The following is a 57671-nucleotide window of genomic DNA, read 5'->3' on the forward strand; positions in this document are numbered from 1 at the left end:
GGTAAACGTCACTTCTCCATACCCGGGCCCAGGGTAATCCTCCACCGCCGCATTCGCCTGACTTTGACTATCGCGAATGTCATGCAATTTGGAAACCGCGAGGTAACCGCCGCCTACGATCACCGCGATAGTCACAATCACTGCGATAATAACGCCGAAGCGCTTCTGCTTGCGCTGTTTACGGCGTTTACGCATCTCGCGGCGAGATTTCGGAGGCTTCGGAGGGGTTCCTCCGCCTTCCAATGATCCGGTTCCTTGTTCGACCCAGTGCGTGTTCTCATCGAAGAAATCATGAATGTTATCTGACATGAACCCGTACCTCATTGTTTCCCGGCACGGTCGAGTGCCGTCTGCAAAATCACCACTGCCGACTGCTGATCGACCAAGGGCCTATGCTTGTTCGAGGATTTGTTGGCCTCGAACAGCTGCCGATGCGCACTGACTGTGGTCAATCGCTCATCTATCAATGATACCTGAGGAATCTTATCGTTCCCTAATGTTTGCTCCGCTTCAGCTTGCAGTCGCTTCTCCAGATTCGCGGCCCAACGTCGTGCCTTTTTCGCACTTTTGCCTTCGGTTCCATCCATTTGCAACGGAAGGCCAACAACCACATGAGTTACATGCTCGTCTTCAATGACGTCGAGCACATCGTCGATGGCAAAGAAATAATCACCGGCAACATAGATATCGCCTGCCGGGTGGGCGAAGGTAAGCTCGGGATCGGACAATGCGAGTCCGACCCGAGCATTACCTAAATCAACGCCTAACCACACCACAGGCGTCAGGCTTTCTGCGCCTCGTGCTTCAAAGCCTCGAGCGCTTCATCGATCTTGGATGCATCAGCGCCACCGCCCTGGGCGAAGTCCGGCTTGCCGCCGCCGCCACCACCGAGGATCTTGGATGCGCCACGAACCAAATCGCCGGCCTTGATGCCGGCCTTGCGGGCGGCCTCATTGGTGGCCACGGCCACCATCGGCTTGTCATCCTCGTTCACGCCGGCGAGGGCCACGATGGCCGGAGCGTCCTCACCAAGCTGGCCGCGGATATCGAGCACGGTCTTGCGCAGGGCGTCGAAGGTGCCGAAGTGACCGACGTTCTTGACCGCTGCCTTGACAGGGGCATCGGAAGCCTTGGCGTCAGCGACCAAAGCCGGCGCTGCCGCAGCCAGCTGGCCTTCGTACATGGCGGCCAGACGGCGATCGGATTCCTTGAGCTTGGCGAGCAGCGTGTTAATGCGCTCTGCGAGCTCGTCCGGACGGGCATTGAGCTTGTCGGAGAGCTGGGAGACCAGTGCGTGTTCACGGGCGTTGAAATCGTAGGCACCCTGGCCGACCACGGCATCCACGCGGCGCACGCCCTGGCCGATGGAAGCCTCGGAAAGGATGTTCACCATACCGATCTTGCCGACGTGGTCGACGTGGGTGCCGCCGCAGAGCTCACGGCTCCAGCCGTCCTCGCCAATGGAGACCACACGCACGATGTCGCCATACTTCTCGCCAAACAAGTGCATGGCACCGAGGGCGATGGCATCATCGAACTTCATTTCCTTGGTGGTCACAGCGAGGTTGTCGCGCAGCTTGTCATTCACGCGCTCCTCAACTGCGGAGATCACGGACTTTGCCGGTGCCTTGGACCACTGGAAGTCAAAGCGCAGACGGTTCGGGGCATCCTCGGAACCACGCTGCGTGGCCTGCGGGCCAAGCTCCTCGCGCAATGCCTTGTGCACCATGTGGGTGGCGGTGTGGGAACGGGCGATGGCACCACGACGGTTCAGGTCGATGTTGGCGTTCACCTCGGCGCCGACCACCAACGTGCCTTCGGTCAGACGGCACTGGTGAACGATGAGATCCTTGATCGGCTTCTGCACATCGTCGACTTCGAGCACAGCACCATCATCGGAGAGAATCTCGCCCTGATCGGCGAGCTGTCCACCGGCCTCCGCGTAGAACGGGGTGCGGTCGAGGATGACCTCGATGTTGGCCGGACCGGTGACGGCAGGCACGGAACCCTTGCCCTCCTGCATAATGCCGATAACCTTGGCGCGGGCGGACATGTCGGTGTAGCCGAGGAAGTCAATCGGTTTGGCGAGGGTCTTCTTGAAATCGTCGTAGACGGACAGATCCACGTTGTGGCGCTTCTTCAGGGCGTCGGCACGTGCACGGGACTTCTGCTCGGCCATCAGCTCGCGGAACTTGGCCTCATCTACCTTCACGCCCTGTTCGGCCGCCATCTCAAGCGTCAGCTCAATCGGGAAGCCATAGGTATCGTGCAGCTTGAAGGCGTCTTCACCGGTCACAATCGGCTCGGAGGAGTCGTGCTTGGCCTTGTTGACGGCCACATCAAGAATGGTGGTACCGGTTTCCAGCGTGCGACGGAAGGCGTCTTCCTCGCCGTATGCGGATTCGGACACCTCATGGAAGGTGTCATTGAGTTCTGGGTAGCTGGCCTCCATAGCATTCTTGGAAGTCGGGAACAGGGTGGGCAGCACCGGATCGGTGACACCGAGCATGCGCATGGAACGCACGGTGCGGCGCAGCAGACGACGCAGCACATAGCCACGGCCCACGTTGGAGGGACGCACGCCGTCGGACATAATCATCAGCGCGGAACGCACATGATCGGCCACCACACGGAAGCGCACATCGGCTTCCTCGTTCTCGCCATACTTCAGGCCGGAAAGCTGTTCGGCGGCTGCGATGACAGGGAAGACCTCATCGGTTTCGTAGATGTTGTTCTTGCCCTGCATCAGATAGGCAAGACGTTCCAGACCGGCACCGGTATCGATGTTCTTATTCTCAAGCTCGCCGACAATGTGCAGATCGGTCTTGGACTTGACGTTATCGACCTCGTAGTTCTCGAACACGAGGTCCCAGATTTCGATGTAACGGTTCTCGTCAGCGATCGGGCCGCCTTCCTTACCGAATTCCGGACCGCGATCGACGTAGATCTCAGAGCAGGGGCCACCAGGGCCAGGGCCACCGGTGGTCCAGAAGTTGTCTTCCATGCCCATCTTCTGGATGTGCTCAGGGTCGACGCCCTCGTTAATCCACAGGGAACGGGCTTCGTCATCATCGGTGAAGGTGGTCATCCACAGCTTTTCAGGATCAAAACCATAGCCGCCCTGATCCTGAGGGGTGGTAAGCAGCTCCCATGCGTAATGGATGGCCTCTTCCTTGAAGTAATCACCGAAGGAGAAGTTGCCAAGCATCTGGAAGAAGGTGCCATGACGAGTGGTCTTGCCGACCTCGTCGATATCCAGCGTACGGACGCACTTCTGGTTGGAGGCCATACGATGCTTCGGCGGAGTCTGTTCGCCCATCAGGTACGGGATAAACGGCACCATGCCAGCAATGGTGAACAGGGTGGTGGGATTTGGGGAGATTAGCGACGCTGAGGGCACGACGAGATGGTCATGCTTGGCGAAGTAATCGAGGTATCGCTTTGCGATTTCCGCAGTGCGCATGGCGGGATATACTCCTTGTTTGTTTTTAGGCGCGGTTGCACCTTGCATTAACTATGAAAGTCTTGATTGTGTAGCGATTATGTCAAAAGGACTGAACGAGATGATCAATGGGCATGCGTCAGTCAGCATGCACGTTGTACTTGTTGTTAAGTTCAGCCTCACGGGCTCGACGGGTTGCGTTGAACTCATTGACTAAGCCCTCAAGTGTTTTCATCGGCACATTGCTCTGATCCGGGCCGAGTAGGAACTGACGGGCCGCATCCGGCGTATTTGCCTTGACATATGCCTGTGCCTTGGCAACAGCCACGATACCGATGGCCACGCCAACACCGACCCAGAAGATGCGTTTGAACATCACTCCCCCTTCTGAGGATTCTCACCAGCATTCTTGGCGATGAAGGACTGGGCGGTGGACTTCAGCGCATAGGCAGCAGATGCGATCTTGATGATTGGCTTGCCAAGGAAGGAACCATATAGATCGGTGAGCGCTCCGACATTGTTGGCCGTGGTGGAAGCTGCGGCAGAAATCCTGTTGACATCCTCCAACGACTTGTTGACCTGCTTGACCGTGGTCACACCCTCATCCAATGCAGGAATAGCGTGCTCTCCGGACTCCTTGACGGTTTGTGCGATCTGATCAAACATCTTGCCGAGCCTGATCAGCGGATAGATCATGAAACCGGCCAATACAGCGAACGCGATGGCCGCGATCAGGCCAGCGATCTCTCCGACTCCCATTGTTTCCTCCTTGAGGTCACATATACTCGCACAAGAGTAGCACTTGCGCTCTATTTACCCCACCAACTCCGTATTGACTGTAGGATTTTGAACACTGACTGTAGGTTTTCCAACGGATTTCGTTCAAAAACCTACAGTCAGTGTGTTAAATCCGACAGTCAGCGTTCAAAAACCTACAGTGGGTATTCAAAATACCCTACAGGCAACATGGACCGTGTGGGTGTGGACGCTGAATGTGATGGCTATTTGCCGTATGACACTATGGTCACGGCATCGGCAAATGGTTTTTCAGTGTCGAAATCGATCACGGTCACCGAGCCATTAGCCGGACGTTCGCTCAGGTCAAGATCAGGACCGCCGAAACGGTGTGCCAAACTTAGCAGCGTGTTGCCGTGGGAGATCTGCAACACATCGTCGCCGTCATGAAGGGCTGGATTGCCCGCGATGAGCTCGAAGGCCCCTTCAACGCGGGTCCAGTATTCCTTATCGGATTCCGCATCATGGAACGGGTCAGCTTCCTTCAGGAAATCTCGGGATGCCGCGAGTCCGAAACGTTCCACGATTTCGTTGTAGGTCTTCACATCATGAGGAGCACCAGCCGCATACCAGGCCATGGCCATGTCAAGGCCTTCGTAATATCCATAGAACTGCTCGCGGAAATGCATGTCCGAAATCAGAGCCGGTCGTGGATTACCGGCTGATTCATTGATGTTCAGAATCGTTTCGGCGGTCTGCTGCGCTCTTGTGGTATCGGAGCAATAGGCTGCCGCGAACTTGAGGTCTTTGAGCTTCTCCCCCGCTTTGGCAGCGTCAGCGATGCCGGATTCGGTCAGCGGGGAGTTGGACCAACCTTGCAGGCGGTTGTATCGGTTGAAATAGGTTTGTCCATGACGAACCAGATGCAGATGAAGAATCATACTGACCATGCTACGCCAATTTGGCTTCAGAACGCAGGAACCCCGCGCTTTGGGCGCGGGGTTCGAGCGGTATGTCCTGGATTGTTTTGACCAGATGGGCCCGGATCAGCGGGCGTAGAATTCGACCACGTACTGGATGTTGACCTGCACCGGGATCTCTTCGACCTCAGGCTTGCGGGTCAGGGTGGCCTTCAGGGAGGCAAGGGTCACGTCGAGGTAGCCAGGAACCGCCGGCAGCACATCGCGGTGCACGCCTTCAGCGGCAATCTGGAACGGAACCATGGTCTGGCTCTTGGCCTTGACCTGAATGGTCTGGCCAGGCTTGACGCGGTAAGACGGTCGATCGACCACGTTGCCGTCAACGAGAATGTGACGGTGGACCACGAACTGACGAGCCTGAGCGGTGGTGCGGGCGAAGCCGGCACGCAGCACCAGGTTGTCGAGGCGGGTCTCGAGATCGGTCAGCATGGCGTTACCGGTCTGGCCGGCGGTACGGGTGGCCTTCTCGTAAGCGGCACGAAGCTGCTTCTCGGAGACGCCGTACTGAGCGCGCAGACGCTGCTTTTCGCGCATACGCACCGCGTAATCGGATTCGGTGCGGCGACGGTCACGGCCGTGCTCGCCAGGAGCGTACGGACGCTTTTCGAAGATGCGCTGAGCCTTAGGGGTCAGTGCGATGCCGAGGGCGCGGGAAAGACGCACCTGACGGCGAGAACGCTGAACGTTCGTCATTTGGATTATTCCTTCTGTCGTTATTTGAACGGAACGTTTGACTTCTCTTCGATGCCAAACGCTGAGTCGGGCCTCTCCAACGCTTCGTCGTGATTGCTCACGAATGACCGTATTCCTGATGAATACCGCCACCGACCCGTTGATGGGCTATGACTCCAGACGGCACCTGCCTTGCAGCAGACACCAGCAGGCAATGATACACCTATACCTTGGACAGCACTCCGGCATCCATGCGATATACCGTGTCCGCCCATGCGAGAGCATCAGGATCATGAGTGACCATAAGAATCGCCATGCCATTGTCGGCTTGAGCTCTGAGCAGACGCATCACAATATCCGTACTCTCTTGGTCAAGATCGCCGGTCGGCTCATCAGCAATCAGCAATTTCGGCTGATTCATCAACGCACGAGCGATGGATACGCGCCGCATCTCTCCCCCGGACAGCTCGCGCGGGTAACTGTCCGCCAGATCAGCGATGCCAAGCTGGTTCAGCAGGTCTTGTGCACGAGAAATCAACGCACGCCTCTGACCGGCCTGAATATTCTGCGCATCCGCTGACTTGGCGCCGGAATCATAGGCAAAGGGGACAATGGTGTCCGGCAGGCTGGAATCAGCCGCCGACACCTCATCATCGGATAATGACTGACCTTCTTCGGAAACCTCGCCCTCATCATCGCAGGCAAACGGCAAAGAATCAGGGAACATTGTGGCCGGCAATATCACATTGTCCAGCACCGTCAGGTTACCCAACAGAGTATGACCTTGGGTCACGAAACCGAGAGTGCGGTTCCTGAGCCTGGAAAGCTCATTGTCCGAGAGAGCGGCCACATTGCAATCATCGACGGTCACTGATCCTGAGGTCGGGCGAATCAGTCCAGTGACCATATTAATCAATGTGCTTTTACCGTTGCCGGATCGGCCAACGACCGCAATAAATTCGCCTTCATCAACGATAAGATTCGCATGATCTACGGCGTTGAACGGCTTGCCACGGCGAATGAACTGACGGGTCACATCGCAAAGCACAAGCAAATGGGAAGTACTTGCCATGTCAGTCCCCTTCCCGCAAGGTGAGATATGCTTCCGGCTTGCTTAACCGCCACATAGTCAGCATCGAGCCGGCAATGCCGATGGCAGTGGAGCAAACAAGAGTCACCACCGCACACCCAATAATCGCGATGGGTCCAGCTTGAAGATACGGCAGTTGCAGTTGCGTACCGATGAGCGAGCTGAATGGGAAAATCATCAAGCTGGCCAACCCGACTCCGACAACGCCACCGGATGCCCCAATCATTATCGATTCCTTCACGATGATCGCATTCAACATGCCGCGAGTGGCACCCATGATGCGCAACGATGCGAATTCACGTTTGCGTTCGTTCACCGACGAGGCGAAAACCGCAAGCAGCACAATCACACCCATCGCCCAGATAACAGACACAAACACTGCAAGATAGGAAATCAATGCGTTCAACGAGTTCTTCGTAGTGGCAGTGATACCGCCTGGATATACATAGCCCAAATCGGGAAAACGGGAATCGAGATGTTTGATGTTGTCAGCCACCGTCTGTGCGTCATATCCTTGCTTCACTTTAATGAGCACGGTCGAAACAGCTTTATCGGCATTCTTGGCGAACGCACTGTTTTTGGTCATCTTCGATGAAACAGCCACCATCTGAGGCACAGTGGCTGTATTGATGAACACTGAATTGTCGAGACTGGTACCCGTGTTGGCAAGCTGAGCCACGACCGGCCAATCACGCCCATACAGTTCAATAGTGCCGTCAACAGACACATCCACGTTGGCTCCGGCAATCATCTGTCCGTCTTGAAGTGTGCCATCAAATTGGGAAGCAATCCAAGGCTCAATAACAAAGTCGGAAGCGGGATCGAATCCGATAATCTGCAGTTTTTCATCGCAACAAGCAGCAGCCAGTGATGATATGTAGGTCTGTTCGCTGGCTTGTTCGATGCCATCGGCGCTCTTGATTGTGTCTGCAATATCGGTAGTGAAATAAAACGTGCTTGGGCTGCCGTTGGTTAGTAAAGCTTCCGCTTGCTGCGCGGTGTTCTGCGGCACGACCATAAGATCGGCACCAAGGCGCTGTTCCGTGCTGGTCATGCCTGTATTGAGGTTCATCGTCAGCATGGTTCCGCCAAAGAACGTCAGCGACAGGATAGTGACAATGGTGAGCAATGCTGCCGTGCGCAATGGCTTACGCTTGAGATTCTCATATGGCAGTCCACGTAATGTGATTGCGGAATGCATGGTTGGCTCTTTCAGCCGCGCGCAGTGGAGCGAGAATCAAGCCAGATAGCGATGCCCGCGAACACCATCGTAAGCACGCCGAGCACAATAAGCGTAGGCAGCATAACCATGCGGCAGTGCATCATAGCACCTTTGCATACACCGATAAGGAAGGTCGGCACTGCGAGCAACAGCAACGCGTTCGCAATAGCCGCAATATTCAAACCGATGCGAATCTGATGATTGACAAACAGAGCGACGACACCAAGCGCGAGAATAACCACGCCGATACCAGTGGCGGCCTGCTGCGAGTAGTGGCATGCGCCCGGCATATCATGGCCGATGCAGGCGTGGGCGAAAGTCTGCGGGGCGACGGCAATCAGCAGGCCGAGCAGAATATTGGGAACGGATGCAAACAGCTTGTTCTTCATTTCTCTTACTTTCTCTCCCCTGAGGCGGGGTTCGCGAGCACAACCTTCGCATTATGCCCATGCCGTAAGCAGAAAAACAAGTCTTGTTTTTTGTTCCCTTTTCTGCTACCACCCGTGACGGACTGAGTCATGAAGCGAACACAGTCCAACGGACTGTCCGTAGCTGAGGGGAGCGGCCTTGCCGCGACGGGCTCCTATTGAGAACTCATCACAACTTCTCAATAGGAGCCACGCGCAACATCAGACGTTTGACACCGGCGGAGCCGAAGTCCACGGTAATCACCGACTTGATGCCCTTATCCTGAATATCCAGGACCGTGCCGAGACCGAACTTATCGTGTACGACCTTGTCTCCGATGGCGAAATCTGCGGCGTTCAAACCGTTGTCTTTCTTGACTGCGGCAGCAGAGGTTTTCGGCGTGGTGTGGCGGGTCGTCACCTTGCCGCCTCGCGTATGCCCATAGGAGTCAGAAGAACCGGAACGGGAACCGTACGAGGAGCCCGAGCCGCGCGAACCATACGAACCAGAGCCATACGACGAACGTGAACCATAGGACCTAGAACCATAGGATGATGAATCGGAACCGTACGAGGACCCATATGACGAACCATAACGGGGTCGAGAGCCGTATGAGGAGCTGGAGCAGCGACCACCGAAAGTGGACGAACCGCCGAATGTGGTACCCCCGAAATCGTCGTCATCCCAGCCTCCGAAATCATCGGAGAATCCATCGCCATCGGATTGCCAGCTCGAACGCATGCGTTCCACGCCGGCCTCCTTGCGCTTCCAGTCGATGAGTTCCGCGGGAATCTCGTCGAGGAACTGGCTTGGCATCATATCCGCAGCCTGACCCCACTGGGAGCGCACCGCCGCACGAGTCACATACAGGCGTCGCTTGGCTCGGGTGATGCCCACGTAGGCCAATCGACGCTCCTCCTGCAGCTCGGTGGTGTCTTCCATCGAACGCGAATGCGGGAAGGTTCCCTGCTCCATACCGGTCAGGAATACCACCGGATATTCCAGACCCTTTGCGGTGTGCAAGGTCATCAATGTCACCTTGCCGGAGTCCTCGGCTTCGCTGGGCAGCTGATCGGAATCGGCCACCAAAGCCGTGGTCTCCAGGAAAGCGGACAATGTGGCATCCGGCGTGTTCTGTTCGAATTCGGCCGCGGTGGACTGCAGCTGTGAGAGGTTCTCTAAGCGGGAAGCGTCCTGCGGGTCGACGGATTTTTCCAATTCCGCCCTCAAGCCTGATTTCTCCAATACTTCGGCCACGACTTCGCTTGGTTTGCTGTCATGCGCACGAGTGAACTGTGAAAGCGATCCCATGAGTTCGCGGAACGCTTTGAGTTGGTTGGCCGTACGGGTCGGAATGTTCTGGATTTCACCCAGATGCATCAATGCATAGAAGAAGCTGGTGCCATGTTCACGTGCATAGGCGAGCAGAATCCCTTCGGCGCGATCGCCGAGACCGCGCTTCGGCACATTGAGGATTCGGCGCAGGTTCACGTCGTCATCCGGATTCACCAGTGCCTGCAAGTAGGCCAGGGCATCCTTGATTTCGCGGCGCTCATAGAATTTGGTGCCGCCGACCAACTGGTATGGCAGTCCCCCATTGATGAGCGCCTCTTCGAGCGAGCGGGATTGTGCGTTGGCGCGGTACATGATGGCCATATCCGAGTAGGCGATGGATTCCTCGGCATGCAGTCGTGCAATCTCACCGGCCACCCATTGTGCCTCCTGCTGGGCGTTATCCGCAGCGTAGCCAACAATCGGCTCGCCCTTACCAAGCGCGGTCCACAACTTCTTGGGCTTGCGGCCTTCGTTATTGCTGATCACCGCGTTGGCGGCGTCCAGAATGGTTTGCGTGGAACGGTAGTTCTGCTCCAGCATGATGGTCTTGGCATTCGGGAAGTCCTGTTCGAAATCCTGGATATTGCGGATATCCGCGCCACGGAATGCGTAAATGGACTGATCGGAATCGCCCACAACGGTGATCCAGGCCGGACCGGTTTTTCCGGCATTGGGAGCTCCCGGTACGCTGTGTTCGCCGGTATCGACGCCGGCTAGTTCGCGAACCAGTACATACTGGGCGTGATTGGTGTCCTGATACTCGTCGACCAGAATATAGCGGAATCGGTGATGGTAATACTCGGCTACCTGCGGGTCGGAGCGAAGCAGTTCCACAGTCCTGCCGATCAGGTCATCGAAGTCCACGGCGTTGGCGAGTGCCAGACGGTGTTCATATTCGGCGTAAATTACCGCGTAGATGGCTTCGAGATCATCCACCGTACCGAATTGGTAGCCACGTTGGCCGGGAGTGAAGTCCGGGGCATGCAGGGCCAGGTATTCCTTCCAACCGGTGAGGTTGTTTTTGAGGTCGGAGATATGGCCGAGAATCGAACGCGGCGTATAACGTTTGATATCCAAGTTGAATTCGGTGGCGATGATTTTGACGAGTCGTTCGGAGTCGGCGGAATCATAGATGGAGAAACCGGATTTCAGCCCGATGGATTTGCCATCACGCCTCAGAATGCGCACACAGGCGGAATGGAAGGTGGAGACCCACATGCGCTGCGCCACCGGCCCTATGAGAGAGCCCAAACGTTCACGCATTTCAGCGGCAGCCTTGTTGGTGAAGGTGATAGCGAGCACCTGGCTGGGCCACGCGCCGAACTGGCTAAGAATCCATGCGATGCGACGAGTCAGCACTCGGGTTTTGCCCGAGCCTGCACCTGCGCCGATCAGCAGTGCCTGCCCGCGATACTGCACGGCCTCGGACTGTTGAGGATTCAGGTCACCTACCAGCTCCTGGGCGCTGCGTGCAATGACTTCCGGCTCATCGAACATGATGCTCTCCCCTTGACAACCTACCGTGACATACGCGCGCGGATGACCGCATCCCCAAATCGCGCGACATTCATATCTACCATATGCGCCGGTCAGCGTAAGCTGGTTTGCCATATCCCATAGCTGTTATCGTCAGCTATGCCAATTTGATGTCAAGGAGGTATCCAGTGCAGGAACTTGAGGAACGAATCCAAGCCGAAGGCACCGTCAAGGCCGGCGATGTACTGAAGGTGGACGCATTCCTGAATCACCAATGCGATGTGCGTCTGTTCGACCATATGGGCGAGGCTTGGGCAAAGCACTTCGCAGGTAAGACCATCACCAAGATCCTGACCATCGAGGCCTCCGGCATCGGCATCGCCTGCTGTGCGGCCCGTCATTTCAACGATGCACCAGTGGTGTTCGCCAAGAAGGCACAGTCCATTAATTTGGACGGCGACCAGTACACCACTACCGTCTACTCCTTCACCAAACAGAAGGAGTTCCCGGTCATCGTGTCCAAGAAGTATTTGAACCCGGGCGACCATGTGCTGCTCATCGACGACTTCCTGGCCAACGGCAAGGCACTGCGTGGCCTGATCGAGCTGTGCGAAGAAGCTGGCGCCACGGTTGAGGGCATTGGCATTGCCGTGGAGAAAGGCTTCCAAGGTGGCGGCGACCGTCTTCGCGAAGAGGGCTACGATGTGGATTCCCTGGCCATCGTGGAGTCGATGGATCCGGAAACCGGCAAGATCGAGTTCCGCCACTGAAAGTTCGGAGCAAGAGGGAAGAGAAGAAAAGAGAACATGAGAGACGAGAAGAATACCTCCAAATCATCCAACGTCTCATTTGAGGCATTGAGCTCGTTGGATGCACCTGTTTCCTTCTGGAAGGGCATTCCCTTTGGCCTGCAGCATGTGATGGCTATGTTCGTGGCGAATCTGGCTCCGATTTTCATTGTGGCTTCCGCCGCGAAGATGACGCCGGCACAGTCCGCTGCGGTGATTCAGGCCGGTCTGCTGGTGGCTGGTCTTGGCACTTGCCTGCAGCTGTATGGCGCTTGGCGCATCGGTTCTCGCCTGCCGATGGTCACGGGTATTTCCTTCACTTATGTGGCCGCGGCCGTGGCGATTTGTGCGGACAAGGGCTATGGTGCGGTTGTCGGCGCCGTGTTGGTTGGCGGTCTGCTGGAGCTGGTGCTTGGTCTTACCGCCAAGTATTGGCGCCGATTCGTTCCGCCGATCGTCTCGGCCATCGTGGTCACTTCCATCGGTTTCTCACTGTTGAATGTCGGCGCGACTTCGTTTGGCGGCGGTTCGGGAGCCAAGGACTTCGGTTCCTGGCAGAATCTGACACTCGGCCTAATCTCCCTGGTGGCCTGCCTTGCTTTCCAGCTGTTGATGAAAGGCACCGCCAAGCAACTGTCCGTACTGTTCGGTCTGGTTGTGGGCTATGTGGTGGCCATCTGCATGGGTAAGGTTGATTTCTCTGGATTCCAGGATCTCGCTATCGTCTCCGTGCCGCAATTGATGCCGTTCAAGCCTGAGTTCGACTGGGGCGCCATCATCTCCATTGGATTGCTCTATGTGGTCTCTTCGGTTGAGGTGCTGGGCGATACCGCCGCTCTGACCAAGGTGGGTCTGAACCGTACTCCGACCGAACGCGAAACCGCCGGCGCCATCGCCGGCGATGGTCTGATCTCCTCGGTTTCCGGCCTGTTCGGCTGCCTGCCGCTGACCTCCTTCGCTCAGAACATCGGTCTGGTGGCCATGACCAAAGTGGTTAACCGCAAGGTGATTCTCTCCGGCGGTCTGATCCTGATTCTGGCGAGCTTCGTGCCGGCCATCGCCGAAGTGTTCAATTCGCTGCCTCAGGCGGTGCTTGGCGGCTGCACAATCATGATGTTCGGCAACATCATCCTCTCTGGCTTCCAGATGATCGCCGAGGCCGGTTTCTCGCAGCGCAACATTACCATTGCCGCGCTTTCGCTGACCATCGGCATCGGTTTCACGCAGGTGAGCGATATCTTCGTGAACTTCCCATCCCTGTTCCAGCAGATCTTCGCTTCCAACTGCATCGCCGTGGCATTCGTGGTGGCCGTGATCCTCAACGCCGTACTGCCCAGTGAGGAGCATTTCCTGAGCGCGCCAGCAGCGAAGGAAGAGTAGGCACAGTCTGAGCGCGCCAGCAGCGAAGGAAGCATAAGCACAGCCTGAACTCTCGAAATCCTCTTAGCCTCATCAGCTAAGAGGATTTTTCATATCGCTTTCCAGCTTGGACATATCGAATATCGATATACAATGATTGTGGGCGCAACACAGGAAAGGCGCATACATGAAGAAGTACATGAATCAATGGGTATTGTACGGACTGAAGACGATAGTCGTGCTTATTTGGCTGGGATGCCTATGGGGACAGTTCATTGTTGTGCCAGTGTTCAGCGAGACGCTCGCCGGCATCTATTCCAGTCAAGCTCCACTTCATTGGCTCTACCTCATACTGGGCGAACTGTTCCTCGCTTGCGTTGAAATCGCGTTCATCGGCGTTTGGCGCCTGTTCTCACTTTCCGGTTCAGGCACCATGTTCACCGCCAAGGCGTTTCCTCACGTAGATCTGATTATCGGCTGCGCTTCAGCAGGCACTGCGTTGACTGCTATCATCCTGGTCACGTTTGCAGTCAGCGCTTGGAATGATGCGACCATGCAGGGCATGGATTGCTTCAGCATCGCGGCAATACTCGGTGCGACTCTTGTGGCTGAAATCGGATTCATCCTGCTGATGATTGTGATGAAGGGGCTCCTTCGTGCTGCCACTGACCAGTCCGATGAACTGGAGCAGGTGATCTGACATGACTATTCGCATCAACTTGGATGTGATGATGGCCAAACGCAAAATCGGCGTGGGTGAATTGGCCGAACGAATCGGCATCACACCGGCCAACGTATCGATTCTGAAGAACGGGCGCGCCAAGGCGGTACGTTTCACCACCCTCGATGCTATCTGTCAAGCCCTTGACTGCCAGCCTGGCGATATCCTCGAATACACCCCGGATGAGTGACCGTCACATCATGACCGTACGCAAAATCATACTTCAGTCGTATTGTCCTCACATGCTCAGGCATGGAGTATAGAAAAGGCGGCACAACGAACGGAGGGGCTATGGGACGACGGCACAACCGATATGGTACACATCGTCCCGTCACACTCACGGCGTGGATCATAATACCGATAGCCGTGTTTGCTGTCATCGTTCTAGTGGGCGTTATGCTACTCCCGCGACTGTTCGCGCCAAAGCAATATGTGCGTTCGGCCGACGACGCCTACTGCGCCGCCATATCCTCCGCTGGCACACAACACACACTCAGTCCCGAACAGGCCGGCAACGCCGCATTGATTGCAAACATCGCCGTCAATCGCGGGTTACCGGACCATGCGGCCACAGTGGCTATCGCCACGGCTATGCAAGAGTCGCGGCTCACGAACCTCGACCACGGTGATCTGGATTCGCTGGGACTATTCCAGCAACGCCCCAGTCAAGGATGGGGCACGGCTGAACAGGTGTCTGATCCGGCATACGCAACGAATATCTTCTACGACCATCTGATGCAGGTGCCGGACTGGCAGACGATTCCGGTAGAGGACGCGGCACAGGAAGTGCAACGTTCGGGATACCCGGATCTGTATGCCAATTGGGATTCGATGGCGCACGCTTGGGCGTCGGCCTTGACCGGTGAGGTGAACGCGGGTATCACATGTGCACTTGAGCCTACGAACGGCTCCGATGCAAACGGACTCATTGCTGCGGCCACGGCGGCGCTGCCCAATGTCAGCATCACCAAAGACACCATAAATGAGGATAAGCACACGAGTACGACGGCCAGTACCGAGCTAGCTGTCGCGCTGCCGAACGGACTATCCGGCACCGGCCAACAGCGCGTATGCTGGCAGACGACTAGCTGGCTTGTTGCCCACGCCCGAGAATACGGCATCGATTCCGTAACAGCCAATGGCATGAGCTGGAACCGCACGGATGGCACCTGGACCGGCGAAGAGACCATGCAGAGCACCATCATCGTGACGCTGGGTTGAAAGCCTTACACTCCTCGAAAACGCTAGTCGCCCACGAATTGTAAGAACCGTCAGCTCAATAGAGCATTATTACGCTGAGATTTATGCAGCACTAGCGCAGACGCGTCTCTTTCAGCGCGGATTTGACGGCCGCCTTGGTGAGCGCGAACTGAGTATAATACGTCACAGCAGTAAGTGCGACCATAGCCACCAAGGTGACGGCACCAGCGACCACGTCTTTCTGAGAAAGATTCTTGACCGGACACTTACCGTTCTTGCCGCACATGCCCGGATGATGCTTGAGCGGGCAATGCGCGGACTTGGGACAGGCTTCGGCCGGATCCTCGGTCTCGGCAGCCGGGGCTGCGAAATCGGACTCATCCAGCGGTACACCGGAATCCTTGATTTCGTTGATTTCAGTCATGATATTCCTCTTACCGGTCTGGCGGAAATGCTTTCCGTACGCGAGGCGGCTTCGATGCCGTCACATTCACTATTGTACTGTTTCGGCACTGGAATGATCGGCATATTCGGCATCGTGAATTCTCGATGAATTGCATGCATGATGCGCAGTATACGGTTCACCGAGATGCGTCGAATACGGCACAATGGTGTCAAGGAGGCGCTCCCATGGTTGACGACTACACCGCAAAGATGACCGAGCTTATCGAGCTTATGCGCATGATCGGCAACGATACGCAGCAATGCGAAGTCAAGGAATGCAAACGCCGCATCTCCTCTACGATCACTGATACGCTCTCCGCGTTCTCCAACGGTTCGGGCGGTTGGATCATTCTCGGACTTTCCGAAAAGAACGGTTTCACACCGGTTGAGGACTTCAACGCCCGCGCCATGCAGGAGGCGCTGAGCCAAGCCTGCGAGAAAATGACTCCCGTAGTCCGCCCGGTCATCGTGACGTGCCCATTCGAGGGAGCAAATCTGGTATTCGCACGCGTCGATGAAATGCTCCCGCGCGACAAACCCTGCTTCACTACTGCGCTCGGCCCGTATGGCGGCTCATTCATTCGCACCGGCGATGGCGACCGCCGCATGACCTCCTATGAGGTGGATCGGCTCATTGAGGAGCATCTGCAGCCCACCTATGATTTGGATATCGTTCCACACGCCACTACCGATGATCTTGATCCGACGTTGGTTGCGGGGTTATTGGCTCGCGCCCGCGAGCAACACCCGCACGTGTTCGCTGGACGAGAGGCCACGCATACGTTACTTGACCTGCAAGTGCTGCGTCATGATGATTCCGACGATAGCGAAGTGGGCGGAGTCTTGAGACCTACGCTTGCTGGATTGTTAGCGTTGGGCCGGTATCCGCAGAAGTATTATCCGCGACTGTCCATTGCCATCGCGGTGTTCCCCGGCACAGACCGGGATGAAGTATTCCGGGGCGACGAACGTCTGGTGGCCACGAAAACCATTGTGGGCCCGATTCCGGTGATGATCAATGATGCCGTGGAATCATTAATGCAATGGGTAGGCGCGAAAAAGCTTGACTATCCGCCTGTGGTGCTTCGTGAGGCCATTGCGAACGCGCTTACCCACCGTGACTACTCCCCCGACGCACGAGGTACTCAGGTTCGTATCAGCGTGTTTACGAATCGTATTGAAATCACCAATCCCGGAGGCCTGTATGGCACGGTGACCCATGATGTGCTGGCGAATCCCAATCCGGTGACCGGAGCGCCGTTCGTCTCCACCCGCAATCAGTTTCTGTTTACGTTGTTGGAGTCCACGCCATATCCGGATGGCGGGTTTGTCAACCCGGAAGGGGGCGACGGCCTGCAACGCATAGCTGCCGCACTGCGGGAAGCCGGCATCGAGCCGGCGACCACGCAGAACGACATCAATACGTTCACCATGACCATTACCAAGCAGCGCGCAGCGAAGAACAGCACGCCAAGCGAAATCTCCAAAGCGATTCTGACCGTGTTGGAACGGCATTCAGCCATGAGCATCAAGGAAATCATCCGCGAACTACAGCTGACGCCTTTGGCTGCCACTTCCGGTATGCGCGAGCTCATACGCGAAGGCCGGGTCGCCAAGGTGAAATTCCAAGACGATCCGACCCAGCGGTATCGGTTGAAGGGGCTGTAAAGACCGCGACTCCTACACTTCGGCGAGCTGCGTGACGGTCGACGCGACCGCATTCGGCCGTGAGTGACGGAATCTTCCGGCGGCGAGGCCCACGCAAACGAGCGCGATGGCAAACAGGGTCACGATGCTTGTGGCCACAGCCCAACTTCCCACGTCCGTGCCGGATGTGGCAGACCCGAATCCGAGCGCGTTGTCGATTGCCGTGCAGTACCACCAGCCGGGCGTGAGCTTGGCGATGGTGACCATTGCATCTGGCATCATGCTCATCGGGAATGCGATGCCTGATGCGAATAGGATGAGCAGGCCAAACACGTTGGCAAAACCGTTGGCCACTGTATCTGAAGCGCCGAATTCGCCAAGCATAAATCCACAGGCTGTACACATGAGGGCGAACATGCAGATCGAGATGAAGGTCATCATCACGCCGTCTATTGGTATCGAAGCGATGTTCGCACCTGCAGCGGCCGTCAGCCCTAGTGCGATGAACAGATAGCCCACACAAATCAGCAAAGCGAAACCGCAGAGCACACCCATGCGCTTCAGTCCGATTGAGGCCGTGGACGGGGATGCCATAAGCCTGCGACGCAGCTCGCCCGCACCGAACACGCGCGCCACCAGGCTCACGCATACGCTTAGCGTCAGGAATAGCGGGTAGATAGCCGTCTTCATCGTGTCACCGAATCCGGAGGCAGCAGAGTTCGCCGTGCTCGCTTCCTGATCGTCCTGCGTTGTGATGTTCTCTACGACGACTGGACGATTGACCTTCGCGTCATGCGCCGTGCGTGCGGCTCGCTTGGCAGCGGACTGCACGTCGGCCGTCGTCAGATTGGATAGCGTTCCCTCGGGCAGTTCGTTGAGGTCGAATGTGGATGAGCCGTCCATGACCTGCGACCAGTCGCCATTCTGTCCGGTAACAGCGGAGCTTTTTGCATACTGTGCATACCATGCGGCGAGCTCACTGTCATCAATTTGCACGTTCCTACCGATCAATGCGATACGAGTCAGGGAGAGGAATCCGTTCACATTCATACCGCCGATGGTGCCGGCTCCGGACGTGTAGCTGGTAACCGTTTCAACCTTCGGCATGTCACCACCGGATTGCGCAGCCTTGAGGAAGTCGGCGGCGTAACCGCGCGGGATGATGACGATAAGATCGGTCCAGTTCGAGGCGACGGCATGTTGCAATGATTCAGAATCGTCATCCAATTCGACCAGCGTGGCGGAATCAGACAGGTAGTCGCACAGTCCCTCAGCGATGCCGCCTCGGTTCGAATCCCGGTCGATGACGGCGATGTTGACCTTCTCCGGCTCGTAGGTGTCGGCCACAGTACGGGTGGCTGCGGTGATCTGCGACCAGCTGAGCGTGAACATCATGATACCCATGAGCACCAGGTAGATGATGATGTACGTGCGGTGCGCGAGCAGCACGCGCACGGTGGCTTTACAGGTGTTCATAGCGTTGCCTCCTGAGCATGATCACGCCCGCCGCAAGAAACACCGCGCTCATCGTGAGCAGGATGGCGCAGGTGCGGACGAACGGCTGGTAGCTGTCGTAGTACATGAGTGAGTAGAACAGGTTGGTTACCTGTTGGGCGGGGTTGATGGCAGCGAGTAGTGGCGCCTTGCGTGAAATCAGGTCGCTCAGTTCCATGGCGAATCCGCCGTACAGGCCGCTGAACAGGGACAGCGAGCAGGCGATCGCAGTGGACATGCCTTGCTTGACGCCGGTCGTGAGCTTGGGAATTGCGCCGATCATCGTGCCGAACGCGCAGGTCATGAACGAGGCGACGATCACGGCGAGCACGGCCGCCGGTTCGCGTCCGCCTACTTCGATGCCGCAGACGTAGCGGATGTAGGCGAGCGCGACGAGCAGGCAGGCACAGGAGCACAGCCATCCGGCAAGGAATCCGGCCACAAGCTGCTTGGCGCGCCCGAGCGGCGCGACGGTGCGACGGATGCCGAGCGCGGAGAGGTTCGCCTGTGCAGTGGTGACCGTATGAATCATGTACGACATGGCGACCAAGCAGGCCATGCCCATGAGCGCGTAATAATATCTCGCCATCACGCTGGGCTTGAAATTGGTGAGCGTAACCTCTTTGGTGGCGCTCATGGACGCATTGATACCGTTCCAGAACGTGCGCGTAGCCGGGGCGGTCGGATTATCCTTGAGCACCGACTTCACGTTGGCACTGGTGCGGTTGTACTGGTCAAGCACGTTATCGAGCGCCGAGAGGGAGATATCAAGTCCCGCTTCCTGCGTGCCGTTGTTGGCCTCGGTCACAGCGTCATCGCTCAAGGTGAGTGCGATTCGCCCGTCGCCGTCGGCCTTGAGGTAACCGTCTGCTTTGCCTTGTGACAATAGTTCGCGGGCTTGCGATGTCGAATCGACTTTGGTGGTATCCAACAGGGTTACTCCGGGGTCAATGTCCATTGCATTCGAGCCGGTGCCTTCTTGAGTTTTAGCCGAATCGCTGTTCTTGCCGGACAATGCCGTGATGAGCGTGTCCGCACCGATTGCGTTCGTCCAGTTCGTGTCCTTCACCACGGCCACGGACACCGGAGTGATGCTCATGGCCTGATCCAGGTTGCCGAACACACCATTGAACATGGTCGCCAAAGCGATGGGAAACACGATGAGCCAGAACAGCGCGCTCTTATCCCTGAGGTTCGTCTTCAGTGTGACTATGAAAGTGCTCCACATGGCGTTCTCCTTTCCTTCCTTGGGTTGGAGGGTCCTTAGTCGCGCAGCGCCTTGCCGGTAAGTTCCAGGAACACGTCGTTGAGGCTCGGCGGTCGGCTGGTCAGGTGACCGATATTCGCGCCTGAAGTGCGCAGCACACCGATCAGGTCGACGAGGTTGTGCTCGCCACGCCGGCATCGCACGTCCAGTTCGCGACCGTCGTAGGAGGCTTCGATAACGAACGCGAGCGCACGCACGGCAGCAAGGGTCTCGTCGGTCAAGTCGAGCGTTTCGATGGTGATGCGCTCGCCTGTGTCGATCATGGCTTTGAGCTCGTCGGCTGTGCCGAGCGCGAGATGGCGACCATGGTCCATGATGAGGATGCGGTCGCAGATCTGTTCGACTTCCTCCATGTAGTGGCTGGTGTAGATTACGGTGGCGCCGGCCTTATTGAGTTTCTGGATGCCTTCGAGTATCGCGTTGCGACTCTGTGGGTCGACGGCCACGGTCGGCTCGTCGAAGAAGATCAGGTCTGGCTTGTGGGCGATGCCGCAGGCGATATTGAGGCGTCGTAGCAGACCTCCGGAGAGTTTGCCGGGGCGGAATTTGCGGAAGTCCTGCAATCCGGCGAATTCGATGGCCTCTTCGACCAAGGGTGCACGGTCGGCCTTCTTCGGCACATACAGCGAGCAGAAGTAGTCGATGTTTTCGGTCACGGTCAGTTCGTTGAATACGGCCACGTTCTGCGGCACGATGCCGATGCGGCGCTTCAACGCGTAGCTGGTGGGAGTCATCGGCTCACCAAATACACGTATTGTGCCTTTATCGTAAGTGAGCAACGCCAGAATGCAATTGATGGCTGTGGTCTTACCGGAACCGTTGGGGCCCAGCAGACCGAAGATTTCGCCTTGTTGCACATCAAGATCAAAGTAGTCGAGCGCCACCATATCGCCATACCGCTTGACGAGCTGGCTCACATGCACGGCGGGGACAGTTGTTTGAGCGGCTTGGATGGTCTGAGCGTTTGCATTGGTTTCGCTTGCCATGATCACTCCCTTCCTTGGATAGCTTCATCATCCCAAGCGCGAACGCATAGAACCAGCCACATTCGTCACGAGTTAGAGCAAAAGCCATGACATTTGTCATTTGTGCCAAATCGTCGCTGGCAGACGCCATCACTCGAGTAGTCTGGAGTCTAGGAATCCGTTCCAAACGGCGGGAGGGGCCATGCGGACGATGGTTGAGAAGGGGCTGCTGCTGGGGTTCAGCATGGCGCTGATGCTCACAACGTCTTTGGTCGCTGGTTCTGGCTCGTCATATGAGTATTCATCTGACCATTATGTTGAGCTGATTGCCGGGTTGTTGATTGCCGTATCCGTTACCGGGTTGGCCGAATGGCTGGCACGGCATGCCTGGGCTTGGCTGCCGGTCTGCTGCTATGCCATCGCCGCAATGTTCCTGCCGTCTTGGATCATGTTTCTGCCGGCGACCGTCTATGATGCTGCGAAAACCACGATGCCACTGTCCTCATTGCTTCGCACACTTCCCCGTGCATCAGTGGCGCGGCAACCAACCTTGCCTGCTTCATCGCGATTGAGTCAGCGTGCGATGCTTGTGGGCGATGCGGTATCTCGTTGGTTGTGGTTGATAACGCTGCTCATCGCTGTGTGGCGAATCGGTTTTGCCGGCGACGTAACCGCTGCGATGTTCACTATCCGCGACGTTTCGGTGATCGCCATAGCCTGCGCACTGGGTTTCGCATTGGGCTCCCGTGCGGCAAAGGAGCACACACTACGCCATTCGTTGCGCATCATCGAGGATCATGCAAGACAGTCCGCCCGAGTCAACCGATTACGGCTCGCTGATGTGGACGAGGAACGTGCGCAATCAGTTCGCATGGCCACGCTCGGGGAACGTACGCGTATCGCCCGTGAGATTCACGACAATGTAGGGCACCTGCTGACCCGTGCGATTATGCAGGCGCAGGCCGGCAAAGCGGTGGCCGATGCCACCAATGATTCGACTGCCGCTCAAGGCTTTGCCGCACTTGGCGATACGCTCAACGATGCGATGACGATGGTACGCAGATCTGTGCATGATCTGGAGGACGACGGCACTGATTTTGCGGCACAGATCAAAGATGCAGTCGCATCATTCGATGGTGTCTCTTCTGGTTTTTCGGTGCATTTGGTCAACGATATTGCTGCGGCACCCGCACCGGTGTCCCGTTGCTTGGCCACGGTGATTCGAGAGTCGTTGACGAATGTGGTGAGGCATAGCAAGGCGCAGGGTGCCAATGTGACGTTGCGTGATTTTCCAGCGTTCTGGCAGCTAGTAGTTCAGGACGATGGGCCAGCAAAGGATTCATCCGCGGCGGAGAGCCCGACAAACCATGGCGCACATGACCTTCCGCGCGGTATGGGTTTGGCCGATATCGATTCGCGCGTGCGAGCCATCGGAGGCACGGCAACATGCGGCCCGTACAATCAAGGTTGGAGGGTGTTCGTTTCCATTCCCAAACAACCGTGGATGAAGGAGACTGGAACTCGATGAGAATCGCAATCGTGGATGATGACCCCATTGTCTGCCAATCCTTAGCGACCATTCTGTCCGCTACGAATACAGCCAACGTGTTGTGGATGGCAAACGATGGCTATACTGCGGTCACGCAGTACTTCGCTTCCCCGGCGAATCATCCGGATATTCTGCTTATCGACATTCAGATGCCCGGCAAGGATGGTCTTTCAGCAGCTCAGGAAATCCTCAGGAAGGATCCCGCCGCGCGCATTCTGTTCCTCACCACGTTTGCCGATCAGTCCTATATTGCACAGGCGATGGCACTGGGGGCCAAAGGATACCTGATCAAACAGGATGTTGCTGCGGTTGGCCCTGCGCTGCAGGCGGTGATGGCCGGACAGGTGGTGCTTGGCGCGGAAGTGCTGGGTAAGCTGACTGGCAATGACGCAGGTACGACCGGTGATGGTTCCGCCCACGAATCCGACGAATCCATCGAACGATTGCTGAATGGACGAGAGCGGGATATCGCAGCATTGGTGGCTGAGGGATTGGATAACCGGGATATTGCCGCGCAGCTCAATTTGAGTGAGGGCACCGTACGCAACCGCATCAGTGCCGCATTGGATAAATTAGGGCTCGCGAATCGCACTCAGTTGGCGATTGAGTGGATTCGCGAGCACCGGTACTGACAGTCTCTCCCTCAGTCAGCTTCGCTGACAGCTCCCTCATCAGAGGGAGCCAAAACGGAATCAGCTGTTTTTCATGACGATGCTATCGACCACATTGGCCACGGATTCGCAGTCGTCGGCACACTGTTCGAGATGGCGGAACACGTCGTGCCAGGCGAACACCTGCAGCGGATCGGTACAGGTGGTGTGCAAGGTGCGCATGGCTTCGATGAATACGTGATCGGCATCGGTTTCGATGGTGTTGATGGCGAATACCCGTTCACGCAACGTTTTGGAGCGTTTGAATTGCGGCAGCTCTCCGATTAGTCCTTCAATCTGATCGCAGGCATGCGCCACCATTTCGGTCATCTGCAATGCTTCGGGGCGTACGTCAGTCACATTGTCGTAGTACATGCGGTCAAGCACGCCTTCGATGCTGTCGATCACATCATCCAGCACGTAGCTCAGTTGACCGATGTCTTCACGATCGAACGGCGTGATGAAAGCGGTGACCAGTTCATCCATCAAACGATGGCGCACTTTGTCAGCCGACTGTTCGATGCGATGCATCTGCTCCATGCTGTCCTTCAACTGTTCGGGGTCGAAGTTATGCATCACTTCACTTAAGAGGTGCGCGGCTTGACATGCGTATGCGGCGCTTTCGCGAAATCCGTCGAAGTAAAAGGAATCATTCTTTCTTGCCATTACTAGGTTCCTTTCTAGAACACGAACATAAAGAGTTTGGCCATGGCGAAACTGATAAGACCGCAGCCGGGGAACGTGAACACCCAGGTGAGCATCATGCCGCGCACTACGCCGAAGTTGATGGCGGAGAGACGACGGACTGCCCCTACGCCCATGATGGCGCTGGTTTTGGTGTGCGTGGTGGATACCGGGATGCCGAGCACGGTCATCATCAGTAGACAGAGTGCACTGGAAAGGTCAGCGGAGAATCCTTGGTATTTTTCCAGCTTGACCATGTCCATTCCAACGGACTTGATGATCTTCTCGCCACCGACCGAAGTACCGACACCCATGATGGTGCTACATAGAATCATCAGCCAGACGGGAATCACCACACCTATTACAGATGATTGGCCGTTGCAAAAGGCCATACCGAGGAACAGCACGCCGATGAATTTCTGGCCATCCTGGGCGCCGTGCATAAAGCTGTTGGCGGCCGCGCCGACAATCTGCGCATATGTGAACACGCCGTTCGTGCGACGGCGATCGAAGCCTGCACAAATCAAGGTCACGATCTTGCAGACGACCCAACCCATGCCAAAGCCGATGACGAGGCTTGCCACCAAACCGTAGAGCACTTTGACCCATTCGCCCATGTTGACGCCCGCGATACCGCCTTGGATGGCGATGGCCGCGCCGGTCAGACCGGCGATCAGACTATGGCTTTCGGACGTGGGAATGCCCAGCATCGATGCGCCTACGCTGTAGACCACGATGGAGAACAGCGCTGCGCATAGGGCGATGAGTGCCGAATGCGTGTCTCCTCCGAAATCGACCATGTTGGAGATGGTGGAGGCCACGGACGCATTGAATTGCGTCATCAGGAACACACCAAGGAAGTTGAAGATGGCTGCCATAATGACTGCGGAGCGTACGCGCATGCAGCGGGTGGTGACACACGTGGCGATGGCGTTGGGAGCGTCGGTCCACCCGTTGACGAAGATCACTCCGAGCGTCAACAACGTTGTTACAGCCAAAGCTGGGTTGGAGAATACCTGCTGGATGAAATAGGCCAGGGATACGTCCACGGCTAGTCATCACCTTCTTCTTCGGGGGTGGCGGAAAGTCGTCACACCGATTGTAACCGATTGGTGACTACGTAGTGCACATTCGTGGCGTCGTGAAGAAAATGCCTTGTCTGCCGTGTCAAATCACCTCAATGTGAGAAAATAGACGCAGTGTCAATAGGAGGTGTGTGATGGTTGTAAGCACTGACGAGGGGCGCAATCTTCCGAATTGGGTGCGCTATGGCGTGTTCTGGCAGGTATATCCGCTGGGTTTCTGTGGCGCCGATATCCGACCTTCCGGCCCACGCACGTTCAATGGCCGCGGTCTTGACTCGATGATTGGTTGGCTGGAGTATGCCCGAGATCTTGGCGCATCCGGTTTGCTGCTTGGCCCGGTTTTCGAATCGGTCACGCATGGTTACGACACGTTGGACCATATGCACATTGATGTGCGTCTTGGCGGCGATGAGGCGTTCGATCGCTTGGCCGAAGCATGCCGAAACATGGGCTTGCAGATTATCCTCGATGGCGTATTCAATCATGTGAGCCGTCATCATCCGGCGGTGCAGGCGGCCTTGGATGAGGCTGCAGGACAATCAACCTCCGATAATCCGTGGCACGGCTTGGTGCATGCCCACTTGGACCAGGATGGGAAGCCACAGTTGGATGTGTTCGAAGGGCATGGCGACTTGGTTGACCTCGACCATGATTCGCCGGAAACCGTGGATTATGTGACTCACGTGATGAATCATTGGCTGGACCGCGGCGCTGCAGGCTGGCGATTGGATGCCGCCTATGCCGTACCGACTTCGTTCTGGGCCAAGGTATTGCCTCAGGTCAAAGCAGCGCACCCATATTCCTGGGTATTCGGCGAAGTGATTCATGGTGACTATCCACAAATCGTCGCTGACGCTTCGCTGGATTCGGTCACGCAATATGAGTTGTGGAAATCGATCCAGCATGCTCTGGAAACCGATAATTTCTTTGAGTTGGATTGGAATCTCAAACGTCACAACGCGTTTCTGGATTCGTTCGTGCCGCAGACCTTCATCGGCAATCATGATGTGACGCGCATCGCCTCGCAAATCGGCCCGGCCAAGGCGGCATTGGCATTGGCGGTATTGATGACGGTCGGCGGCGTGCCAAGCATTTATTACGGCGACGAACAAGGCTATGTTGGCATCAAGCAGGAACGATTCGGCGGTGATGATGACGTGCGACCGAAGTTCCCGCTCTCCCCTGCTGAGCTGTCCAAGCTTGGTGAGCCCACGTACCGACTGCATCAGGCACTGATTGCCCTGCGCCGCCGCAACCCGTGGCTTTTGGATGCACGCACCGAAGCAACCGAACTGGAGAATAAACGATTCGCCTATCGCTCGGTGAGCGCGGACGGCGGTCATTCGCTGACCGTTGCACTGAGCGTTGAGCAAGCACCAACGTTTACAATCACCGACGCCGACGGTGCAGTGCTGTACCGGTATTAGAAAATTGGCTCCCTCTGATGAGGGAGCCATTATGAAGTTGGCTTAGCGACGGCCGGAGCGAGTGCCCTGCATGCGGAATGGAGCACGCTTGGTTTTGGACTGCTTGCCGAAATGCTTGGTATGACGCTGCTGCGAGCCTTCCGCATTGCCATACTTGGCCATCATGCGGCGCTCGTGACGCTTCGCATCCTCACCACGCTCGTCCACGATGATGCGGTTCTCGTTGCGGCGATGAATGCGCTTGCCGCCACGCTGTTCATCACGACGATTGCCCATATTACGGTGGCCGTTCGGATTGCCTCCTGAACGTCTGCGCTCCTCGGGATGCTCGAACAGGTAATCGCGACGCTCTGCCTCACGGTCACTCAAACCAGCGCGACGCTCGGCACGATTCTGCTTGCGCGGCTTACTCGGCTGTTCACCACGGGCATGACGTTCCATATCACGCTTGGCCTGTTCGGCGGCTTCCAAACGTTCGGCGGCACGGCGGCGACGCCGGTCCTTCTTACGGGCGTTGCGCTCCTGTTCAAGCTGGCGTGCACGAGCCTCGCGTTCCTCTTTGCTCAGACGCGGAGCCTCCGGTTTGCCGCCGCGGCGCTTGCCGCCGACCGGCTGGGACTTATCCAGATTCCAATCGTTGACGATAGGCGCGCGCTCCCCCACCAGTTCCAGCACTTCGGGAGATTCGTGAGTGACTTCCACCGGTTTGACGGTGATTCCGGCTTCGCGCAGCATACGGCGGGTCTGGCGACGCTGTTCCGGCAGCACAATGGTCACCACATCACCGGAACGGCCGGCTCGGGCGGTGCGGCCGGAACGATGCAGGAATGCCTTTGGATCTTCCGGCGGCTCGACCTGCACCACCAGTTCCACTCCGGAAACATCAATGCCACGCGCAGCCACATCCGTGGCCACCATGACATGCACGTCGCCGGATTCGAAGGCCGCGAGATTGCGGTCTCGCTGGTTCTGGTTCAGATTGCCGTGTAATTCAGCAGCCGGAATACCGTTCTGCGTGAGGTTCTTGGCGAGTTTCTTGGTCTGGAATTTGGTGCGAGTGAACAGGATGCGCTGGCCGGCGCCTGAGGCAAGTGTGCGCACTAGTTCATGCTTATCCGCACGAGTGGTTTCAAATACATGATGGGTCATCAAGTCAGGTTCAGCATTGGCTTCATCCACGCTGTGCACCTTCGGATCCTTGAGGAACTCCTCCACCACCGTGTCCACACCGTGATCGAGCGTGGCGGAGAACAGCATGTGCTGAGCGTCCGGGCGGACCTGTTCCAGGAGTCTCTTCACCGGCGGCAGGAAGCCCATATCCGCCATCTCGTCGGCTTCGTCGATGACCACGACTTCCACGCTGGAGAGCGTCAGATACTTTTGGCGAAGCAAATCTTCAAGGCGGCCCGGGCAGGCGACCACGATGTCCGCGCCTTGGCGCAGATCACGTACCTGACGGTTTTGGTTCACGCCACCGTACACTGTGGTAGTGCCGATGCCATAGACATGTGCCAGCGGAGCAATCACATCATTGATTTGATTGGCAAGCTCGCGAGTAGGGGCCAGAACCAAACCGCGCGGATGAGGCAAATAATCATCTGCGCGGCGCTCTTCCAGCTTCTCCTGCTTACGACGCTTGATTTCGCGGCGGAATTCTTCCATTGCCAACTCACCGAGTGAATCATATTCGCCAAGGCGCGCGACCAGTGGAATGGAGAAGGCGAGCGTTTTGCCGGAACCAGTGCGGCCACGGCCGAGAATGTCACGGCCAGATAGGGAATCCGGCAGCGTATCAGCTTGAATGGGAAAAGCGGTTTTCTTATCGTCACGGGCGAGTTCGCGGACAATCGGTCCGGGTACGCCAAGTTCGCCGAAAGTCATCGGGCGGGTTTCTTCGGCGCTCGTCATAGTGGTATCGGCGTTATCTTCAAAATCAGTATGGGGCACAATGGCCTTTCATCATCAGGCACGCATGGTAATCGCGTGAAATATGCAAACCACATGAGCCTAGCCCATACCCCATACTTTGGTAATCCCCTGTTGCCCAAGCGTATGAGCATCTCATAGCACTTATGAAAATCCCACCGTGGGTGCAACGCCACACGGTGGGAACGGATATCAGCAAGTATTACTACGGACTACAGAATGTCCGGATCGTCCTTGTCGATGGTACCGGTCGCCTTGCCGATGGCCTTCAGACCGTGGTAGGCCACGAGAATCACGATAGTGCCGATGGCGATGCCGTTGAAGGACGTGCCCGCGATGGTGAACGCAAACTGGCCGATGGCGATGATCATCGTGATGGCGGCCACCATAATGTTGAGCGGCTTATCGAAGTTGACCTTGTTTTCCACCCAGATACGCACGCCGATCATGCCGATCATGCCATACAGCAAAGTGGTCACGCCGCCGAGCACGCCGGCCGGAATCGTGTTGATCACGGCACCGAACTTCGGGCACAGCGAGAGAATCAGAGCGAACGCAGCAGCGCACCAGTAGGCTGCGGTGGAGTAGACCTTGGTGGCTGCCATCACGCCGATGTTCTCGCCATAAGTGGTAGTGCCGGAGCCGCCGCCGAAGCCTGCGAGCGTGGTGCCCAAACCGTCTGCCATCAGGGCGGTGCCGATCTGGTTGTCGTAGTCACGGCCGGTCATCTGGGCCACGGACTTCACGTGGCCGACGTTTTCAGCCACCAGCACGAGCACCACCGGGATGAACATCGGCAGAATGGAGAAGTCCGCCTGAGGCAGGTGGAACTTCGGGAAGCCAATCCAGCCGGCGTCGGCAATGGCGGAGAAGTCCACCTGACCACGGATGCAAGCGTAGATGTAACCGATGAGCACGCCAATCAGGATGTTGAGTCGGCCGAGCAGACCCTTGAACAGCACGGCCACGAGCAGAACGGCCACCAAAGTGACGATGGCGGTGTCGGGAGCGGCCTGGAAGTTCGTCCATACCGAGGGAGCCAGATTGAAGCCGATGATGGCCACGATGGCGCCGTTGACCACTGGCGGCATGATGATGTCGATCCACTTGGCACCGGCGTAGTGCACCAGCACACCGATCAGGGCAAGCAGAATACCGGTGACCATGATGCCGAAGCTGGCCACGGCAATGCCCTTATGCGCAGTGGTGACCGCGGTGATCGGGGCGATGAAACCGAAGGAGGAGCCAAGGTAGCTCGGCAGCACGTTCTTGTTGATCAGCAGGAACAACGCGGTGGACATGGCGGTGAAGAACAGGGTGGTGGACGGATCGAATCCCGTCAAAATCGGCACCAGGAAGGTGGCGCCGAACATGGCGATGACATGCTGTGCGCCGATGCCTGCGGTACGTACCCAAGTCAGGCGCTCATTGGGCTCCACGACTTCGCCGGGCTGCAGCGTCTTGCCGTCGCCGTGCAGTTGCCATGTGAAAATGTTGGACATTACTTCTCTCCTCGCTTGTGGCTGAGGGCGCGGCCATACCTCCGGCCGCGCACTGCCCGCCATTGTATCGCAAGGATATGGCTTGAAATGGCACTAGTGACTGCCAATATTAACGGCGTTTACTTACCGTAATACTCCAGCAGATGGGGATCCACGGTTCTTACCACGTCCACCAAATCGCCATTGGAGAGGTACGGACGTTTGAATTCACGCCACGGCTCCACTTTGACCTCCCAGCGCCCGGTTTCCGGATCCTGAACCGGACGGGCGGTCTGCTCCCAACGCACACGTTTGGAGGTGCGACCGGTCTCGGGATCTCGACGGGAATAATGCAGGCAGGTGCAATTGGTGATTCGCCATTCGTCCGCATCGGCTCGATGCAGGAACTCCTCATCCGACAAATCTTCAATGGTCAGCATCAGCGCCAGCATGAAATCGCCGTGGGTGACCATCACCACTGATTCCGCATCCGATTTGCGACTCAGCGAAGTTAGCACATTGTGCACGCGGTCTTCGGCCACGTCGGCGATGGATTCGCCTGCCGGCGGACGCCAGTACAGCGGGTCCGTGTTCTTGAACATCCAATTGCGCGCGTAGTTGGTTTTGAACTCATCCTTGGTGATGGTGCTGATCTCACCCCAGGAACGTTCGCGAATCACACGGTTCTCCTCCCATTTGGCTTTTGGCAGGGCCATGGTGGCAGCGGTTTCGCGCGTACGCACATAAGGGGACACCAGATAGCGGTCGAACAGCTGCTGCTGGCTTACAATCCACCGCCCAATGCAATCGGCCTGCTTACGGCCAGTGGCGGTAAGACGCCAGGAACGATCCGGCACAGTCACATTGTCCTGTGTATACAGGGATTCGTCGCCCTGTTCACCTGCCTGCACAATCACATTGGCTTCGGATTCACCATGCCGAATCACATATAAATCAAGCGGCATGCTCATAGTTGTTCCTCATCTATAACGTTTAGGTAAATAAGTCGTTCACTGGAAGCAATTGCCCACTACCCTACTCGAAACGGCCAAAGTTTGGGCTCTTCTTCCCTGAGCCGAACCAAAGAATTCACCGGACGTTCAGCCTTGGCTCGACTGCAATATTGGTTCATGCTTCCACATCGAAACCTGAACGCACTACGATAGGAAACTATGGGGAATAACTCAAAAATTGACCGTTCATGGCTCACCTCCGCCAAGGAGAGCATTGGCCAGTGGTCATACATTATGTTGAAGGATGCAGATAATAACGATATTGATTGGGATTGGGTGCGTTCACTCGATCTTGAACATGGCATCGGCGTGGCGACGCCGGCCGATTACGAACCGGGGGCCGGTTCGAATGTACACGATTTGTTAAAGGCGGATCTTGAGATCCGTGATCGTTTGGAAGCAATCATCGCAAAGATGAGCATGGTATTCATGCGCGATTTCGACCGTCACATCAAAACCTATGAGTTGCCACGCGCACTGGCGTATGCGAATCGTCGTTTGAATGATCAGATTGTGCTGTTGCGCGACCGTGGCGTGGCCGAAGGCTTATGGACCGTCACCGACGAGGAACGCCAGCGCGTAACAGTGCCGGTTTTGACCGCCGCACGCGATGGTGTCGTCGTGGATGATATTCAGGATCACACGGCTGAAATCGTCAATGCTCGAGCCGAACAGCGTAAGGCTGACCGCGCCGCACGCGAAGCGCAACGGCATCATCGTCAAATGGCGTTGTTCGATGCCGACGAGGTGAAGTACGGTTCCGTTGAGGCGGGCCCTGATGAATCCGCGCCTGCCGACTCGAGTTCGGATGCCGGTTCTCCCGATTATCTGGTTGAGGGCCAGCCGGTCATCAACGATGACAATCCCGCAGTGCCTGGCTCTGAGCAGATCGCGGTGGATGAGACCGCCGTGTCCGAACCGACTTTCGCCAAGTATCGTCATGCCGCCGCCGAACATGTGGCTTCGCGTCAGAATGCGGAAACCAAGGAGTATTGGCGTGCGGTGTTCCTGCCTGGCCGTGATGTGGACAAGGTGATGGGCATCGATTTGGAGACCAATGGCACCGAGCCTTATCGCACCTACATCATTGATGTCGGTTTCGAATACATGAACATGAAGTCGCCTCGTCCGGCGGACGCTCCATCCGATTACACCTATGACAAGGATTATTACCAGGGCGGTGACGCATACGACCAGCATCGTTTCTCATTCGGCGTGACACCTGAGGCAGCCCGCCACGGCAATCCGTTCATCATTCAGCTGACCGGTATCGATGTAAGCCAGCGCGTAGGCGATGAATATCCGCTGTTCGATGAGGATGCCGAAGCTCAGGCCGATCTGTTGAAGCGTTTGACTTCGCAGCCGTTCGTGGCGCATATGGCCACGTTCGAACATAGCTTCTTCATGCTCAATGTCGCCGGATACGCCGAGGCGTACCGCAATGGACACGTGACCATCATCGATACGCTGCCGATGAGCCGCCTGTGGGATGAGGGTTCGATTCCTTGTGAAGGCCATCCTGATGGCGACAATACATTGGACGCGTATGCCAAGCGTCAAGGCGCATTGCGCGAGGATGATGCTGAACGCCACTTGGGTCTTGAGGACACGCATATCATGCTGCTGGCGATGAAGCATCATCTCACACAGCTCAAGGCTGAGGCTCGCGGCCCTTGGGGGCCTGACGGCAAGGCAGGCGTGGGCGGCAAACGTATCACCAAGAAGCGCCATTTCGTGCGTCATGAGCGCCGCACGCCGATGTATGACTGAACGTCAATAGTGCAAATAGTAAATGGCGTTAGTTTCTCAATCAGAGAGGCTAACGCCATTTTTTTGAATGCTAGCTTTTATGCGGCATATCGGTTTCGGTATCGACGATGATGGTCACCGGGCCGTCGTTGACTAGTCCAACACGCATGTGTGCGCCGAATCGGCCTTCTTTGACCGTCACTCCCCCGGAGCGCAGTGCCTCATTGAATTTGATCCAGGTAATATCAGCATGTTCGGGTTTGCCTGCTTTGATGAAGCTTGGGCGATTGCCCTTGTGTACGTCGGCGTACAGCGTGAACTGTGAGATGGAGAGAATCTCGCCGCCGATATCCTGAATCGATCGGTTCATCTTGCCCTGCTCGTCTTCAAAGACACGCAGGTTCAATACTTTGTGAGCAAGCCACGCTACTTCGGCATCGCCATCAGCGTCGGAGACTCCGACCAAAATCATGTAGCCAGGGCCAATCTGCTGCGGCTCGAATGTAGGGTCGAGGGTTCCCAATTCGTTGACAACGTCAACGCTGGCGTGGCTTACTCGCTGAATCACAATACGCATATGCCCGATTATGCCATCTTTCGTGAAACAAGACATGCTTAAGTTTCCGGCGAGCGCACTCAACACGACTGATACGCTTGAATCAAGTGGTTTTCGCAATGTCACCGTCGTCGCCTTGTTTGCGGTTCATCACAGGCGCTCATAGAGAGCAGGAATCATGGCATCGGAGCATAACGGCACATCCGCACCAACTAACACCATCAATCAAAACTATGCTCATGGACGCCACGAGACTCGCAGCTCCAAGAGCGACAAATCATGGATCCTCTTCTGCGGTTTATTCAGCGTAGTTGGCGCGATTATGCTCGTGGTCAATATCACGGCCTTAGTCAATGAGATACAACTACGCAGAGACTGTACCGAGCTGACTGACGGAATCGTGACACAGCTCGTGTTGAATCCTGCCGACGAATCCGATGAAGATTCCTCAGATACATGGACGCCGGTATTCCGGTACAGTGCCGACGGACAGACATACGAACAGAAGTTTTCAATCTCGTCGTCTCCGCCGCAATACAAAGTCGGGCAGGCTGTTACGATATTGTATGACCCAGCTAATCCGAGCCGCTATGTGGTAAAAGGCGACAATTCCGCTCTTCTACTGCACTTCCTCTTGATGCTGATGTGCATCTGCTTCACAGCCGTATTGCCCATAGCAGCGGTGATTCACAAAATCAATAATCCCAGCAGCAAAGCATCACAGCAGCTATCGTACTGAATAAGACCAGCGCAAGATAATAAGGAATTCACTGCGATTGGGAAAGACTGGTGGAAACCTGCTGCTCCACACGGTCGTAAGCATTGGACAAAATCATATTGCCCGGCACTGTAGTCAGCAGAAATGCCAGCACCGCCGCAATAATCGACATGACCAGACCTTTGATGATTTTGGCCACGATTTTGAACACCACGTACGCCACAATGGCACCGACTACGATGGTCACACCGGTCTGCACAGTAGATGGCAATCCGCCGTACCATACAGCTATCCTGTCCAAAACCGACAAATCCAAGTTCGATAAATCGACGTTATTCAAATCCACACCGGAAACAATGGCGTTTACAGCTCCAGCTACCGACTGCATAATCCCGCCCCAATCAGTGATATTCAACGACTACATTCATTATTGTTGCCATATAGATTAGCGTATGACCATGGTGATTATGCTCATGGCACATAATCTACTAAGGAGGCAATCCTTGCACAGTGTCATCCAACAGGCCCTTGCCGTGCAATCCCCGATTATCATTGATGGCGCGATGGCCACTGAGCTGGAGTATCGGGGCGTGGATACCACGAGTGAACTGTGGTCTGCGATTGCATTGATTCAGGCTCCACAGTCAGTACGCGATGTGCATGAGGCATATTTTGAGGCGGGCGCCAATATCGCCATCACCGACACTTATCAGGCGAACATTGCTGCGTTTGAGAAATGCGGGATATCCCATGAAAAATCAGAACGTCTTATCGGCACAGCCGTATCCGCCGCATTGGAGGCACGGGAGAGATATCGGCGGCATCATGTCAATGCCGATGATGCATTCGTAAATGATTCATTCCCTAACTATGCGAGACCATTACTGGTGGCAGGCAGCGTGGGTCCTTATGGTGCATTTCTTGCGGATGGCAGCGAATATACCGGTGATTACCATCTTTCAGCCGCTGCCTATCGTGATTTTCATCGCAGAAGAATGCAGATTCTATCTGAAAGCGGCATAGATCTCTTCGCTTTTGAGACGATGTCCAATATCGGCGAAGTTCAAGCACTGATTGGATTGCTGAGTGAAGACTTCTCCGATCGTGAGGCTTGGGTCTCGTTCAGTCTGAGCGATTCCGGTCACTTATGCGACGGCACCTCTCTTGAGACGGCTGCAACCGTCGCCGATGCATGTCCGCAAATCAGTGCGATCGGCGTCAATTGTGTGCAACCCGAACTCGTCACTGATGCGATTGGCCATATATCAGCTGTTACCGCCAAACCGATTATCGTCTATCCAAACAATGGCGATGTCTATCATCCTGATACCAAGACCTGGACGAGCTGTGCTGATGCTTTATCTCTCAGCGATCTAGCTCCTCGATGGGTTGAAGCAGGAGCCTCGCTTATTGGCGGTTGCTGCCGCACCTCCCCCACTGACATCCATAATCTGGCACAGGCCTTTCATCAGTAGTAAGTCTTCCTACAGGACCATTGGCTTAATCGCAGTCGCGGGCTACTGCGCTTTCTTCCTCTCGTATTGCAAAGCGAACAGAACGAGCAGCAGAACAGCAACCATCGTAAACGGCAGACCGGCGAGACCAATCGTGTGATAGTTCATGCCGGACGCGTTCAACGCCATACCGCCGATCAACGAGCCGACCGCATTGCCACCATTGAAGGCGATTTGCACAGCTGCACCACCGATGAGCTCGCCACCGCCCTTGCCGGCTTCAGCCATCAAGAGCATCTGCGGACCATTGATAAAGAACAATCCGAATGCGATCCAGAAGGTCAACATCGCACAGGTTGCCAGATTGCCAGGCACGAGGAATACCATCAACAGACCCGCTGCGGAAATCGACTGACCGACCGCAGCGGTCACCGAATGCAGCCAACGATCAGCGAGATGTCCGCCGGCGAGACCGCCAACCACCATGCCGAACCCGGCCAGCATCATCAGCAGCGGAATCCACTGTGAATCGTAGCCGCCGGTTTTCTGCAGCCACGGAGATACGTAACTCCACCAGCAGAACACGCCGGAATTACCGACGAACACGGCACCGAGCACCAGCCATGGGCCTGGCTTGGCAAGGAATCGGAACTGGCCGGCAAGGCCGGCATCCGGCACGGCTGCGATAAGCGGCATCCAAGCCAAGGTCAATATGATGGTGAGGCCTGCTCCGATGGCCAGAATGATGAAGGCCAGTCGCCAGTTGAGATATTCGGCGAGCAGTGTGCCCGCCGGAACACCGAGCATATTGGCGAGGGTCTGGCCAGTGACCATTACGGATACGGCTTTGCCTTCACGGCCTTTGTCGGCGAGTGCCTTGGCGATCACCGTACCGGTACCAAAGAATGCTCCATGGGGCAGACCCGCGATGAACCGGGCGATAACGAGCACGATGGCATTCGGCGCGGCAGCACTCAGCGCGTTGCCGATCAAGGCGAGCGCCATAAACAGTATCACCAGATGTTTCGGACTGGTTTTGCGGCCGAAGACCAGCATCGTAACGCCGACGCACACTCCGATGGCATACGCGGAGATGAAGTGTCCTGCAGTCGGGATAGAAACGTTCATGGCAGCCGCCGTCTGCGGCAGGATACCCATCATCACGAATTCGGCCGCACCAAGCACGAACGCTCCTGCAGCGATCGACAGCAGGCTTTTCTTCATGTGCTGACTCCTCTATCCCAGTTATTTGCATAGTCATTTACAGCCATTACGCTGTGTTGTGCGCGCTAACAAACCGTTCCGAGTATATGCCGTGGGTTGGAAGCTGCAAGACTCTTAGCCATTCGAACTCACATGCCAAGTAATCTAAGATTGTAGGATTATGTTGCATGACATCGGAGTCATCTGAAGGAGAAGGAATCATGGGCGCTGGAGCCACTCAAAAGAAGCCATGGTACAAGCGTTGGTGGGGCATCCTCATCATTGCATTATTCACCATCGGACTTATCGGATACATATTCACCCATCAAAAAACATACCTGACGTCACTGGGCAAACAGTCGCCGAAGCTAAAACCACACTCAATCAGGAAGGCTTCACTCAAATCACCGTAACCCCTGATACGAAAGGAGGCGACGGAAAATGGAAGGTAGAGACTCAGACGCCAGAATCGGATAGCAAGCAGAAAACGTCTGTATCGGTAACGCTTAACGCAGTGCGCGACAACTCAGATTTACCTGATATCGCTGAAAAAGGCATGATGCTCGACGAAGTACTTATTCAGCTGGAAAACGAAGGCTACTCCACATCAGACTACAAGATTAAGAGCGACAGCGGGAAAGCTGTGCTCAAACCATCGAACTGGATTGTACTGTCAGCAAAAGATGGAGTCATCCGCGTGCATAACAAAGTCGCAGATGAAGAGGAAGCCAGAAAGAAAGCCGAAGAAGAAAAGAGAAAAGCCGAAGAAGAGGCAGCACGAAAAGCCGAAGAAGAAAAGAAAGCAGCCGAGGAGGCAGCGCGTCAGCAAGCGGAGCAACAGGCCGCAGCAGAAGAGGCTGCACGTCAAGCACAGCAACAACAGCAACAACAGCAACAACAGCAAGCTCAGCAGTCAGCTCCCCAATCATCAACCGGAACAGTGCACGGTGGATCATTCTGCAGCAGCCAAGGCGCTACCGGCAGATCGTCAGCAGGCACTTTGCTGACATGTCGAGTTGCATCGGACGGCAGACTTCGCTGGATGAAATAACTAGCAACATCATTATCTCGGACTTCCTCAAACCGTATCGGTTGGATGTCGGCCGTGTTCCATGCTTTTGTGGGGGCACGGACACTCTGCTGTTTCATGTGGTCACGGACAATTCCACGCGATTCGACCATCGCCGGTACAACACTGGTTTGCTGATATGTACCTTGGCAACCGCATTAGTCAGAATAAACTCCTCAGCACTGTGTGTGTCCAGCTGCTTCCATGCTGCCTTCGACGCTGGTATGAGACGGCCATCTGCACAGCAAACCGATTCCAGGTTGGAAGCGTATCTGAACAAAATGACCACGCCTTGGATGCGTCATCAACCTTCCAAGGACACAGTATCAATCGTCTGGTTTCAACGGTTTTGTTCAGGCTGTCCCCTTCACCGGACGAAAACAATGAGCCTGCATGCTAGCACGGAACCGCAGAAACAGAATGGCCCACTCCCCTATTCAAAGAATGGGCTCTGTATATCTGTCATCAATCAACGAGCTTTAGCCCTATGACGCAGGCGACCAGTCCAATGATGAGCAGAATCCGTATTAGCGAAATGGCTTCCTCTCCGCTAAGCATGCCATAAACAGCAGTGATTGCCGCGCCAATGCCAACCCATATCGCGTATGAAGTACCAATGGGGATGTGTTTCATCGCATAGGAAAGTCCGCCCATGCTGGCAACGAGGCCAATCACAAACACCACGGTGGGAATCAGTCGGGAAAAGCCCTTGGAGCGGTCAAGTGCAATAGCCCACACAGATTCACAGATACCGGAAATTACAAGAACAAACCAAGGCATAACCGTCATACTCCTCATGCATGGCAAGTCTTGTCAAACCGGGTACTTGTCCATCGTCCGGGAGCAACGCTAGCTCTACCTATTACGATAACACAGCCGAAAATAGAATGGATTTGCGTATATCCATGATTCATTCCCCACTTCCGGTCGTGGAACCGACGACTTATGTACTGAAGCATCGGGACTGTCTCGGAAAGTGCGTGACAGTTGTGTTTGTCAAGCGTCCTTCGGGTCAGGCGTCCACGAGTGGGCGGATGTCGCCGAGGGTGCTGGGGTCGAAGGTGAGCAGGTCGTAGTCGGTCTGGAGGTTGGCCCAGAAGTCGGCGGTGGTGCCGAGCGCCTTGCCGAGCCGCCATGCCATTGGCGTGGTGATGCGGCGTTTGCCGTTGACGATTTCGCCGATGGCGGTCTCGCTCACGCCGATGGTCTTGGCGAGCCGGTAGCAGCTGATGCCGAGCGGTTGGAGGAATTCCTCGTCCAGTATCTCGCCGGGGGTGCTGTAGAGGTTATTTGTGGTAGTCGTCGAAGTAGACATCGGTTGCCTCCTTGTCGTCGTCCCATTCGAACACGAGCCGCCATTGCTGGTTGACGCGGATGCTCCAGTGGCCTTTCAGGTCGCCTTTCAATGGTTCGAGCCGGTTGCCGGGCGGTATTTTGAGGTCGTGCAGTTCGCGGGCGGCCTTGAGCATCTGGAGTTTGCGCATGAGGACTCGTTCGAGGCCGGCCGGGTAGGTTTTGGGGTATCGGCCTCCGTTGAGTGTTCGTACAGATACATGGGAGAGATGTCGATGTCACCATCACACCAAGTCAGAATCCCGTGATCGATACGGAAATCCTCGAACGTCTTCTCATCCCGCAGCGGGGCGAAGGCGGGAACGTCATCGTACATTTCGGTGAAATCGCACAAACGCGTCTCGCCCGTGGAGAACTTCACCAGCATGACGTGATCATCCGTGACACGAGCCGAACGAACTTCCAACTCTAGCGCGGGCTCATCCGCGTACAGGATGCCATTCACTTCAAACATGACGGTCTCCTTCCTCACGAAAGCGGCTTGATACGATCGAACGGGCGTCCGGACACAGCCTCGTTCCACGCCTTGTGCAGCTCATCCTCATGCAATACGAGCCTTGCCACCACCAGCTTGTACTGCTTGGCTGGAAGTGATCCGGCCAACAGCTCCCCGTCAATGCCGATGGACGCTTTGAAGTCGCCGTAGTACACATGGACATGCGGCTTGTGGTGTTCGCTCTCGTCCTGATACATCATGCGGATGATGATTTTCCATAGAAACGACTCAACTCCGGCATGCCAGCCCCCATCCCGATACCTCATATGAGTTAAACCTCTACGTCGAGTATATGTCCACCAAACCTATCGCCATCGTCTATATCATCGGGCATTCAGTCAGCGTCAAACGATACAATCGATGCCAACAGCAGCCTTCTATGCCTCCTTACAGTGCACAACCCGGAGGGCTCTGTTTATTCCGCTTCTTCTGACATCTTCAGGGCAAGATTGCTCGCATATACGGTAGTCTTATGTTCTAATTTCCATTCGTCCGCGGTAATGATGCGGAAAATATCGTCATGGTATTCGCCGATGAGTCCGAAGTAGTCATGCTGTGATTCAAAGATCATCCTCATTCCACATTTGACCATCACACGACCGGATTGGGCGTTCTCCTTGTAATGCCCGCCCCACACGGCGTCCTTGTGCAACGCACCGAAAGCGTATCCGAGTACGGCGTCCAAGGCCTCGGGCATATAGCCCCTGCCCCAGAACGGGCGTCCGATCCAGTAGCCAAGCTCCATCGCATTGTCACCGAGATACTTGCCATAGCGCTCCCTAAGTGCATCATCGGCCTCGACCGGGTCAATGGTGTAGTGGCTGACCGGCTTGAGCGCGATACTGCCGACCGGCTCGTTACCGTCGTCTTTGATGGCGATGGCCCAGTTGTTCTCCACGGCAAGAATGTTCTTAATGTCGTTCATGCTGCCTTCAGCGCTCTTGTGCGGCGGCCATCCGCACAGCAATCCGATTTCAGGATCGGAAGCGTACCTGAACAATGACTCCGCCTCGGCTGCGTCATCAACCTTCCACGGGCGCAGCAGCAGACGTTCGGTTTCGATAGTTCCACTCATATTGTTCCTTTCCCTGTTCGGGAATAATAAGCCTGCATGCTATCACTGAACCGCAGAAACAGAAGGACCCGCCCCCCTATTTAGGGAGCGGGTCCTGTGTTCGTCCATGTCAAACTAGGCGACGTAGCGTGTCGCAAATCTTGCGACATTCGCGGTTTTCCATCAGCGTTGTCGCACTGTTTGCGACAACGAGATTGGCTCTATATTAGTGTTTACTGACATTGACCTTGAACTCGGCCTTTTCGCCTCACTGTGGCAGAAAACCAATCATGTTCGGTACGGCAGTTCGGGGCGGAGGGAATAGCGTCGTCCGCCGAAAGGCGCGCCCCACTCCCGTTGTGCGAGCCTGCCGATGATGCGGGCCGAGACCTCGGTGACGGATTCCCGGCTGTACGGTCCTTCGGCCGCGAGCGCACGCATGGCGTACATCGCCCCTCCGATGACGAAGGTGAGGAGGATGTCCTCTTCCTCGGTGGTGTCTTCCGTCAGATAGAACTGTCGCAGGTGTCGTTCTATTTTGTCGTACAGCACGTCCTGCCTGCCGCGGAACAGTATGTCTATGGCGTCTTTTCTCGTGTCCATGGCCGCCGGCACGTTTCCGAGGAAGACCAAAGGGTCGGTGAACAGCTTGTCCTTGTATGGAAACGCCTCGAAGCATTCATCAAGGACCATGTCCTCAAGCTGGTCCGACAGGTCGAACACGTCGGTGTAGTGATGGTAGAACGTCGACTTGTTGATCAGAGCCTCCGCGCAGATGTCGCGCACCCTGACCCGCTCCAACGGCTGGGTTCGCCGCAATGTCAGGAAGGCCTCGCGGATCGCCTTTCGTGTTTTGACAATACGTAGATCCTCCGCCATGCGTGACCCCCGTTTCCGTATCCATGTGGGCGATGTCGATAAGCGACATTTTCGCCTATCGGTCGCATATGCTCCCTGCGACGATTTCCGTCGGTTGAAGATATGCAACCTTGGTTGCTAAATAGACATTAGACCGATAATCAACCACGGTCAAATTGCAGCGGTACGGCCGAAACCAGTGCCGGACCTTCGACGGAAAGGAACCTGCTTCTATGGGATTGACCCGAAAACAACGCATTACGGTCATCGTGCTGTTGACGGGCACGGTGCTCGCCATTCTCGACTTGTCGTTTCTGTCTCCGGCATTGCCGTCCATCATGGAAGACTTCAGCATCGACGCGACCACGGCCCAGTGGCTGTCGAGCGCGTATTCGCTGGTCGAAGCGTTGATCATCCCCCTGTCGGCATACCTGCTCGGACGTTTTTCGACCAAGCGCCTGTTCGTTGCCGCGATGGGTATATTCTCCGCAGGAAGCCTGCTGGCCGCGTGGGGGCCGAATTTCGCAGTCCTGCTCGTTGGCCGCGTCTGTCAGGCGGCATGTACGGGAATTCTGCTGCCCATGGTGATGACCGAGATCGTACTCATCTTCCCTCGCGAACGACGCGGGACGGCCATGGGCCTGATTGGCCTATTGGTAGGATTCGCGCCGGCGATCGGCCCGACGGTGTCCGGACTGTTGATCGATTCCGTCGGCTGGCATGCGCTGTTCCTTATCGTCGGAGTACTCGGCATCATCATTCTCTGCGTCGCGATGGTGGTGCTTGAAACCAAGGAGACGGCTGCCCGGACACCGTTCGACGCCTTGTCCGTGGCATTGTCGTCAATCGGACTGCTGTGCATACTGTACGGCTTGTCGACGTTCGCATCGACCAGCAATACCACCATTATCATCGTCCTCATCGTGATCGGCGCCGCTCTTATCGCGTTGTTCGTCGTTCGCCAGTTGAGGCTTGAGCAGCCCATGCTCGACATGCGCGTATTCCGTTCCCGCAGGTTTTCCAGTTCCGTCGCCGTCATCGCACTCACGCAGGGCGTGTATCTCGGCATCGGCACCGTGCTGCCCCTGTTCGTTCAGATCGTCAAAGGCGAATCCGCCGTGATGAGTGGACTCGTCGTACTGCCCGGCGCTCTGCTCAGCGCGGCGATGGCGCTGGTATCCGGCAAACTGTACGACCGGTTCGGCGTGCATGTCCCGGCTCGGGCAGGCAGTGTGTGCACCCTCGCCGGCATCGCACTGCTTGCCACAATGCCGATGGACACCAGCATGCCGGTCGTCGCCATCGCCTACACACTGTGCTCGGTAGGCGTGCAACTGATTATCACGCCCTGCAACACATGGGGCATCAATTCGTTGAGCAATGCTCTCGTGCGCCATGCGAATGCCGCCGCCCAGACCTCAAACCAGATCAGCAATTCCTTCATGGTCGCGCTGATCATATCGTTCTCCGCGCTATCCTCCGTGATCGCACCCAAGGCCACGGAACTCGAAGCGGCATACTACGGCGACAAAATCGCGTTCATCGCCGCCGCGGCGATTCTGCTGGCGCTGGCGGCATTCATCGCGATCTTCATACGCGACCGCAAAACCGACACCATCGTCGAATAAGAAATATCCGGCCAGTCGTCCAAAAGGACACACGCCAACCGAATCACATCATCTGTCCTCCATTACAAGTCCCATCACAGAAAGGAACATTATGACCGATACCACCAACAGCAACGCACCGTTGCTTGACATCAACGGGAGCGACATCCTGTTCAAACCGGCGAACCCATTGAATCAGGCCAAACCTCCGATTCCTCCATTGGAGACGCGAACCGTCCTCTATCGGGAGGGAAGCGTCAACGCCAAGGGAGCCATGAAACTGCCAATCGACATCGAATGCCTGGAGGACATCCCAATTGAAATGCGCGACGGCACGGTCATCTACGGCGATCTATGGCGCAGGCAGGGCGACGCCCGCACCCCGGTCATTCTCGTCTATTCGCCCTACAGCAAGCGCGGCGGCCCATTCAACGCCAACTACGATGTGACCAGCACCGGATTCCCCAAGAATCAGGTATCCGGCCTGCAACGTTTCGAATCGCCCGACCCGGCCTACTGGTGCAGGTATGGATATGCGATCTGCGTGGTGGACGAGCGGGGCATCGGCCACTCCGGCGGCGACATGTACTTCATGGGAACCCAGGCCGGACGGGACGTGCATGACACCATCGAATACATCGCACGCCAGGACTGGTGCACCGGAAAGGTATGCATGATGGGCAATTCGCAGCTCGCCATGATCCAATGGGCCGCCGCAGCCGCCAAACCGGCTCATCTGGCCGCGATCGCCCCGTGGGAGGGCCTCACCGACGAGTACCGCGAAGTGGTGTGCCGCGGCGGCATCCCCAACGGCACGTTCCATGACATCGACATCGTCGGCTTCCTGTATGGGCAGAGCCGATTCGAGGATGTGACCGGTATGCTCGAACAGCACCCGCTCGTGGACGACTACTGGACCGACAAGATCCCCGATCTCGAACACGTCACCGTCCCCGCCTATGTGGTGGCCAGTTGGACGCATCCGATCCATACCCGCAGCACGCTCTCCGGATTCAAACGACTCGGATCGAAGGACAAATGGCTGCGCATCCACGACACCCACGAATGGGGAGACCTCGACACCCGGGAGAACTGCGACGACCTGCGTCGCTTCTTCGATCACTATCTCAAGGGCATCGACAACGGTTGGGAGCAGACTCCGCGCGTACGTTATTCACGGCTTGACGTGGGAGCCAAACACAACCTGTTTTCCACGTCCGACGACTACCCCTGCGTACGGACCGAAACGATGGAACTGCATCTGAATGCCTCGGACGGCACCATGAACGAGCAGCAGGCCGCACTGGAATCCAGCACCGAATACGATGCCGTCAGCCGTGACATGAACGCCGTCGCACGCTTCGAATACCGGATTCCCCGGGACATGGAAATCCACGGGCCGCTCAACGCCCGCCTATGGATGAGCACCGACACCGGCGACGACATGGATCTGTTCGCCCAGCTGTACAAGAAGGACGCGAAGGGCAAGGTGCTGTACCACGTGGTCTTCCCCGGCTTGGAGAAGAAACTGCGCATGATGATAGCCCTCACGCCGAAGGGCAAGCAGCTGCCTGGCGGGCCGATCTACGTTGGCCCCAACGGCCGACTGCGCGCATCGCACCGTGAACTCGATACGAAACGATCGACGCCGACCGAGCCGTACATGACCTACACGAACCCGCAGCCGGTCACCCCATTCGTACCGGTGCAGGTCGATCTGGGATTGTGGCCGACCGATATGCTCCTGCATGAAGGGGAGACCCTGGTGCTGGAAATCAGCGGACACGCTTGCGGTCCGGTGGCCGAGGCCCGCGCCAGCGACGAGGCGCCGGACGCACAGTTGCCCACCGTCAATCAGGGCAGGCACACCGTGCATACGGGCGGCGTCTACGACAGCGTCCTGCTCATGCCAATCGTGAAACCGTGACATCGGACAACCTCTGAAAAGCTCCGCATGACGAAATAACCGAGGGTCTTGGAATCCAAGCGATTCCAAGACCCTCGACGTTACCCAACAATCACTTCTTAGACGTTGGGGAGAACTTGAACTCGACGATGTCGCTTTACGACATCATTCAGTTTCTCCAGCCAGAAAGTCGTCCATATGGACAAGTCCGACTAACCAACCACGGCGTCAAACGAGTCCACGGCATGTAGCGCGATGGCCACGTCGGCCGGGGTGACCTCGAACGGCATGTTGCCCATCGTGTCATCCGGGGAACATGCCAGTTCGCCCACTCGTAGCAGATCCTCATCCGAGGCATCGGCGATGCCGATGCCGGCCAAGGTGGTCGGCAGGCCGACCGCGCGGAAGAATCCGAGCGCCTCCTCGAAATCAGTCATCGGCCGGTCCTCCAGTACGAACTGCGTGAGAGTACCGTATGCCACCTTCTCGCCATGCAGATACTTATGCGTGCCTTCCAGCGCGGTCAGGCCGTTATGCACGGCGTGCGCCGCCGCCAGTCCGCTCGACTCGAAACCAATGCCGCTGAGCAGCGTGTTCGCCTCGATCACCTGTTCCAAGGCGCGCGTGCGCAGACCCTTACGCGCTGACGCCAAGGCCTTCACGCCGTCGGCGATGAGCAGATCGTGGCACAGGCGCGCCATCGCTTCGGCGGCGTTGGTGGCATGGCCACCGGCCATGGTGACCGCGTTCGATTTGATGCAGGCAAGAGCCTCGAAATAGGTGGCGTAGGCGTCACCGAAGCCGGCTGTCAGGAGTCTGGCAGGCGCCTTGGCGATGACGTCCGTGTCCATGATCACCTTGTCCGGATTCCTGGGCAATGGCAGATACCGGTCGAATTGCCCGTCGTCGGTGTACAGCACCGAAAGCCTTGAGCACGGCGCGTCCGAAGATGCGGCAGTCGGCACGATGACGACCGGCAACCCGGCGAAATGCGCCACGGCCTTGGCTGTGTCGAGCGACTTGCCGCCGCCGATACCGAACACCACATCGCATTCGCCCAACCGTTCCTGATGACGGCGGACCTCGGTCATCGAGCATTCGCCGGCGAACGCCTCATAGTGATACGGAGTGTTCGAAGCGTCGAAACTCGAAGTGATTCGGTCGTGGTACATCCGGTCGATGAACGGGTCGACGATCAGGTACGCGCCGGTCGAACCGAGTTCTGTGTATTCCGGTGCAAGCGAACCCAATGCACCTTCCTGTTGGATGTAGCTGCCTGGTGAGCACAGCACTGTTCTCATGATTGCTCCTTTTACTTCATTGTTGGATTATCTGTTCAAAAATAGAGTTGTCCATCGCGTGATGTCGCGCGACTCCGCACGCTTGAGCAGCATCAGCACACCGACCGACCCCAGTGCCAGTACCGCGCCGAAGAGACCGAGCCAGCGCAGCCCCAGATGCGTCATGGCCAGTCCGCTGATGGTGGACCCCAAGGTTATGCCGATGTTGAACGCCATCGCGTTCATCGAGGATGCCAGCGTTATGGACGAGGGGAACCGTTCGGTGGCGATGGCGGTGTGCAGCACCTGCGATGGCGAATTCTGCAAGTACATGAGACAGGACAGCGCGAGCAGATCCACGGCCCCGAGCGCCGGAATCATGCTTGCGAACGGCAGTACGGCCAAGCAGACGGCCTGCAACAGGTACAGCGGGATCAAACCGACAATTGGCTGCGAACCGGTACCGCGTGCCGCCAACTTGCCGCTGTACAGGTTGGACCACAGCGCCGCAAGACCGATCACGGTCAACGCAAGACTCAGATACCGCTCGGGGACGCCGATCTCCTCGGTGAGGATGGGAGAAAGATACGTATAGAAGGAGTATGTCGCCGCCGCACCGAAAACGACCGCCAGTATGCCATACCAGACCCGCACGTCGGTGAACAGACGGAATTGCGGCAGAAAGCGCGCGGTTCCGGTTACGTATGAATCCCGGGGAAGACAGCGCAGCATCGATATGATGACCATCACGGTCAGCAGATTGATGAGATGGAACGACCACCGCCAGCCGAACTGTTGTGCGATGAACGTACCAATCGGCACACCGAAAACCGCGGCGATAGAGATGCCGGAGAAGATCCAGGACATGAACCGGGGCCGATCAGATGCATCGACCAAATCCGGCGCGAACGTCATGGGCACGGCCACGAGCGGCCCGCTCACCGTGGCGATGACGATGCGCCCCACCAGCAGCATTGGATAATTTAGGGCAAAGGCGCACAGGACATTGCCGGCCAAGAAGATGCACGTCATCGCCATCAAGGCATGGAAACGATTGAATTTCGCGGATACGGCCGCTCCGATTGGAGTCATCGGCGCGTATACGAGCGCGAAGGCGGAGACCAATGAACCGATGGCTGCCAACGAAACGCGCATGTCCGAAGCAATCGGCTGCATGACACCGACTACAATGAACTCGCTCAGTCCCAGCAAAAACGTCAATGCGATAAGCGTGATGACTGGCACCGTGAAGAACCGGGATACACTTCGTGCCCTCGTGACATCCACTATGAATATCCTTTCCTGAATGGCATGATTAACTATCGAAATAAGGTGAACATGACTATCGATATGTTCACATCACTCACCTAGAAACTACTGTTATGATAGCGATACAAACTTGATGAGATACGAGACGAACCATCACTATAGTTTCCATTACTATAGAAATCGTGACAACAATGACTGCCAAGCGAACGATTGATCAGACCTTTCCGAAGAGTTCCAATCCTCTGACCATTTTCTCCGATCTTTCGGAAACTCCGCACTACAATCTGCCGGGATTGCCGATGTACGCGAGACGCGACGACATGCGTCGCTATGGCTTCCGCATGGCGTGCCATTGGCATCGCGACCTGGAATTCATCCATGTTCTCAACGGCCATCCACGCGTATTCGTCAACGGCGTGCTCATTCCGTTGCATGCAGGCAAAGGCATCTTCATCAACTCGCGTCGCATGCACTATCTGGTATGCGACGACAGCGACGATGCCGGATTCGTCTCGGCGGTGATCGACGCATCACTGCTAGGCGCGATGTACGCGCCGATGGCGGCCGCCATGCTGAAGCGCATGGGCGACGACAATCCTGATTACGTCGTACTCGACTCAACCCGCGAATGGGACCGCACATTGCTGTTCGGCATCGACGAGCTCGAGCGGCTGATGTCCCGATGCGAAAGGCAACAGGAGACGGGAGACGCACTGACGGTACTGCCGGCAGTCGCCCAGTCTGCGCACTTGTGCTTTCTGGCGTTGGAAAGAGTCGAAGAAGGAACCATTACCGCCGAACCCAAGACAGTGAATCAAAGAACCTCGGAATATCCAACTCCTTCATCGGCACATGCCGCGGCAAACAATCCAGGGCCCGATTTCAGGGCCTTCCTGCTTATGATGGCTTTCATCCGCGCCAACGCATCACAAAAAATCAACCTTGACGACATCGCGCGAGCCGGTATAGTCGGCCGTCGCGTTTGCTGCGAACTGTTCCGCACATATGCCGGACAGACGCCGATCGACTACCTGACCGACTATCGCCTTGGCAAGGCCCGCGAGTTGCTGTCCGAGGGAACCATGTCCATCAAGGAGATTTCACAGGCATGCGGCTTCTCGTCACCCGCCTATTTCAGTTATGTGTTCCGACGGCACATGGACGCCACCCCACGCCAGTGGCGAGATCGAGAAATGACGGACTAAGGATACAAAGCAGTTGCCGGTCTGCGCCACCCCATCGTCCGCGACGAACAGCAGCAAAGCAACCTCAATACACCAATACACAATGAGGGCCTTGGAATCACTGGAATTCCAAGGCCCTCAGCACTACTCAGCAATCACCACTTGCTGACATTAAATTTGAACTCCACCGACTTGCCGTACCGCAACAGCCCTCCATGCCCTCACACTTACGCAGTCAACGGATGGTCATCCAGACAGTGAAATCATGTCATGTCAAAAGTCATGTATTTGTCCTCAGACACGTTGAATTGAAGCTCGCTGTTTGTCGGTCTTTTTTTCATCCTGCCGCGTTGTGGATATTCAAACACAGCGCGTGATAGTCTATTCGACCATTTGACAGACCGACCGACGGTCTGTATGCTCTGGGGAAGAAAAGAAAGGAGGAGGTCATGGCGCACCATACGCACCACGAGGACACTGAACGGCGAATCCTCGATTCCGCACGAAGGCTCTTCGCCGAGAAGGGCTACGAGAAGACATCCATCCAGGACATCCTGAACGATTTGGGCCTTTCCAAGGGCGGGCTCTACCACCATTTCAAATCGAAGGAGGCGATTCTCGACCAGCTGAACGCCGATGAGTGGGCCGTCACCTCACGTCTCCTCGACGAACTCATCGAGCATGATGACATGAGCGCGTTGGAGAAGTTGCGCGCACTCGTCATTTCCGCCGTGGACGCCCCCGATCACTTGGATCTCGTTCGATCCCAGCTCGCACTTCTCAAGGACCCCTCGTTCTTTACCGCGAATATGCGCTTCTGGTCAACGAGGCTGCCGGAGTCCTTCCGCTCGCTCATCGACATGGGCGTGCAGGACGGTTCGATTCCCACAGCATATCCCGAGGAGGCGGCGCAATTGCTCTCGCTCCTCGGCAACTATTGGCTCATGCCCTGCTTCTATCCCGCCGACCGTACCGACATGGAACGGCGTATCCGCTGCCTCGCCACGATGCTTGACGCCATCGGCGTACCGGTATTCGACGAGACGCTCATCCTGCGAGCGGTCAAGGGCCTCATGGCCCTGATGCCAGAAGGGGAAGTGGCGTCCGCATAGGCCGCGCCCGGGCACGCTGGCTTGCACATTATGGCGCCCAAGTGGAAAGGACGTTTGTACGTCCTTTGCCGTGGCGCATTTTTTTATCACCATAACAGACCGACGGTCGGTCTGAATGGATATCCATGAATACCAAGGAAAGGAACTCGATAATGACGAACACGTCCGAATACACGACTCAACCGCAAAGCAGCCAAGTTGCAGACCCTCTCCGCGTACGCGACTTCTATCTGCTTGTCGCAGGTCTCGGCATATCGCTCTTCGCCAACCTCATGTTGCGGTTCGCCATGTCCATGTGGGTGCTTGACGAGACCGGCTCGGCCGCGGCGTTCGCGTCCATCCTCACGGCGAGCATCCTGCCCACGATCCTGCTCTCACCCCTTGGCGGCGTGGTGGCGGACCGCACGAACCGCCGGACCGTCATGGTGGCGCTCGACACGCTCTCCGCTGCAACGGTGCTCGTCTGCGCCACCATCTTTTCGGTCATCGGTTTCAATTTGGCGGCGATTGCCGTGATGCAGGTGGTGCTCGCCGTGCTCGATGCCATGGAAACACCCACGGTGCAGGCGGCGTTGCCGCAGATGTTCCGCTCCCACGGCGAGGACGTGATGCGTCGCGCCATGTCCGTGGTGAACGTGGTGAACCAGACGAGCACGCTCGTGCCCGCCGTGCTCGGCGGCGTGCTCTATGCGGCGGTGGGCGCCATGCCCATGATGGGCATTACCATCGTGGGATTCGGCACGGCCGCCGCCGTGGAATGTTTCATCCGACTCGGCGCTCCCGAACGCGGTGACGATGAGCGAACCTCCGCCCTGGACGACCTGCGCGCGGCCGGACGTTTCCTCACTCGCGAGCGCCCCCATGTACTGCATCTGGTGCTGCTCTGCGCTGCGCTCAACTTTCTGGTGACGGGCTATGCGGAGGTCGGTTTCCCCTACATGGTGCGGACCGTGCTAGGGTTCGACTCCACGGCGTACGGACTTGCATACGGTCTCGTGGGAGCATCCGGACTGCTCGGTGCGCTCGTCGGAGGACGGGCCGCGAAGTCGCTTTCCAAGCGACGATTCCCGACGGCAATCGCCGCCTTCTCGCTCACCATCCTGCCCCAGGCGCTCGTCATGGCGCTTCCCGCCGGCGACGGAGTGCGCCTTGTGGTGCTCACGGCGAGCACCTGCGGAACCATGGTCGCCATCACCCTTGCGAACCTCATCGCCGTACCGGCAATCCAGATGAGCTGTCCCGAAGAGATGACCGGCAAGGTGATGTCGATCGCGCTCTCCACGAGCATGTGCGCCCAGCCTCTCGGACAAATCACATACGGCTGGGCGTACAGCGTTTATCCAGCGGGAGCGGTTCTGGCGATGACGTTCATGCTGGCCGCTGCCATGTTGCCATTGGTCGCACACGTAGCGCGGCGGTTCTAGGACATGCCCCGTCCAAGACCACGACGCTAGCCGGCATTCGCTTCTTAGACATTGGGAAGATTGAACTCGTCCGATTATCCCTTCTCAAGCAGTCTGTCGTTGAGAATCGCGGGCGTGTTTTCGATGGCGGGCTGCAGTGCGTCGAGCTGCGCGGCGAGCTTCGCCTCGTTCACCACGGGGATGTCGAGCAGCGTGCGGGCCGTGGCGTGCAGATAGTCGTTCAAGGCCTCGATGCGGCCGTCCTCAAGCGGATACGTCGGATCGTTCTCCAACGTGACGTCCAATGCCTTGCGCAGCATCTCATGCTGCGCAACTCCCATGATGGCCGCACACTGGTCTCGGAACGTCATGCGCGAATTCGACGGCTGACGTTCCTCCAGTACCTTCGGCGTCCACGCACCATGCTCCCAATCGGCACGCATGTCGTTCTTGAACAACGACATGTTGTGATCGAACAGGGGTGCCGGGCCGAGGATGCGTCCGGTATGGTTGTCACGTAGGAACCCGTGGTTGTTGGCATGCCGGTCCTGATTGACGATGAGCGCATCGAAGACGAGCATCGTGCGCATCGCCTCGAACGACTCCGAAGACACCGCACGGGCGGCGGCGAGAATCTCCGGGAACGATGCGAGCTGCGTGGCCGCGTAGAACGGCACGAACGACACGTCCTTTGTGTTCATCGACGGACACACCGACGCCAGCTTGCCTTTCCAACGGGCGATATGGTAATCGACCGCGTTCACGCCGAGCTTGTGCGCCAGTTGCGAGGCGAGATACTCGGAATATGGCTCCAGTCCGGCGTTCGCATACCCTTCGGAACCAGCCTTCCACAATTCCAATCCATTGCCTGTGTGCCGCCATGCCTTCGGGAACTGCCCGTCCGTTGTCCATTCGCTTGACAGGCCTATCGCATGCTTCTCACTCGACGTGTAGCCTGTGTACGCCACGATGGCAAGCGTCTCATCCAGCGGATTGTCATACAGGTTGATGTTTGCGAACTTCAAATCCTCATCGTCGCGTTCGACCCAGAACGAATCATTGACCGACAATCCCTTGCACAGGTCGATGATCCCCAGCGTATCCGCGATGTTCAGTCCGGCCTGTGCGAGGATCTGGGACGCGAACTCACGGTTCTTCGGAATGGTACGCCGTTCCAGCCAAGCGGTGAGCTTCACATCATCCGGCTGAGGAGCCAACGGGAACGGCAGCAACGTCCGCTTCGACTCGTCGAACCAGCGAATACGGGCCTCGACCTTACCAGCCAACAGCCCTTCACCGTACGCGGCATCAAACTGAAGCAGCGGAACGTCATACAGACGCAACACATAACCGGTCATATCCGTTCCTCCAATCAGATGCCTAATGCGCCGCGTTCATCACGATGCGACTTTATACGACAACAACTGAATACAGTATAGACAAGGGCCTTGGAATCACTGGAATTCCAAGGCCCTCAGCACTACTCAGCAATCACTACTTGCTGACATTGAACTTGAACTCGACGATATCGCCGTCTTGCATGACGTAGTCGCGGCCTTCCTGGCGGAGCTTGCCCTCCTCCTTGATCTTGGCCATGGAGCCTTCGGCGGCAACGAAGTCATCGTAGGAGACGATGTCGGCCTTGATGAAGCCCTTCTCGAAATCGGTGTGAATCACGCCGGCGGCCTGAGGCGCAGTCCAACCCTTGTGGATCTGCCATGCGCGCACTTCCTTGACACCAGCGGTCAGGAAGGTCTGAAGGCCCAGGATGTCGAAGCCCACACGAGCCAGCTGGTCGAGACCAGACTCGGAAAGACCGGCGTCCGCCAACATTTCGCGGGCATCAGCCTCATCGAGCTCAGTCAGATCAGCCTCGAACTGGGCATTCAGGAACACGGCCGGAGCAGGGGCCACGGAGGCGGCGAGCTTCTTCTTGAGCTCATCGTTGGCCAGCTCGTTATCGTCCACGTTGAACACGTAGATGAATGGCTTGGCGGTCATCAGGTGCAGGTCATAGACGGAATCCTTATCGAAGCGGCCTTCGCGGGCAGCCTTATCCAAGGTTTCGCCATTTTCAAGAATCTGCTTGGCTTGCTTGACGGCATCCATGTATGCCGGCTCGATCTTCTTGCCACGAAGATCTTTCTCCAGCTTTGGCAGCGCATTTTCGATGGTCTGCAAGTCGGCAAGAATCAGCTCGGTGTTGATGGTGTCGATATCGTCAGCCGGATCAACCTTGCCGTTGACGTGCACGATGTCATCATCCTCGAATGCACGCACGACTTCGCAGATGGCATCCGCCTCACGAATGTTGGCCAGGAACTTGTTGCCCAGGCCTTCGCCCTCGGACGCACCCTTGACAATACCGGCGATATCCACGAAGGTCACCGTGGCGGGTACGATCTTTTCGGTGTTGACCAGCTTGGCCAGCACCGGCAGACGCTTATCCGGCAACGGTACGATACCGGTGTTCGGCTCGATGGTGGCGAACGGGTAGTTCTCTGCCAGCACATTGTTGCGGGTCAGGGCGTTGAACATGGTGGACTTGCCAACGTTGGGCAGTCCGACAATTCCGATAGTAAGAGACATGGTTCCAAGTCTAGAGAGATGCTGGACACACAACACACAGCGCCGAACGAACTATCGTAAGCGAGTGCGATAGCAACTCCCTCATTATCTTTGAAGACAGCTCCCCTCAGTGAGGGAAGCCAGTACAGAAACCAATCAGAGGAGATCAACCGACAATCGCATCGACGGCATTAATCACCGAGCCACGGAAGCCGTCCTTTTCGAGCTGAGCAACGCCCTTAATCGTGGTACCTCCCGGCGAGCAGACGGCATCCTTCATGGCACCCGGATGGGTTCCGGTCGCCATGTACAGAGCACCCACGCCTTCCACCATTTTGGCTGCCAAACGGTAGGCCGTAGCACGCTGCAGGCCATATTGCACACCGGCATCGCCCAACGCTTCGATATACATATCGGTGAACGCCGGTGCACATCCAGCAATCACCATGGCGACGTTCATATGGGCAGTATCCACACGCTCAATCAAGCTGATGGCACCAAACAGTTCCTCAAAGGTCTGGTTCTCAGCATCATTCAGCGTGTTGGCGGATTCGGTGACCAACACGCCTTTGCCCACGGCCATCGGCGTGTTCGGAATCGTGCACTGAATATGGACGTCCGGCGAGTCCACGGATTCACTGTCTTCGGTGGCGAACAAATCCTGATACTTCTTCAAATCCCAGCCAGCCGCGATGGACACGACGAACTTGCCTGGCTTGGCCAGCTCGTGCGCCAACGGCTTGATCACCGAGTCAATCTGATACGGCTTGATGGCAACAATCACCATGTCCGCAGCCACAGCCACTTCCACGGCGCTATGCAATGGTCGCACGCCGAGCTTCGCAGCGTTCTTCTCAAGCTTGTCATAGTGCGCGGCACAAGCCACAATCTGATGGCCGCGCACCACGCCGGCATCCACCAAGCCTTGGGCGATGGCCTGAGCCATGTTGCCATATCCGATGAATCCGATAGTGAAGTTGCTCATGAAAAAGTTCCTTTGCAATCAATTGAAATCGGCCGACAACCGATGATGCCATTCCGCGGCTTCATGCCGCTTCCTTCTCTCCCCCAGTCGCCTTCGCGACAGCCCCCTCATCAGAGGGGGGCCGAGGAGCACGTGTCAGAACAGTTCTTCCAAGTCGCCGCGGTTCAGCGCTTCATTCCACAGGTGCTTGAACACCAGTGAACCATGCAGACCATCGTGCTCGAATTCGTTGGTGGTCCAATAGTGGCTGTTACCCACGCGGCTCAGCGTATCGAGCTGCATACCGGAGTCCACATACATGTCGTCGAAGTAGACGGCGGCCTGCAGTGGCACTTTGTTGCGAGCCAACTGATCTTCGTCGTAGATCACACCGAAATGCGTGTCTTCCATCAGCACATCCATCGCAGGCTTGAATGGACGCAACGCAAACTCCTGTTCGAACATCCACGGGAACATGGCTTCACCGGTGAAGTTCAACGGGCGAGTCTCCGTACCGAACTCCGGCTTGGTGTCGCGCACGCGCTGCGCCGCCCAGCGAATCGGCTTATCGAGCTCGCCATTGGCGTAAATGAACTCCTGCAACGGCCAGTACAGCGGACGGGATGCAGTGGCGTTCATCACCTTGGCGAGGAATTCGTCGGAAAGATCGGCATCCGCACACGATGAACCGTCACCGGTAAGGAACGCATCATCAAGAATCCAATGCACGCGTTCGAAGCTTGGCTTCATGCCGAAATCGGATCCCAAGCATTGCAGCCGCTCCACGGTCAGCGGATCGCCATTAGGCAGCAGCGGGAAGCCATGAGCAGCCATACCGGCAATCAAACCCAAACGATGATCAACGTCGGTTTCAGCCATGGAGTCAAGCACCGAATCGGTGAGCTTGCCCGTAAACTCGGCCACATCTGCCACAGTCGGCAGTTTGTCTGCCAATGTCTCCACGCGTTCCTTATCTTGCGGATAACGCTCATAGAACTGCTTAGTCTTGCGAGCCATACGCGGGAAGGTGTGTTCATAAACTTCGGTGGCATCGGCCGGCACATGCGGGATACCGCCGGTGGTGAAGCTGGCGATGACGCCAGCCGGGAACAACGACAGATACGTCAAAGTCAGGAATCCGCCATAGCTTTGACCCATTGTGACCCACTTGCGGCCACCGAATTCAGTCAGACGCAGATGTTCGAAATCGCGGACGATGGAATCGGCGAGGAACTTCTTCAAAAAATCGGCTTGCGCGCGTGCGGCGCCGGCTGCGTCACCTTCATGGGCTGCGGCCAGATGCGCCATCGTGTGCGTATCGACGCGCGAGGAGCGACCAGTACCACGCTGGTCAGGCAGGATAATGCGGAAATGCTTGCTGGCCTCTTCAATCCATCCATCGGAAGTGGGGCTGTTCAGTCGGGGACCCGCTCCGCCAGGGCCGCCCTGCAGGAAGATCAGCAGCGGCAGGTCATCGTGCACATGTTCCGGCGTGGTGACTACGCGATAGAACAGTTTGATGGTTTCGCCGTCAAATGACTGGCCCGGCACATGATCGGTCCAATCCAGCGGCACGTCAATGGAATGGTCTTCGATGGCGAGACCAGGCACATAGTATTTGCAAAGCTTTGTCATGATTCCTGACTTTAGCCCACAAATCAGTCTTTTGGGTGATGTTGATTCATCTTCCAACGCGTTAGCCTTGGAACTTATGGGATGGATCGCGAACATTCGGATGCAGCTGGCCAAGCTTGGCGGCAAACCGTATCAAACCTTGCTGTTTGATACGCTGCTCGCCGTGGCGCTCATGGCATTGGGCTCCCTCATAGCCACGAGCACCGACCCCAGCACCACTCCAGGGTTGCTGTTTCGCTCATCATCCTTAGCAACCGTGCTGTGGAATTTGCCAAGCATGATTCCGCTGGCCTTGCGAAGAACCCGTCCGGAAACTGCCGCTTGGATGTATGTCGGTCTTACGATACTGCAGTTGATTGTTGGCCCGGCAATCATCTACAGCGATTTTCTTGCGCTCCTCATGCTGTACTCCGTCTTGGTGTATGGCGACGCCCATCACACGGTACGGTTTGTTATCACAGCACTGGCTAATAGTCTGCTTGCCGGCGCAGTTTGGGGTGTGACATTCAATATCGGACCATTGTTCGGTTCCGCCGCCGGGTTCAACATAGCTTGGACCGGCTGGCTTCCTACCGCTGCGGCACTTCCAGCTTGCCCTGCGATGGGCGCGGTCGCATCAGATACTGGCAGTTGTGGGTTAAAGATGCTTGAGGACTCGCTAATTATGGCTGCCGTAATCGCCATCTGCGCAATCAGTATCAGCATCATGGCATTGTGGCAGCGCGCACGACGGGCCACGCTTGCAGCCATGCGCGAACGCAATGCCGCGATTGTGGCGTCAGAGGCAGAGGAAACCCATATCGCCGCGCTTGCCGAACGTGCACGCATCGCCCGAGACATGCATGATGTGGTGGCGCATACGCTTTCCACGATTATCGTGCAGGCGGATGGCGGGCGGTATGCGGGCGCCCATGATATCGAATTGGCGCGCACGACGATGGGAACGATTCGCCATGAAGCTCAACGTGCACAGCACGATATGCATCGTTTGTTTTCGGTGTTCGGTACACCAACCGGCGGTGAAGCGAATGGCAACGCAATCTCATACGGCAATATGCCTTCATTATGGAAGGGGTCCGTCAACGTTTCGCATACGCTAACCGGACAGGCGCATCCGGAAAAACTGTCAGTACAGGCCAGCGAGGCAGTGTTTCGATTAGTGCAGGAGGCCTT

55 protein-coding genes and 1 riboswitch (2 of these 56 only partly in view) are annotated in these 57671 nt (G+C 56.7%); of the genes, 19 read left to right on the forward strand and 36 right to left on the reverse strand.

Going from position 1 to position 57671, the window contains the following annotated elements; genetic code table 11:
• The 11 genes from mltG to CSQ86_RS05645 all read right to left on the reverse strand — a co-directional run.
• Positions 1-309 carry the 5' portion of an endolytic transglycosylase MltG gene (mltG, locus tag CSQ86_RS05595; protein ID WP_100494110.1) on the reverse strand. Its footprint begins 879 nt before the window's first position, so 309 of the gene's 1188 nt are visible here — the first part of the coding sequence; its start codon is at positions 307-309; the stop codon falls past the left edge of the window.
• Positions 310-320: 11 nt separating this feature from the next.
• A complete protein-coding gene (gene ruvX, locus CSQ86_RS05600) occupies positions 321-776 on the reverse strand; it encodes a Holliday junction resolvase RuvX (protein ID WP_100494111.1) in 456 nt (151 codons plus the stop codon).
• A 5-nt stretch (positions 777-781) separates the two neighbouring features.
• A complete protein-coding gene (gene alaS, locus CSQ86_RS05605) occupies positions 782-3463 on the reverse strand; it encodes an alanine--tRNA ligase (protein ID WP_100494112.1) in 2682 nt (893 codons plus the stop codon).
• Between the two features lie 118 nt (positions 3464-3581).
• Positions 3582-3818, reverse strand: coding sequence for a hypothetical protein (locus CSQ86_RS05610; RefSeq protein ID WP_100494113.1), 237 nt, complete (start codon positions 3816-3818; stop codon positions 3582-3584).
• Positions 3818-4201 (reverse strand): DUF948 domain-containing protein, encoded by a 384-nt coding sequence (locus CSQ86_RS05615; protein ID WP_100494114.1) that lies wholly within the window; start codon positions 4199-4201, stop codon positions 3818-3820. The genes CSQ86_RS05610 and CSQ86_RS05615 overlap by 1 nt, the downstream gene beginning before the upstream one ends.
• Positions 4202-4443: 242 nt before the next feature.
• On the reverse strand, positions 4444-5118 hold the full coding sequence (locus tag CSQ86_RS05620) for a histidine phosphatase family protein (protein ID WP_100494277.1): 675 nt from the start codon (positions 5116-5118) through the stop codon (positions 4444-4446).
• Positions 5119-5223: 105 nt separating this feature from the next.
• Entirely contained in the window at positions 5224-5850 is a 627-nt protein-coding gene (rpsD, locus tag CSQ86_RS05625; protein ID WP_100494115.1) for a 30S ribosomal protein S4, read from the reverse strand.
• 202 nt (positions 5851-6052) lie between these two features.
• A complete protein-coding gene (locus CSQ86_RS05630) occupies positions 6053-6901 on the reverse strand; it encodes an ABC transporter ATP-binding protein (protein WP_100494116.1) in 849 nt (282 codons plus the stop codon).
• 1 nt (position 6902) lies between these two features.
• The gene (locus CSQ86_RS05635; protein WP_100494117.1) at positions 6903-8120 is read right to left on the reverse strand and encodes an ABC transporter permease; all 1218 of its coding nucleotides are present in this window, start codon (positions 8118-8120) and stop codon (positions 6903-6905) included.
• 11 nt (positions 8121-8131) lie between these two features.
• Entirely contained in the window at positions 8132-8530 is a 399-nt protein-coding gene (locus CSQ86_RS05640; protein WP_100494118.1) for a DUF4418 family protein, read from the reverse strand.
• Positions 8531-8738: 208 nt separating this feature from the next.
• Entirely contained in the window at positions 8739-11381 is a 2643-nt protein-coding gene (locus tag CSQ86_RS05645) for an ATP-dependent helicase (RefSeq protein WP_100494119.1), read from the reverse strand.
• Between the two features lie 167 nt (positions 11382-11548).
• Between CSQ86_RS05645 and CSQ86_RS05650 the strand changes: the two genes are divergently transcribed.
• From CSQ86_RS05650 to CSQ86_RS05670, 5 genes are all read left to right on the forward strand, one after another.
• Positions 11549-12130 carry a xanthine phosphoribosyltransferase gene (locus CSQ86_RS05650; RefSeq protein WP_100494120.1) on the forward strand — a complete coding sequence of 194 codons (582 nt, stop codon included), beginning with the start codon at positions 11549-11551 and terminating at the stop codon, positions 12128-12130.
• Between the two features lie 36 nt (positions 12131-12166).
• A complete protein-coding gene (locus CSQ86_RS05655) occupies positions 12167-13528 on the forward strand; it encodes a nucleobase:cation symporter-2 family protein (protein ID WP_100494121.1) in 1362 nt (453 codons plus the stop codon).
• Positions 13529-13694: 166 nt separating this feature from the next.
• The gene (locus CSQ86_RS05660) at positions 13695-14207 is read left to right on the forward strand and encodes a DUF2975 domain-containing protein (protein ID WP_100494122.1); all 513 of its coding nucleotides are present in this window, start codon (positions 13695-13697) and stop codon (positions 14205-14207) included.
• 1 nt (position 14208) lies between these two features.
• Positions 14209-14418 carry a helix-turn-helix domain-containing protein gene (locus CSQ86_RS05665; protein WP_100494123.1) on the forward strand — a complete coding sequence of 70 codons (210 nt, stop codon included), beginning with the start codon at positions 14209-14211 and terminating at the stop codon, positions 14416-14418.
• A 101-nt stretch (positions 14419-14519) separates the two neighbouring features.
• Positions 14520-15449, forward strand: coding sequence for a transglycosylase SLT domain-containing protein (locus CSQ86_RS05670; RefSeq protein ID WP_165773753.1), 930 nt, complete (start codon positions 14520-14522; stop codon positions 15447-15449).
• Positions 15450-15540: 91 nt separating this feature from the next.
• Here the strand turns inward: CSQ86_RS05670 and CSQ86_RS05675 are convergent, their stop codons facing one another.
• Entirely contained in the window at positions 15541-15852 is a 312-nt protein-coding gene (locus tag CSQ86_RS05675) for a hypothetical protein (protein ID WP_100494125.1), read from the reverse strand.
• Positions 15853-16058: 206 nt separating this feature from the next.
• Between CSQ86_RS05675 and CSQ86_RS05680 the strand changes: the two genes are divergently transcribed.
• Complete coding sequence (locus CSQ86_RS05680) at positions 16059-17540, forward strand: ATP-binding protein (protein WP_100494126.1); 1482 nt, start codon at positions 16059-16061, stop codon at positions 17538-17540.
• A 12-nt stretch (positions 17541-17552) separates the two neighbouring features.
• On the opposite strand, the gene CSQ86_RS05685 is transcribed toward CSQ86_RS05680, so the two are convergent.
• Genes CSQ86_RS05685 through CSQ86_RS05695 form a run of 3 tightly spaced genes read right to left on the reverse strand, consistent with a single transcriptional unit; the run spans position 17553 to position 21266 of the window.
• Entirely contained in the window at positions 17553-18995 is a 1443-nt protein-coding gene (locus CSQ86_RS05685; protein WP_100494127.1) for an ABC transporter permease, read from the reverse strand.
• Positions 18982-20241, reverse strand: a complete 1260-nt coding sequence (locus CSQ86_RS05690; RefSeq protein WP_100494128.1) for an ABC transporter permease — start codon at positions 20239-20241, stop codon at positions 18982-18984. The genes CSQ86_RS05685 and CSQ86_RS05690 overlap by 14 nt, the downstream gene beginning before the upstream one ends.
• Before the next feature lie 35 nt (positions 20242-20276).
• Positions 20277-21266: an ABC transporter ATP-binding protein gene (locus CSQ86_RS05695; RefSeq protein WP_100494129.1), complete on the reverse strand. Its 990-nt coding sequence runs from the start codon at positions 21264-21266 to the stop codon at positions 20277-20279.
• Between the two features lie 181 nt (positions 21267-21447).
• Here CSQ86_RS05695 and CSQ86_RS05700 point away from each other — a divergent pair, with 181 nt between their 5' ends.
• Both CSQ86_RS05700 and CSQ86_RS05705 read left to right on the forward strand, forming a co-directional pair.
• Positions 21448-22773 (forward strand): sensor histidine kinase, encoded by a 1326-nt coding sequence (locus CSQ86_RS05700; protein ID WP_100494130.1) that lies wholly within the window; start codon positions 21448-21450, stop codon positions 22771-22773.
• Entirely contained in the window at positions 22770-23426 is a 657-nt protein-coding gene (locus tag CSQ86_RS05705; RefSeq protein WP_100494131.1) for a response regulator transcription factor, read from the forward strand. The genes CSQ86_RS05700 and CSQ86_RS05705 overlap by 4 nt, the downstream gene beginning before the upstream one ends.
• A gap of 60 nt (positions 23427-23486) precedes the next feature.
• On the opposite strand, the gene CSQ86_RS05710 is transcribed toward CSQ86_RS05705, so the two are convergent.
• Together CSQ86_RS05710 and CSQ86_RS05715 are read right to left on the reverse strand one after the other, a co-directional pair.
• A complete protein-coding gene (locus tag CSQ86_RS05710; RefSeq protein ID WP_100494132.1) occupies positions 23487-24110 on the reverse strand; it encodes a DUF47 domain-containing protein in 624 nt (207 codons plus the stop codon).
• A gap of 14 nt (positions 24111-24124) precedes the next feature.
• Positions 24125-25177, reverse strand: a complete 1053-nt coding sequence (locus tag CSQ86_RS05715) for an inorganic phosphate transporter (RefSeq protein WP_100494133.1) — start codon at positions 25175-25177, stop codon at positions 24125-24127.
• Between the two features lie 170 nt (positions 25178-25347).
• Here CSQ86_RS05715 and CSQ86_RS05720 point away from each other — a divergent pair, with 170 nt between their 5' ends.
• A complete protein-coding gene (locus CSQ86_RS05720) occupies positions 25348-26640 on the forward strand; it encodes an alpha-amylase family protein (RefSeq protein ID WP_100494134.1) in 1293 nt (430 codons plus the stop codon).
• A 42-nt stretch (positions 26641-26682) separates the two neighbouring features.
• Here the strand turns inward: CSQ86_RS05720 and CSQ86_RS05725 are convergent, their stop codons facing one another.
• The 3 genes from CSQ86_RS05725 to CSQ86_RS05735 form a co-directional block, all read right to left on the reverse strand.
• Positions 26683-28587: a DEAD/DEAH box helicase gene (locus tag CSQ86_RS05725; protein WP_420838141.1), complete on the reverse strand. Its 1905-nt coding sequence runs from the start codon at positions 28585-28587 to the stop codon at positions 26683-26685.
• A 191-nt stretch (positions 28588-28778) separates the two neighbouring features.
• Positions 28779-30068: a uracil-xanthine permease family protein gene (locus tag CSQ86_RS05730; RefSeq protein ID WP_100494135.1), complete on the reverse strand. Its 1290-nt coding sequence runs from the start codon at positions 30066-30068 to the stop codon at positions 28779-28781.
• Positions 30069-30187: 119 nt separating this feature from the next.
• Complete coding sequence (locus CSQ86_RS05735; protein WP_100494136.1) at positions 30188-31018, reverse strand: histidine phosphatase family protein; 831 nt, start codon at positions 31016-31018, stop codon at positions 30188-30190.
• A gap of 201 nt (positions 31019-31219) precedes the next feature.
• Between CSQ86_RS05735 and CSQ86_RS05740 the strand changes: the two genes are divergently transcribed.
• Positions 31220-32830, forward strand: a complete 1611-nt coding sequence (locus CSQ86_RS05740) for a PolC-type DNA polymerase III domain-containing protein (protein WP_100494137.1) — start codon at positions 31220-31222, stop codon at positions 32828-32830.
• Positions 32831-32900: 70 nt separating this feature from the next.
• Here CSQ86_RS05740 and dtd read toward each other — a convergent pair whose 3' ends face one another.
• The gene (gene dtd / locus CSQ86_RS05745) at positions 32901-33386 is read right to left on the reverse strand and encodes a D-aminoacyl-tRNA deacylase (protein WP_100494138.1); all 486 of its coding nucleotides are present in this window, start codon (positions 33384-33386) and stop codon (positions 32901-32903) included.
• A 157-nt stretch (positions 33387-33543) separates the two neighbouring features.
• On the opposite strand from dtd, the gene CSQ86_RS05750 reads away from it, so the two are divergent.
• On the forward strand, positions 33544-34104 hold the full coding sequence (locus CSQ86_RS05750) for a DUF3592 domain-containing protein (RefSeq protein ID WP_100494139.1): 561 nt from the start codon (positions 33544-33546) through the stop codon (positions 34102-34104).
• Positions 34105-34132: 28 nt separating this feature from the next.
• Here CSQ86_RS05750 and CSQ86_RS05755 read toward each other — a convergent pair whose 3' ends face one another.
• Positions 34133-34471, reverse strand: a complete 339-nt coding sequence (locus CSQ86_RS05755) for a hypothetical protein (RefSeq protein ID WP_133119269.1) — start codon at positions 34469-34471, stop codon at positions 34133-34135.
• A 64-nt stretch (positions 34472-34535) separates the two neighbouring features.
• Here CSQ86_RS05755 and mmuM point away from each other — a divergent pair, with 64 nt between their 5' ends.
• A complete protein-coding gene (gene mmuM / locus CSQ86_RS05760; RefSeq protein WP_207761557.1) occupies positions 34536-35558 on the forward strand; it encodes a homocysteine S-methyltransferase in 1023 nt (340 codons plus the stop codon).
• A 42-nt stretch (positions 35559-35600) separates the two neighbouring features.
• Here mmuM and CSQ86_RS05765 read toward each other — a convergent pair whose 3' ends face one another.
• On the reverse strand, positions 35601-36761 hold the full coding sequence (locus tag CSQ86_RS05765) for an MFS transporter (protein ID WP_100494141.1): 1161 nt from the start codon (positions 36759-36761) through the stop codon (positions 35601-35603).
• Between the two features lie 229 nt (positions 36762-36990).
• Here CSQ86_RS05765 and CSQ86_RS05770 point away from each other — a divergent pair, with 229 nt between their 5' ends.
• Positions 36991-37791 carry a PASTA domain-containing protein gene (locus CSQ86_RS05770; protein ID WP_240542246.1) on the forward strand — a complete coding sequence of 267 codons (801 nt, stop codon included), beginning with the start codon at positions 36991-36993 and terminating at the stop codon, positions 37789-37791.
• A 483-nt stretch (positions 37792-38274) separates the two neighbouring features.
• Here CSQ86_RS05770 and CSQ86_RS05780 read toward each other — a convergent pair whose 3' ends face one another.
• The 7 genes from CSQ86_RS05780 to CSQ86_RS05810 form a co-directional block, all read right to left on the reverse strand.
• Complete coding sequence (locus tag CSQ86_RS05780; RefSeq protein ID WP_214378124.1) at positions 38275-38598, reverse strand: DMT family transporter; 324 nt, start codon at positions 38596-38598, stop codon at positions 38275-38277.
• A gap of 10 nt (positions 38599-38608) precedes the next feature.
• A riboswitch (guanidine-III (ykkC-III) riboswitch) is annotated at positions 38609-38668 on the reverse strand.
• A gap of 153 nt (positions 38669-38821) precedes the next feature.
• Positions 38822-39124 (reverse strand): HigA family addiction module antitoxin, encoded by a 303-nt coding sequence (locus CSQ86_RS05785; protein ID WP_100494143.1) that lies wholly within the window; start codon positions 39122-39124, stop codon positions 38822-38824.
• On the reverse strand, positions 39096-39293 hold the full coding sequence (locus CSQ86_RS05790; protein WP_100494144.1) for a type II toxin-antitoxin system RelE/ParE family toxin: 198 nt from the start codon (positions 39291-39293) through the stop codon (positions 39096-39098). The genes CSQ86_RS05785 and CSQ86_RS05790 overlap by 29 nt, the downstream gene beginning before the upstream one ends.
• On the reverse strand, positions 39212-39616 hold the full coding sequence (locus CSQ86_RS10110) for a DUF2442 domain-containing protein (RefSeq protein ID WP_100494145.1): 405 nt from the start codon (positions 39614-39616) through the stop codon (positions 39212-39214). Before CSQ86_RS10110 ends, CSQ86_RS05790 begins: the two co-directional genes overlap by 82 nt.
• Positions 39617-39630: 14 nt before the next feature.
• Positions 39631-39858, reverse strand: coding sequence for a DUF4160 domain-containing protein (locus CSQ86_RS05800; protein ID WP_207761558.1), 228 nt, complete (start codon positions 39856-39858; stop codon positions 39631-39633).
• A gap of 215 nt (positions 39859-40073) precedes the next feature.
• The gene (locus tag CSQ86_RS05805; protein WP_100494146.1) at positions 40074-40733 is read right to left on the reverse strand and encodes a GNAT family N-acetyltransferase; all 660 of its coding nucleotides are present in this window, start codon (positions 40731-40733) and stop codon (positions 40074-40076) included.
• Between the two features lie 267 nt (positions 40734-41000).
• Positions 41001-41591, reverse strand: coding sequence for a TetR/AcrR family transcriptional regulator (locus tag CSQ86_RS05810; RefSeq protein ID WP_100494147.1), 591 nt, complete (start codon positions 41589-41591; stop codon positions 41001-41003).
• Between the two features lie 212 nt (positions 41592-41803).
• Here CSQ86_RS05810 and CSQ86_RS05815 point away from each other — a divergent pair, with 212 nt between their 5' ends.
• Together CSQ86_RS05815 and CSQ86_RS05820 are read left to right on the forward strand one after the other, a co-directional pair.
• Entirely contained in the window at positions 41804-43198 is a 1395-nt protein-coding gene (locus CSQ86_RS05815) for a DHA2 family efflux MFS transporter permease subunit (protein WP_100494148.1), read from the forward strand.
• 91 nt (positions 43199-43289) lie between these two features.
• A complete protein-coding gene (locus tag CSQ86_RS05820; protein WP_100494149.1) occupies positions 43290-45104 on the forward strand; it encodes a CocE/NonD family hydrolase in 1815 nt (604 codons plus the stop codon).
• Positions 45105-45295: 191 nt separating this feature from the next.
• On the opposite strand, the gene CSQ86_RS05825 is transcribed toward CSQ86_RS05820, so the two are convergent.
• Positions 45296-46384 (reverse strand): glycerol dehydrogenase, encoded by a 1089-nt coding sequence (locus CSQ86_RS05825; RefSeq protein ID WP_100494150.1) that lies wholly within the window; start codon positions 46382-46384, stop codon positions 45296-45298.
• A gap of 27 nt (positions 46385-46411) precedes the next feature.
• A complete protein-coding gene (locus tag CSQ86_RS05830; protein ID WP_243387648.1) occupies positions 46412-47608 on the reverse strand; it encodes an MFS transporter in 1197 nt (398 codons plus the stop codon).
• Between the two features lie 215 nt (positions 47609-47823).
• Between CSQ86_RS05830 and CSQ86_RS05835 the strand changes: the two genes are divergently transcribed.
• The 3 genes from CSQ86_RS05835 to CSQ86_RS05845 all read left to right on the forward strand — a co-directional run bounded on the left by CSQ86_RS05835 (position 47824) and on the right by CSQ86_RS05845 (position 51352).
• Positions 47824-48837, forward strand: coding sequence for an AraC family transcriptional regulator (locus CSQ86_RS05835; RefSeq protein WP_100494152.1), 1014 nt, complete (start codon positions 47824-47826; stop codon positions 48835-48837).
• Positions 48838-49265: 428 nt separating this feature from the next.
• Complete coding sequence (locus tag CSQ86_RS05840) at positions 49266-49928, forward strand: TetR/AcrR family transcriptional regulator (protein ID WP_100494153.1); 663 nt, start codon at positions 49266-49268, stop codon at positions 49926-49928.
• Between the two features lie 152 nt (positions 49929-50080).
• Positions 50081-51352, forward strand: a complete 1272-nt coding sequence (locus CSQ86_RS05845) for an MFS transporter (protein ID WP_100494154.1) — start codon at positions 50081-50083, stop codon at positions 51350-51352.
• Between the two features lie 74 nt (positions 51353-51426).
• On the opposite strand, the gene CSQ86_RS05850 is transcribed toward CSQ86_RS05845, so the two are convergent.
• The 4 genes from CSQ86_RS05850 to CSQ86_RS05865 form a co-directional block, all read right to left on the reverse strand.
• The gene (locus CSQ86_RS05850) at positions 51427-52689 is read right to left on the reverse strand and encodes a HipA family kinase (protein WP_100494155.1); all 1263 of its coding nucleotides are present in this window, start codon (positions 52687-52689) and stop codon (positions 51427-51429) included.
• A gap of 136 nt (positions 52690-52825) precedes the next feature.
• Positions 52826-53920: a redox-regulated ATPase YchF gene (ychF, locus tag CSQ86_RS05855; protein WP_100494156.1), complete on the reverse strand. Its 1095-nt coding sequence runs from the start codon at positions 53918-53920 to the stop codon at positions 52826-52828.
• A gap of 145 nt (positions 53921-54065) precedes the next feature.
• Complete coding sequence (proC, locus tag CSQ86_RS05860) at positions 54066-54884, reverse strand: pyrroline-5-carboxylate reductase (RefSeq protein ID WP_100494157.1); 819 nt, start codon at positions 54882-54884, stop codon at positions 54066-54068.
• A 135-nt stretch (positions 54885-55019) separates the two neighbouring features.
• Complete coding sequence (locus CSQ86_RS05865; RefSeq protein ID WP_100494158.1) at positions 55020-56498, reverse strand: alpha/beta fold hydrolase; 1479 nt, start codon at positions 56496-56498, stop codon at positions 55020-55022.
• A gap of 76 nt (positions 56499-56574) precedes the next feature.
• Here CSQ86_RS05865 and CSQ86_RS05870 point away from each other — a divergent pair, with 76 nt between their 5' ends.
• Positions 56575-57671, forward strand: partial view of a sensor histidine kinase gene (locus tag CSQ86_RS05870; protein WP_240542243.1) — the start only. The gene runs 1444 nt beyond the window's last position; the window shows 1097 of its 2541 coding nt (coding positions 1-1097); its start codon is at positions 56575-56577; its stop codon lies beyond the right edge, outside the window.

Origin of the sequence: Bifidobacterium felsineum (genome assembly GCF_002802915.1) — a bacterium.
GTDB lineage: Bacteria > Actinomycetota > Actinomycetes > Actinomycetales > Bifidobacteriaceae > Bifidobacterium > Bifidobacterium felsineum.

Excerpts from the sequence above, each read along its gene's own strand:
- CSQ86_RS05750 (WP_100494139.1), top strand. The coding sequence starts at position 33,544 with ATGGCATCGGAGCATAACGGCACATCCGCACCAACTAACACCATCAAT.
- CSQ86_RS05645 (WP_100494119.1), bottom strand. The coding sequence starts at position 11,381 with ATGTTCGATGAGCCGGAAGTCATTGCACGCAGCGCCCAGGAGCTGGTA.
- CSQ86_RS05845 (WP_100494154.1), top strand. The coding sequence starts at position 50,081 with ATGACGAACACGTCCGAATACACGACTCAACCGCAAAGCAGCCAAGTT.
- CSQ86_RS05705 (WP_100494131.1), top strand. The coding sequence starts at position 22,770 with ATGAGAATCGCAATCGTGGATGATGACCCCATTGTCTGCCAATCCTTA.
- CSQ86_RS05825 (WP_100494150.1), bottom strand. The coding sequence starts at position 46,384 with ATGAGAACAGTGCTGTGCTCACCAGGCAGCTACATCCAACAGGAAGGT.
- CSQ86_RS05835 (WP_100494152.1), top strand. The coding sequence starts at position 47,824 with ATGACTGCCAAGCGAACGATTGATCAGACCTTTCCGAAGAGTTCCAAT.
- CSQ86_RS05765 (WP_100494141.1), bottom strand. The coding sequence starts at position 36,761 with ATGAAGAAAAGCCTGCTGTCGATCGCTGCAGGAGCGTTCGTGCTTGGT.
- mmuM (WP_207761557.1), top strand. The coding sequence starts at position 34,536 with ATGACCATGGTGATTATGCTCATGGCACATAATCTACTAAGGAGGCAA.
- alaS (WP_100494112.1), bottom strand. The coding sequence starts at position 3,463 with ATGCGCACTGCGGAAATCGCAAAGCGATACCTCGATTACTTCGCCAAG.
- CSQ86_RS05610 (WP_100494113.1), bottom strand. The coding sequence starts at position 3,818 with ATGTTCAAACGCATCTTCTGGGTCGGTGTTGGCGTGGCCATCGGTATC.
- dtd (WP_100494138.1), bottom strand. The coding sequence starts at position 33,386 with ATGCGTATTGTGATTCAGCGAGTAAGCCACGCCAGCGTTGACGTTGTC.
- CSQ86_RS05690 (WP_100494128.1), bottom strand. The coding sequence starts at position 20,241 with ATGTGGAGCACTTTCATAGTCACACTGAAGACGAACCTCAGGGATAAG.
- ychF (WP_100494156.1), bottom strand. The coding sequence starts at position 53,920 with ATGTCTCTTACTATCGGAATTGTCGGACTGCCCAACGTTGGCAAGTCC.
- CSQ86_RS05780 (WP_214378124.1), bottom strand. The coding sequence starts at position 38,598 with ATGACGGTTATGCCTTGGTTTGTTCTTGTAATTTCCGGTATCTGTGAA.
- CSQ86_RS10110 (WP_100494145.1), bottom strand. The coding sequence starts at position 39,616 with ATGTTTGAAGTGAATGGCATCCTGTACGCGGATGAGCCCGCGCTAGAG.
- CSQ86_RS05665 (WP_100494123.1), top strand. The coding sequence starts at position 14,209 with ATGACTATTCGCATCAACTTGGATGTGATGATGGCCAAACGCAAAATC.
- CSQ86_RS05785 (WP_100494143.1), bottom strand. The coding sequence starts at position 39,124 with ATGTCTACTTCGACGACTACCACAAATAACCTCTACAGCACCCCCGGC.
- CSQ86_RS05755 (WP_133119269.1), bottom strand. The coding sequence starts at position 34,471 with ATGCAGTCGGTAGCTGGAGCTGTAAACGCCATTGTTTCCGGTGTGGAT.
- CSQ86_RS05770 (WP_240542246.1), top strand. The coding sequence starts at position 36,991 with ATGGTACAAGCGTTGGTGGGGCATCCTCATCATTGCATTATTCACCAT.
- CSQ86_RS05670 (WP_165773753.1), top strand. The coding sequence starts at position 14,520 with ATGGGACGACGGCACAACCGATATGGTACACATCGTCCCGTCACACTC.
- CSQ86_RS05730 (WP_100494135.1), bottom strand. The coding sequence starts at position 30,068 with ATGTCCAACATTTTCACATGGCAACTGCACGGCGACGGCAAGACGCTG.
- CSQ86_RS05735 (WP_100494136.1), bottom strand. The coding sequence starts at position 31,018 with ATGAGCATGCCGCTTGATTTATATGTGATTCGGCATGGTGAATCCGAA.
- CSQ86_RS05685 (WP_100494127.1), bottom strand. The coding sequence starts at position 18,995 with ATGAACACCTGTAAAGCCACCGTGCGCGTGCTGCTCGCGCACCGCACG.
- CSQ86_RS05820 (WP_100494149.1), top strand. The coding sequence starts at position 43,290 with ATGACCGATACCACCAACAGCAACGCACCGTTGCTTGACATCAACGGG.
- CSQ86_RS05635 (WP_100494117.1), bottom strand. The coding sequence starts at position 8,120 with ATGCATTCCGCAATCACATTACGTGGACTGCCATATGAGAATCTCAAG.
- CSQ86_RS05800 (WP_207761558.1), bottom strand. The coding sequence starts at position 39,858 with ATGATGTATCAGGACGAGAGCGAACACCACAAGCCGCATGTCCATGTG.
- CSQ86_RS05850 (WP_100494155.1), bottom strand. The coding sequence starts at position 52,689 with ATGACCGGTTATGTGTTGCGTCTGTATGACGTTCCGCTGCTTCAGTTT.
- CSQ86_RS05865 (WP_100494158.1), bottom strand. The coding sequence starts at position 56,498 with ATGACAAAGCTTTGCAAATACTATGTGCCTGGTCTCGCCATCGAAGAC.
- CSQ86_RS05680 (WP_100494126.1), top strand. The coding sequence starts at position 16,059 with ATGGTTGACGACTACACCGCAAAGATGACCGAGCTTATCGAGCTTATG.
- CSQ86_RS05695 (WP_100494129.1), bottom strand. The coding sequence starts at position 21,266 with ATGGCAAGCGAAACCAATGCAAACGCTCAGACCATCCAAGCCGCTCAA.
- CSQ86_RS05630 (WP_100494116.1), bottom strand. The coding sequence starts at position 6,901 with ATGGCAAGTACTTCCCATTTGCTTGTGCTTTGCGATGTGACCCGTCAG.
- CSQ86_RS05660 (WP_100494122.1), top strand. The coding sequence starts at position 13,695 with ATGAAGAAGTACATGAATCAATGGGTATTGTACGGACTGAAGACGATA.
- CSQ86_RS05620 (WP_100494277.1), bottom strand. The coding sequence starts at position 5,118 with ATGATTCTTCATCTGCATCTGGTTCGTCATGGACAAACCTATTTCAAC.
- CSQ86_RS05640 (WP_100494118.1), bottom strand. The coding sequence starts at position 8,530 with ATGAAGAACAAGCTGTTTGCATCCGTTCCCAATATTCTGCTCGGCCTG.
- CSQ86_RS05740 (WP_100494137.1), top strand. The coding sequence starts at position 31,220 with ATGGGGAATAACTCAAAAATTGACCGTTCATGGCTCACCTCCGCCAAG.
- CSQ86_RS05810 (WP_100494147.1), bottom strand. The coding sequence starts at position 41,591 with ATGGCGGAGGATCTACGTATTGTCAAAACACGAAAGGCGATCCGCGAG.
- CSQ86_RS05720 (WP_100494134.1), top strand. The coding sequence starts at position 25,348 with ATGGTTGTAAGCACTGACGAGGGGCGCAATCTTCCGAATTGGGTGCGC.
- CSQ86_RS05615 (WP_100494114.1), bottom strand. The coding sequence starts at position 4,201 with ATGGGAGTCGGAGAGATCGCTGGCCTGATCGCGGCCATCGCGTTCGCT.
- proC (WP_100494157.1), bottom strand. The coding sequence starts at position 54,884 with ATGAGCAACTTCACTATCGGATTCATCGGATATGGCAACATGGCTCAG.
- CSQ86_RS05805 (WP_100494146.1), bottom strand. The coding sequence starts at position 40,733 with ATGAGTGGAACTATCGAAACCGAACGTCTGCTGCTGCGCCCGTGGAAG.
- CSQ86_RS05840 (WP_100494153.1), top strand. The coding sequence starts at position 49,266 with ATGGCGCACCATACGCACCACGAGGACACTGAACGGCGAATCCTCGAT.
- CSQ86_RS05675 (WP_100494125.1), bottom strand. The coding sequence starts at position 15,852 with ATGACTGAAATCAACGAAATCAAGGATTCCGGTGTACCGCTGGATGAG.
- CSQ86_RS05815 (WP_100494148.1), top strand. The coding sequence starts at position 41,804 with ATGGGATTGACCCGAAAACAACGCATTACGGTCATCGTGCTGTTGACG.
- CSQ86_RS05710 (WP_100494132.1), bottom strand. The coding sequence starts at position 24,110 with ATGGCAAGAAAGAATGATTCCTTTTACTTCGACGGATTTCGCGAAAGC.
- CSQ86_RS05790 (WP_100494144.1), bottom strand. The coding sequence starts at position 39,293 with ATGCGCAAACTCCAGATGCTCAAGGCCGCCCGCGAACTGCACGACCTC.
- CSQ86_RS05655 (WP_100494121.1), top strand. The coding sequence starts at position 12,167 with ATGAGAGACGAGAAGAATACCTCCAAATCATCCAACGTCTCATTTGAG.
- rpsD (WP_100494115.1), bottom strand. The coding sequence starts at position 5,850 with ATGACGAACGTTCAGCGTTCTCGCCGTCAGGTGCGTCTTTCCCGCGCC.
- CSQ86_RS05700 (WP_100494130.1), top strand. The coding sequence starts at position 21,448 with ATGCGGACGATGGTTGAGAAGGGGCTGCTGCTGGGGTTCAGCATGGCG.